Genomic DNA, 57,671 nt, shown 5'->3' with positions numbered 1-57,671 from the left:
CTGAACAGCCCCAGCGATGCGATGGCGGTGAACGCGACGATAGCGGCGGCCAGGATCAGCACGCCAGGGCGAGAGAAACGCCCCACCCAACCGCTGGTCAGCGCGCCCAGCATCGCACCGAGCGGCACCGCAGAATACATCAGGCCAATTGAGGAGGCGCCGACGTGGTAAGCGTCCTGCGCCAGCGCCGGGAACAGCACCCTGACGGCGCCGACGATGCTCATCAACATCCCCAGCAACACCACCGAGCCGACCACCTTATTGCGCCAGACAAACTGGAAGCCGCTGGCGAGCGCGCGCAGCGGGTGTTCCGGCTCCTGCTGCTGCGGCAGCAGCGTCGGCAAGCGCACTAGCGGTACAAGGGTGCCCAGCGTCCCGGCCGCCGCGACGGCGAAAGCGAGACCGACACCGCCGAACACGATGATAATCCCGCCCAGCGCCGGCGCCAGGATCGCGCCGATGCGCACCGTCACCATGCTCAAGGCCCCCGCCGCCGCCAGGTTTTCACGCCCAACCAGCAGCGGGATCACCGCCATCAGCGCCGTCATGCCCAGCGCGCCAAAGAACCCGTCCCAGGCCGCCAGCAGGTAGAGCGCCCACAGCGAAGGCGCCGGGGCGAAGGCGTTCAAACTCAGGGCGACAAAGCCCAGCCCGCAGGTGCCGCGCGCGAACAGGATCAGCTTGCGGCGATCGTAGCGATCGGCGAGCACCCCGCCCAGCATCAGGCCGATAAACATGCCCACCCCGTCCAGCGCCACCGCCACGCCCACCTGCAACGTGGAGCCGGTCATCGCCTGGATCTGAATCGGCACCCCCACCGCCAGCATGCCGAGGGAAAACACCGACAGCATGCGGGCGCAGAAAATCGCGCGAAAATGCGCATTGCTTCTCAGCAAACTGAAATCAAGAAAAAAAGAAGGTCTGGCCATAGTGTCCTGCATATCATGTTTTAGTACGGGCCGTGGCGCACGCCCCGGCCCGGTTGCGTTATACCAACCCGTATTGCCGCGTCAGCAGCGAATGCAATAGCGGCCCAAGCGTCTCCAGTGAGGCCGGCGACAGGATGTCTGCGTGCTCGCAGCCTTGGTGATGGCAGATCAGCCCATCCAGATACGGCGCCCACACGGCGTTGATGTCCATCTCTGGCGGCAGCGTCCGGTCGGCGACGAACAGCGTTGCCGTGCCGTGGAAACGCCGGCTGCGCGCTTGAGACAGAAGGCGCACCGCGTCGCGATAGTTGGCGACGATGCTGTCAAACATCGTCGCCTTTTCCGCCATCAGCGCCGGATCGCCATGATCTTCCGCCATAAACTCGGCCTGCTCCTGCGCCACCTCCTTCTGCGCCTCCTCCTCGGTGGGGCCGGTCCAGTCCTGGCCTTCCGGCGGATAGGTATCCAGCATGCCGAGGAACGCCACCTCCTCCCCCTGCTGCTGCAGACGCGCGGCCATCGAATGCGCCAGCGTGCCGCCGAGCGAATAGCCCAGCAGGTAGTAAGGCCCCTGCGGCTGCAGGTGGCGCAGAGTGGCGAGATGACGATCGACCATCTGCTCAATGTCTTCGCAGGTGGCGATGGCACCATCCGGCCTTGGCGACTGCAGCCCGATAATCGGATAGCTCCCCGGCAGATAACGGCTCAGCCCCGAGTACTGCCAGGCGAAACCGGAAGCCGGGTGCAGACAGAACAACGCCGGGCCTTGGCCGGCCCGCAGCTGCAGGCATTCGCCGACGCCGCGGCTTTCGGCCGAGTTGGCGGCCTGCACGTCATCAAGCAGATGCGCCATCTTCTCCAGGCTGCGGGCGAACATGATTTGCCCGACGCTCAATGGCCGAGGGACGCGCCGCCGCAATTCCGCCGCCAAACGCATCGCCAGCAGCGAGTGGCCGCCCAGTGCGAAGAAGTCGTCGTCGGCGTACACGTTTTCACGGCCCAGCAGTTCCCCGAACAGCGCCGCCAGTAGGCGCTCGCTGTTGCTGTGCGGCGCGCGGCCGCTCTGCGGGTTCAGCTGCGGCCGTGGCAACGCCTTGCGATCCAGCTTGCCGCTGGCGCTGAGCGGGAAGCTGTCGGTCATGACATAGCTGACCGGCATCATATGCGCCGGCAAACGCGCCTCCAGCGCCTGATGCAGTACGGCGGTATCCAGCGTCCCCCCCGGTTGGGCGATCAGCCAGGCGACCAACTGCCGCATATCGGCGCCGCCCAGTCCCGTCGCGCCCTCGCCCAGTTCGATGGCGTGCACCGCCGCTTGCGCTACCCCCGGCTGCGCCAGCAGCGCCTGCTCGATTTCACCCAGCTCGATGCGCTGGCCGCGGATCTTCAGCTGATCGTCGCTGCGGCCCAAATACTCGACGCTGCCGTCCTCCAGCCAGCGGGCGATATCGCCGGTGCGATACATGCGAGCGCCGTTGCCGGCGGGATCGGCGACAAACCGCTGCGCCGTCAATCCCGGCCGATGCAGATAGCCTTCGGCCAGCTGAATGCCGCGCAGGTAGAGATCGCCGGCGCAGCCGACGGGCACCGGCCGCAGCATGGCGTCGAGAATGCTCAGTTGGGTGTTCCAGACCGGTTTGCCGATCGGCACGCCGGCGCCGTTCACCGCCGCCAATGCCTCGCCGGACGCCGGTTGATAGGTAACATCGACCGCTGCCTCCGTCGGGCCATACAGGTTATGCAGCGGCGCGGCAACCAACGCCTGATAGCGGGAAGCCAGTTCACACGACAACGCCTCGCCGCTGCAGAACACGCGTTTCAGGCTGGCGGCGGCGCGCTGCGGCGCCCGTTCGTTCAACGCCTCAACCCAGATAGCCAACATCGACGGAACGAAATGCAGCGTGGTCACGCCATAGTCGTCGATCAAGGTCGTCAGCGCCTGCGGATCGCGGTGCGCCTCCGGCGGCGCCATCACCAGACGCGCGCCGACCATCAGCGGCCAGAAGAACTCCCAAACGGAAACGTCGAAGCTGCACGGCGTTTTCTGCAGGACCACGTCCTGCGTATCAAGCGCATACTCATGCTGCATCCAGAACAGACGGTTGACGATCGCCCGGTGGTTCACCACCACCCCTTTCGGCCGCCCGGTCGAGCCGGAGGTATACAGCACGTAGGCGGGATAATCGCCGCTCCCCGCCGCTGGGCGCGGTGCCGGTTCGCGCCCGCTGTCATCCAGCGCATCGAACCGCAGCGTCGGCGCCAGCGCGGCGAAGCGGGCATCCAACGCGCTCTCGGTGATAATCAGCCGTGGTTTGGCGTCCTCCACCATGTAGGCCAGCCGCTCGTCCGGGTAACCGGTATCCAGCGGCAGCCAGGCGGCGCCGGTCTGCACAATCGCCGTCAGCGCCAGGCTGAGGCGTACCGAACGCGGCAACGCCACCGCGACGATATCGCCCGGCTGAATGCCGGCCGCCGTCAGCCGTTCGGCCAACAGCGCGGCCTGGCGCTGCATGTCACGGTAGCTGAGGCTGTGCCCGGCATCCTGCAGCGCGATGCGTTCCGGCGTGCGCCGCGCTTGATCGGCGATCGCCTGATGCAAGGTGGTGTCCGCCACCGCCTGCCCGGTGCGGTTGACCGCCGCGATCAGCGCCTCTTCCTGCGGCGTTTGCAACTGCCAGCGCGGCAGCGGCAGATCCGGCTGCGCTATCCACTGTTGCAGCAGCGCCATCAGCCGCGCGGCGAAGCGTTCAGGCTGCGGCACCGAATCGCGGTACTCCATCAGCAGACGCAGGCGCTCGCCCGGCAGCACCAGCAGCGTCAGCGGATAGTGGGTATAGCCTTTGTTACGGATGGCATCGCAGCGCAAGGAACCTGCGCCGCCAAGCAAGGCGTCGTTGTCCGGGTAGTTTTCCACCACCAACAGCGTGTCGAACAGCGTGCCCGCCCCGGCCAGATGCTGGATATCCCCCAAGCCCAAATCGTCGTGCTCCAGCAGTTCAATCTGCCGATGCTGCAGTTCGGTCAGTTGATCCGTCAACGAACGGTCATGCTGCAGACGAACCCGCACCGGCAGCGTGTTGCTGAACAGGCCAACGTGTTCCTCAATCCCTTCTATCTGGCCAAAGCGGCCGGAAACCGGCGAGCCGAACACCACGTCCTGATGGCCGCAACAGCTGGCCAGCTGCAGCGCCCAGATGCCCTGCATCAGGGTATTGAGCGTCAACCCGCGTTCGCGGCACAGGGTCAGCAAGCGCCTTTCCTCGGCCGGCGGCAGCGTCATTTCCAACTCATGCACGCGATCGTTATGCGATTCACCGAACAACAACGTCGGGCGCACATCCTGCAGCGTCTCACGCCAGAGGCGGCGCGAGGCGTCGGCATCCCGCGCGGTCAGGCGGCGCACGATATCGGCGTAGTTCGAGCGCAGCGGCGGCAACGCCTGCTCGCCTTCACGCAGGGCCAGCATCAGATCGTTGAGCACCACCGGCGTCGACCAGCCGTCGACAATCAGATGGTGCGCGTTAAGGAACAGCGTGTAGCGTTCGCTATCGCCGTGTTTGATCCGCAGCGCATGCAGCATCGCGCCCGGCTGATTAAACAGATCGCGCCGCAACTCTTCCTGTTCCAGTTCATGCAGCGCCTGCGCTTCTTGCTCTTCGGACAGCGGCGGCAGCTTACGACTGTCCAGCGGCCAATGGCTTTCCTGCGGTATCAGCTGCAGCGGTTCCCCCTCGCGGTTGAACCGGGCGGCCAGCTGCGGATGGCGGCGGATCACCGCATTCAGCGCCTGCTGGAGTTGATGTTCGTCCAGCTCGCCGCAGAGGCTCAGGCGCGTCAGCGAGTTATAGCTGCCGCCCTGCTGCGCCGTCTGCGCATGGAACAGCAGGCCATGTTGCAACGGCAACAGCGGCAGCGCCGCGGCCAACGGCCCGCACTCTTGCTCCCAGGCGCGCACCGTCTCATCGTCAACGTTCGGCTGGGCGATCTCGGCCGCCACCAACGTTGCCGCCGCGCGTTCGGGATGACGCTCGGCAAACTCGCACAGTGAACGCACCGCTTGCTCGATGCCGCTGTGCAGCTGCGCAATGTCGCTCTCGCTGAAAATCGCCTCCAGCCAGCTCCAGTTGATCGCCAGGCAGGCGCCGTCGCGCCGCTCTTCGACAAAGATATTCACCTCCAGGCCATACGACAGCGCCTGCTGCGCATCCTGCGCCACGGCGAAGGCGTCGCGGAAGCGGGTTTGGCTGCGTTGCGGCGTCCAGTTCCCCTCATCCTGGCTGAAACGCCCGAGGTAGTTGAACAAGATTTCCGGCGCATTGCGCTGCGCCAGCGCCGCCAGTTCGTCACGCTGCGGATGCAGATAACGCAGCTGGCCATAACCGACGCCGCGATCGGCCACCGCTCGCGTCGCCCGTTTCACCGCACGCACGGCCTCATTGTGCTCAGCGTCGTGCAGTTCAATGTGCAGCGGATACTCCGCCGTCAGCCAGCCGACGGTGCGGGCCAGATCGATTCCGTCGTCCAGTTCGGCGCGGCCATGCGACTCCAGAGAGAAACGCAGCGAAGCGGCCTGGAAACGGCGGCGGCAGGCCTGAGCCAGCGCGCACAGCATGATCTCTTCAACCTGCGCGCGGTATCCCTGCGGCAATGTGCCGAGCAGCGCGGCGGTCAGCCGGCTGTCGAGTAACGTGCGTTTTTCCGATACGTCGCCAGTGCGATCGCTAAGCGGATCCAGCGCGCGTCGCCCCAAACGCGGTGCGCCGTCCGCCAGCATCCGCCGCCAGAACGGCAGCTCGGTTTCCCGGCGTTCAGCGTCGGCTCGTAGGCGTGCAGACCACTCATAGAGCGAGGTTTCTTCCGGCGGCAATGTGATCGGCTGCCCCTGCATGGCGCTGTCGGCCACCTGCCGCAGCTCGTCGAGCAGGATGCGCCAGGAAACGCCGTCGACTACCAGGTGATGGATCGCCAGCACCAGCCCCAGGCTCTGCCCGTCGCGCTGCAACAGGATGCCTTGCATCATGGTGCCGGCAGCCGGTTCGAGATGGTCAAGTGCGGCATCAAACGCCTGTTCCGCCGCTAACTCCAGCTCACCGGACACGCTATCAACCTGCATCAGCTCACCGGCGGCGGTGGTTTCAACCACCAACTGACCGTCGCGGATCCGCGCGCCCAGCGCCGGGTGCGCCGCACGCAACTGCTCCAATGCATAACGCAGCTGTTCCGGTTGCAGCTCGGCAGGCACGCGCAGAAAAACGCCGTGCGCGAAGCGACGATGCATATCGCCCGTCTCGGCAAACCAATGCAGGATCGGCAGCCCGTCGATCGGGCCTTGTTGCACGCTGCGCGCAGCCTGAGAGTCTACGGCCAGCGGCTGCATCGCCTGCGCCATGCGCGCGGGGGTGTGCAGCGCGAAGATCTCGCGCGGCCGCAGCAGATACCCTTTGCGCCGCAGGGCGGTGCCCAGCCCCATCGCCGAGATGCTGTCGCCGCCGAGCGCGAAGAAATCGTCGTCGGCGCCGATGCGATCCATCCCCAGCAGCTGCGCCATGGCGCCGCAAATCAGCCTTTCCTGCTCGGTGGCCGGCTCGCGAATGCTTTGCGCCAGCGTCTCCTGCGGTTTGGGCAGCGCCTGGCGGTCAATCTTGCCATTCACGTTAAGCGGCAGTTCCGGCATCACCACCAGGATCGCCGGCACCATATAATCCGGCAGACGCTGCGCCAGCTGCCCCAGCAGTTCGCTTTGCAGCGAGGGTGAGGCACGGCGCGCGTCATCCTGCACCGAGCAATAGCCGATCAGGCGATAGGTGGCGCCGATCGGCTCGGCGATCGCTACCGCCCGCCCCACGTCCGGCAAGGCGGCCAAGGCGCTTTCCACCTCACCCAGCTCGACGCGGAAGCCGCGCACCTTGATTTGGTGATCGGTCCGGCCAATGAACACCAGCTGGCCCTCCGCGCTCCAGCGCATCAGATCGCCGCTGCGGTACATCACCTCGCCTTCGGCGAACGGATTGGCGACAAAGCGCGCCGCCGTCAGATCCGGGCGCCGCAGGTAACCGCGCGCGATGCCTTTGCCGGAAATGTACAGCTCGCCCGCCGCGCCGATCGGCACCGGCTGCAGGCGGCCGTCGAGCAGCCAGACTTCGGTATTGGCGAGGGGACGGCCAATCACCGGCTGTTCGGCGGCCGTGACCGGCGCGCCGAGGGTATCGACGGTGTATTCGGACGGGCCGTAATAGTTGTGGATCTCCACCTCCGGATGCTGCTGCATCAGGTTCCACAGCGTCGGCGTCGCCGCCTCGCCGCCGATCATCACGAACGCTGGCAGCGGGAACTGCCCCTTCAGCAGGCCGCAGTCCACCAGTTGCGAGAAGAATGACGGCGTGATGTCCAGCAGATCGATCGGCGTCTGTTGGGTTTGTTCGAGCAGCGCCCAGGGATCGCGGCGCAGCTCCTCATCGAAGATGACCAGTTCGCTGCCCATCATCATGCAGAACAGCGGTTCCCAGGAGGAGTCGAAAGAGAACGAAGCGGTATGGCCGGCGCGCAGGCGGCGCGCATGGCGAGCCTGGAATTTTTCGATCGCCGGGCCAAACAGCGAGGCCTGATGCGACAGGAACAGGTTCAGCAGCCCGCGGTGCGTGGACATCACGCCCTTGGGTTTGCCGGTCGAACCGGAGGTGTAAATCATATAGGCCAGATGCGCCTCGTTCAGCGGCGCACGCCGTTCGGCATCCGTTATCGGCGCAGCTTCGGCGGCCGCGCAGCGCGCCAGGCACGCTGCGTCGTCCAGGCACAATACCTGTGGCAGATCCGGCATATTGATCTGCGTAGCGCGGTGGGTCAGCAACATCGCCGGCCGCGCGTCGTCGCACATCAGCGCCAGGCGTTCACGCGGGTAATCCAGATCGAGCGGCATATAGGCCGCGCCGCTGGCCAACACGCCGAACAGCGCGACCAGCGTGTCCACCGAGCGCGGAATGCCGATGGCGACCACGTCTTCCGCGCCGATGCCGCTTTCGATCAGCACTCGCCCCAGCTGCATCACCCGTTCGGAGAGCTGACGGTAGCTGAGGCGCACATCGCCGCAGGCCACCGCCAGCGCCTCGGGCTGCCGCTCAACCTGGCGCTGAAACGCATCCATGATTGACACCATGCCTGCCGGCGGCGTCAGATGCGCGCCGCGCCCCCAGGCCGCGAGCTGCTTTAACTCCCCTTCGCCGATCAACGCCAGTTGACCGTTCGGCTGGTGCGGCTGCCGCGCCAGTTGCTGCAGCCAATGGCCGATGCGCTCCGCGTGGTGATGCAAGGTGCGCGGCGAGTATTTGGCCGGGTTGGCCACCAACGACAGCGTCAGCACGCCGTTGCGAAAGCCGATCTCAAACTCGAGATCGTCGACCGGCCCCATCGCCAGCGTATGGGTAACGGCCGCCTGCCCGTCGAAAGACAAGGCGCTGTGGTAAACCTTGACGTTGATCACCGGGCCGTACAGTTCCTGATGGCCGCCGACCAGGCCGAGATCGCGTTTGATCTGCTCCGCTTCATAGCGTTGATGGCGGCGCGCCTGTTTGATTTGCGCCACGGTCGCCTGGCAGACGTCCGCCAGCGACATCTCCGGCGTCACATTCAGCAGCAGCGGCAGCACGTTAACCACCGGGCCGACCGCCGCCAGCGCTTGGGAGCCCATACGGCGCATGAAAGGAAAACCGAGTGAAAAACGGGTTTCGCCGCTCATGCGCGCCAGATACATCGCCAGCGCCGCCGTGACGATATCGGCCGGTTGCAGCGACTGCAGCGCGCCATCGCGCAGCGCTTCGTCAAACAGCGATTCCGGCAGCACCAGCGCCTGTTTGAGCGGCCGGGCGCCCGGTTCAACCTCCCGACTCTCCGTCGATAACGACAGCGGCGACGGCAAATCGCGCAGATGCTGTTGCCAGAATTCGGCCGCCCGCCGGCGCGCCGGCGACGTTTGCCATTGCTGAAACTCTTCCACCACCTTGCCGAACGGGGTAAACGGCGATGCCGCCGGCGACAGCCCGTGTCGCAGCGCGCGATAGATATCGGCGATCCGACGGGTGATGGCCTCGAAGCTGAAGCCGTCCAGGGTCAGATGATGAAAGCGCTGGTACCAGAACCAGCGATCGGCGCTGACGCGGATCACCGCATGGCGATAGAGCGGCCGTTCGCCGTCCGCCGGCAGATCCTGCGCCAGATCGTCGTTCATCAGCGCCAGCGCCGCCTGCTCGGCGTCCGGCCGCGCGCTGAAATCGAACCACTCCGGCGCCTGCACGCGTGCGGGATCGGCTATCAGCGGTAAACGCTGCACCGGCTGGCCGTCCTGCGCCTCAAAGAATCGCGCCTGAACCGTATCCGCTTCGGCCAGCCCCTGACGGATCGCGCGCTCCAGCGCAGAACGATCGATAGCGCCGTGCAGTTCGGTGTAGTGCGCCACGGCGAAGCTGTTGCGGCGCAGCGCGATTTGGTCGGCGATCCAGATCCCCGGCTGCGCAGCAACCAGCGGATAATCCCGATACTCGACCTGAGTATCCGGTAAAGAAAGCGTTTCTGACATGGTGTCTGTCCTTTCCCTCAAACGGAATATATCGATTGACTGCCAGGCGCTTAACGCGCCGCATCCGTCGCTTTCAGCGCCGCCGGCCGCATGTCCTGCCAGTGCGTTTCGATGTAGTCGATGCACTCGCCGCGCGACGCCGGCCCCATCAACACGCGCCACCCCTGCGGCGTATCGGTAAACTGCGGCCACAGCGAATACTGCTGCTGCGCGTTGACCAGCACGGAGAAACGGAGGCTTTCGTCATCGAACGGGTTTTGTTGTTCCTGAGTCATTTTCATTACCTGTCTGTCAAAATGTGGGATTACTTCATTGCGGAAAGCAGCCGGCGCACGCCGTCCACCAGGCCGCCGCGCCAGCAGAGCGCGTCATGTCCGCCGGAATACACGCGGTAGTCGGCGCGGTGCCCGGCCGCCGTCAGCGCCTGGTGCATCTGGCGATTGACGAATTCGATGTCCGCCTCCCGATCGCCGGCCTGTTGGATCACGGTGAGCTTGGGTGCCGCCGCGTTGCGCTGCCGAACCTGGCGTATCAGCCAGCCTTCCTCCAGTTCGTGGCGTTTTTCGAACTGGGTCACAAATTGCACCGTAGGCCACCAGAAGGAGCCGGACTGGCTCAGCACGTGGCCAAAGCGCTCGGGCCAGTGCAAACCGGCGTATAACGCCGCCAGCCCGCCGTAGCTCTGGCCGGCGACCACGGTGCGCGCCCCAGTCTCGCTGAACGCTTCGCGGCGCTGCGCCTGCGGCAGCAGTTCGTCGATCACCGCTTGCCAGAAGGCGGCGTTGCAAGGCAGCTCGTTTTCCCGGTGTTCGCCATCGATCGCATCGATCAGCAACCAGCACGCGGGCGGCAACTGCCCTTTTGCGGTCTCGTTCTCAATCACCGGCAGCAGCGCATGCCTTTCGATCCAGTTTTGGCCGTCGAGCAGCAGCACCAGCGGGCGGTTCGCTTTCACCGCCGCGTCGCCGCTGGCATACAGCCAAACGCGCCGCTGGTTACCCAGCCGTTCGCTGCGCCACTGAAATAGCTGTAGCCGCGCCTCATCCAGCGGCCGATCGGCGGCCTGCCAGGCGCTTTGATCGTCGGCATCCGGCCCTTGCGCCAGGGATACGGGCCGCGGGCGATGAGACGGCCCCAGCGAGAGCCGATTCAGCGGATCGGCGATCGCCAACGGGAACAGCGATACCCACCAGGCACGCTGCTGGCGGTCGCGTAACGTTTCGTCGTCGCTGAAGACGGGGGGCAGGTCTCGCTCGGTAATGGGGATCAGGCTGTAGCTGCCGCGCCAGCGGCGATCGATAACGGCCGAGCCGTACCAAACGTCGGTGCCGGGGAGCCGAGTCAGGCTGCTGGGGGACGTGCTGTGGTGATCGGTAATGCCGTTGATATCGGCGTAAACGCGGCATATCGGCGAGTGCCGTTCATCGCCGGCGGGGTCGCGCCATAGCCAGGTCATTTTGACGTGGCGTTCGTCGAACGCTTCGACGATGGGCGTGCCCTGCGCGGCAACCTTTTGCCACCACGCGGATTGCCCCGCCGCCTCTTCACGCAGCCATTGCGCCGCCAATCCCTCAAGGTCGTTTCCTGGCCTCTTTTCCGGCAAAAACTCCATAGCGCCCCTTACATAACATGAGTGATTTTTACAAAACCTGACAATCGTATTGATACTCATTATCATTTTCAATACTATTTGTCGGATTTTTACCGTCGTGCACATACGGCGTCTCCGCGTCGACGGGTGAATACCGCTCGCCGATATTTCGGGGTTTATCAGGGTGGCATAACACACAACGCAGGTATGCAGGAGAGATAATGAAGACTAAAAACAAAGGGATAGCTAACGGGAATGCGGAGGCGATGTCCGCCAGGCGTCTGTTGCTGGGATCGGCGCTGGCGTTATTGCCCTTGGCGCAACACGCGTCTGCGGCAGCGGACGAAACGATTTTGGTGACCGCCGACGCGCAAAACAGCGTGACCGCGCCGGTCAAAGGGATCGTCGCCAAAGAGAGCGCCGCCGGCACCAAGACCGCCGCCTCTCTGCGCAAGACGCCGCAGTCCATCTCGGTGGTCACGCGTGAGCAAATGAACGACCAGGAGCCGGCGTCGGTCGCCGACGCGCTGAACTACACCAGCGGGGTGATCACCACCTACCGCGGCAACTCCAACCGCAATGACGAAGTGATCAGCCGCGGCTTCCGCTATGCGCCCAAACTGCTCGACGGTCTGCACTTTGGCCTCTCGAGCCAAAATGGCGGCGCCGGGCAGATCGACCCCTGGCTGCTGGAGCGCGTGGAGATGGTGCACGGCCCGGCCGGCGTGCTGTACGGCCAGGTCAGCCCCGGCGGCGTGGTGGTGATGACCAGTAAACGCCCTACCGCCCAGAGCATTCACGAAGTCAAATTCAGCACCGGCAACCGCCATCTGGCGGAAACGGCGTTCGATTTCGGCGGCAAACTCAACGACGACAACACCCTGTTCTATCGCCTGAACGGTATCGCCAGAACCGAGCACGAGTTCGTCAAAGACAGCAAGCAGCAACGGGTGGCCATCGCGCCGGCCTTCACCTGGCTGCCGAACGAAGACACCAGCTTTACGCTGCTGACCAGCTACCAGAACGATCCGAAAGCCGGGTCGCGCAACTTCCTGCCGCGCGCCGGCACGCTGTTCCCGACCAGCGCGGGCTATGTGCCCTATGACTTCAACGTCAGCGAGCCCAGCTTCAACAAATCGCGGCGCGAGCAGGCGTCGATCGGTTACAGCCTCGAGCACAACTTCAGCGATGCGCTGTCGTTTACCCAGAACCTGCGCTTCACTCACCGCGATGAAGACTATAAATATCTGGTCTATAACGTAAATTCTGACGTTAACGACCACACCGTGACGCGCAGGGCGCAGCATGAAACGCAGATGACCAACGAGTTTGGCGTGGATAACCAGCTGAAGGGCCTGTTCGATACCGGCGAGGTGAAGCACACCGTGCTGGGCGGGCTGGATTACCGCTACAGCCATAGCGATTCGAAGATGTATCGCGATCGCGGCAACGATTACCCGATCGACTGGGCCAATCCGGTTCGCCCCAGCATTGATGGCAGCGCGCTGACGCTGGTTTCCAGCGAATTGAAGACGCTGAATCAGGTCGGGGTGTATCTGCAGGATCAGCTGGAGTGGAATAACTGGAACCTGCTGCTGTCCGGCCGCCAGGACTGGTCGCAGGTCAACACCCGCGATCGCACCGCCGGCGGCAAAGAGCAGACCTACAACGATGCCCAGTTCACCGGCCGCGCGGGCCTGCTCTACGCCTTCGACAACGGCATTTCGCCGTATGTCAGCTACAGCACCTCGTTCGATCCTAACCTGTATCCGAGCGCGCCGGGCGCCGATCCGCTCAAGCCGACCACCGGCAAACAGACCGAGGTGGGCGTGAAGTACCAGATCCCGGGCGGCAATACCCTGCTGACCCTCTCCTGGTTCGATATTACCCAGCGCAACGTGGCGTCCTATAACCGTCTCACCTCCGCCTATGAGCAGATTGGCGAGGTGAAATCCAAGGGGATTGAGGCGGAAGTGCACGCTCAGCCGACGCCGGCGATCAAGCTGACCGCCGCCTATACCTACACCGACGTAGTGACCAAAGACTCCAACTCGGCGGACGAAATCGGCCACAGCCCGGCGGGCATCCCGCGCCACGCGGCGTCCGCCTGGGGCAGCTACAGCTTCCTGAGCGGCGCGCTCAACGGCCTGACCGTCGGCAGCGGCGTGCGTTATATCGGCGATGCGCCGGCCGACGCCACCGGCCAGTACGACGTGCCGCACTACACGCTGTACGACGCCATGGTGAAGTATGACCTCGGTCAGGCTTCGTCGGCGCTGCGCGGCGCTGCGCTGCAGCTCAACGTGCAGAACCTGACGGACAAGAAATACGTTTCGTCGTGCAGCGGCGAGTACGCCTGCTTCTACGGCAGCGGCCGCAGCATTATCGCTTCGGTCAACTACCGCTGGTAACGACAAGGGGCGGCCATCGCCGCCCCTTTCTTCCGCCTTTCTCGCCGCCTTTACTCCTGCTTCAATTCCCGCAGGTGCTTGTACACCGTGGCGCGCCCCATCGACAGCACGTTGGCGATGTAATCCGCCGCGCTTTTGGCCTTGAACGCCCCCTGATGATAGAGATCGCTGACCAGCCGCCGTTTCTGCTCGCGGCTCAGCGCGCCGAGCGCGGCATTTTCGCGCCGCAGCCAGTCATGCAGGAAGGTGTTGATCTTCTCCTGCCAGTCGTCTTTGAACAGCTGTTGCGGCTGCGGCTGCAATCGCGTGACCGATAAAAACATGTCCAGCGCATTGCGGGCGTCCTCGAACATCGCGGTGCTCAGGTTGATGCACAGCAGATACCTGGGCTTGCCCTGCTCGTCGCGCGCGGCGATGCTCACCGAACGCATTTTTTTGCCGTCCCAGTTCAGCTTTTCATAGGGGCCGGTCACGCCGGCGCCGCCATCGAGCTCGAAGTCTTCCAGCCCGGCGTCATCGCCCGGTTTGCGCTTCGACAGGTTGTTCGCCAGATAGGCAATCTTGTTGGTGGCCAGATCGTGGATCACCACTTCCGCATTCGGGAAAAACAGCGCGGCGATGCCGTCGGCGACCGATCGCAAAAGGTCGAGTTGAGAAGAAGAGTTCGGCACGCTGGGGGTCTCCGTATAGCCCGGTTTGGTTTGCGGTTCAGCCGCTTAGCATACCGCAGTTGCCGCCGCTTGCCGAGCGGAGCGGCGGCAAGCGGCGTATCCTTCGCCGGTTATTCCGCCTCGGCGCCGCGCCGATAAAACACGTAGCTCTCGCGCGCCACGCTGTCGCGGACCCGATAGCGCCAGATCAGGCCGAGCGTGGTAAACCACAGCGGCATGCTGCACAGCGCGATCAGCGTATCGCGATCGAACACCATCAGCACCAGCGTAAAGGCGAAAAATGCCAGCGTCAGCCAGGCCATCGCTACCCCGCCCGGCATTTTGAAGTGGGAAGCGGCGTGCAGATCCGGCCGCTTCTGGCGATACACCAGGTAGGCGACCAAAATCATGCCCCAGCTGTAAACCACCAGGATCGCCGCCACGGTAGAGACGATGGTGAACAGCGTCATGACGTTCGGCACCAGTACCAGCAGCAAGGTGCCGGCCACCATGCAGAAGCAGGAAAACAGCAGGCTGCGGATCGGAATGGCCGTGGTGCGCGACAGAATGCGGAACTGACCGTGGGCATGCTTTTCCATCGACAGGCTGTACAGCATGCGGGTGCTGGAATACACCCCGCTGTTGGCCGAGGACATCGCCGAAGTCAGCACCACGAAGTTGATCACTGTGGCGGCGGCCGGCAGCCCCGCCCGATCGAACAGCATCACGAACGGGCTGCTGTCCGGCGAGATGTGGCTCCATGAGGTGACGGCGATAATGGTCAGCATCGAGCACACGTAGAAGACGATGATGCGGGCCGGGATCGCGTTGATCGCCTTCGGCAGCACCTTCTCGGGGTTTTTGGTCTCCGCCGACATCGTGCCCAGCAGCTCGATGCCGGTGCAGGAGAAAATGGCGATCTGGAAACCGGCGAAAAAGCCGAAGATGCCGTGCGGCATGAAAATGGCGGGATCGGTGACGTTATGCAGCGAAGCGGTCACGCCGTCCGGCGAGGTCCAGCCGCTGAACACCATCCAGGCGCCGGTAGCGATCAACGCGACGATCGCCACCACCTTGATCATCGCGAACCAGAATTCGGCCTCGCCGAACATCTTGACCGACAGCATGTTGAACAGACACAGAAACCCCAGCGTCAGCAGCGCCGGCAGCCAGGGCGAGACGTCTGGCAGCCAATATTGCACGTAGCCGCCGCACACCACCACGTCGGCAATGCAGGTCACGACCCAGCTTAGCCAGTAGGACCAGCCGAGAAAAAAGCTGGCGCGCGGCCCCAGGTATTCGGAGACAAAATCGGCGAACGAGCGGTAATCGAGCCGCGTGAGCAGCAGCTCTCCCATTGCCCTCATGACCATGAACATGAAAAAACCGACGATGGCGTAAGTCAGTACGATGGAGGTGCCCGATAGCGCGAGGGTTTTCCCGGCGCCCATAAACAGTCCGGTGCCGATGGCGCCGCCGATCGAAATCAGTTGAATGTGGCGCGCACTCAGCCCGCGCTGCAGGGTTTGGGCACAGTGAGGCCCCTCGGCTGAACCTGGGTTCAGCCGATCGCAGTGGTTTTTTGTCATGGTGTTACCTGTCCGTCGTTAAGGCGATTAAGCAACCGATGCGCGGTTGCAGCAGGAATGAAACGCCCGCGGGCGCTCTAACCGGCAAAAAAATTGAGACCAAACGCTGCCCGCCCCGTTGTGACAGGGAGGTAATAATAATGGGTACCAAGAAAATGCTCTCGTGAGCCGTCGTATCGCCCACGTTTGGCGTACAAAGCCTGAGCGTGGTGGGTAAACACTACAATATCAAATGGTTATACTTTCCCTTGTGCAACAAAAAAACGACGCCGGAGCCGTTTTAACATTAATTTAACTCTGGCGAGGGGAAATGCCATTGTCAACATGGCAGTTAAATAAAATGAAACTTTTTGATCACATTCAAGCTTCTGAAAAATAGATAAAAAGGGTTTTTATGCGCTTTATATGCATAAATTATGCATGTGATCGCTCACCACCGACAAAAAGTAATTAACTATTCATTTACCGCTCTGCAGGCGGCGAAAAACCGTCCGCTGGCCCGATGAGAGGGGGGCTAACAACCGGCATAATTAGTGGTAAATTTAGCGTCGCAAAGTGTTATGCGCTTGCTAATCCACGGTTAAACGAAATAAATACCTCTAATATATAAAGGTTGGTTATGGAAAAGCTATCCTACGCTTCAGACAGCAGCACCACCGCTTGGGCTACATATCTGCAACAAATCGATCGCGTCGCCCCTTACCTCGGTGACCTGTCACGCTGGGTTGATACGCTGCGTCACCCTAAGCGCGCTTTGATTGTCGATATCCCGCTGCAGATGGACGATGGCACCATCCGTCACTTCGAAGGTTTCCGCGTACAGCACAACCTGTCGCGCGGGCCGGGCAAAGGCGGCATCCGCTTCCACCCTGACGTCGATCTGAACGAAGTGATGGCCCTCTCCGCCTGGATGACCATCAAGTGTGCCGCGGTCAACCTGCCGTACGGCGGCGCCAAGGGCGGTATCCGCGTCGATCCGTTCAAACTGTCTGAAGGTGAACTGGAGCGACTGACCCGCCGCTACACCAGTGAAATCGGCTTCATTATCGGGCCACAGAAAGACATTCCTGCGCCGGACGTCGGCACCAACGCCAAAGTGATGGCCTGGATGATGGACACCTACTCCATGAACCACGGCACCACCATCACCGGCGTGGTCACCGGCAAACCCATCCACCTCGGCGGCTCCCTGGGCCGTGAGAAAGCGACCGGCCGCGGCGTGTTCGTCACCGGCAGCGAAGTGGCCAAGCGTCTGGGCGTGCAAATCGAAGGCGCCAAAGTGGCGGTACAAGGCTTCGGTAACGTGGGCAGCGAAGCGGCCCGTCTGTTCGTCGGCGTCGGCGCGCGCGTCGTCACCATCCAGGACCACTCCGCTACCCTGTTCAACGCCGACGGCATCGACCTGGCCGCGCTGACCGAATACCAGGCCAAGCACAAGCAGATCGCCGGCTTCCCTGGCGCCAGCGAGATCGAGAGCGAAGCGTTCTGGTCGGTCGACATGGACATCCTGATCCCTGCGGCGCTGGAAGGCCAGATCACCCGCCAGCGCGCCGAAATCCTCAGCGCCAAACTGGTGCTGGAAGGGGCTAACGGCCCAACCTTCCCAGAAGCGGACGACATTCTGCGTTCCCGCAACATCACCGTGGTTCCGGACGTTATCTGTAACGCCGGCGGCGTAACGGTCAGTTACTTCGAGTGGGTGCAGGACATGGCGAGCTACTTCTGGAGCGAGTCCGAGATCAACGAGCGCATGGACAAGATCATGACCGACGCGATGGTCCACGTCTGGAACAAGGCGGCCGAGAAAGAGTGCAGCCTGCGCACCGCCGCTTACATCGTGGCCTGTGAGCGCATCCTGACCGCACGTAAAGAGCGCGGCATCTACCCAGGTTGATACCGGCTTATTTGGCCTGCGAACGGGCCATTTTATCAGGGGGCGAAAGCCCCCTTTTTCGTTTTCACCTATTTTTGAAACAAGGCCACGATTTCTGGCGAATACAGGTCGGGATATTTTTCTGCCGCCCCGAGTATATTCTGACGAACCGTTTTACCTTTTACGCTTGGATCTGCTGCCACATACTCTGCCGGGAAGGCCAGCGCATCTTTATCAGCACCCGCAGCCAACAACGCCTTGACGCAGTCAGGATTATTGCTGGTCAGGCTTTCCAGCAGCGGTGTGCCAACAGGCCAGGCCTGTTGCTGGGCCGGTTGGGCATCGATAGAGGTTCCGGGTTTATGCAACAAGGCGATACGCTGCGCCGCTTGCGGGTCCGGCTGGCCGTCCTGGGAAGAATCCCTCGTGCAAACAAAGTGCAAAGGCGTTGATCCTACCTTGCTGACGCCATAAGGATCTGTACCGGCGGCTACCAGCAGTTTGATGACCTCCAGATTAGCCGCCCCTTCCCCCATTATCGGTGAGAATCCTTGCGGGGTAACCTGCTTGGCATCCGCACCAAATTGCAGCAACAATTTCACCAGCGTGGGCGCGGCTCCTTGGCTTTGGGCGGCGGCAATAAGCGGTGTATTAGTCCCCCCTTGCGCAATGACATTGGTATTGGCACCCGCTTTTAGCAAGCTCTGTAAAATGTGAAGGTCATCATCGGATAATTCAGACTTGTCCGTATTTCCCAACGCTGACAACAATACGGTTTCTCCATTGTCACTGATGGCTTGGTTCACATTCACCGACATATCAAGAAAACGATCGAGCAGCGCCGGCTGTTTGTAATAGGCGGCATACCATACCGTTTGAATAGTGGGGTGAGCGCCATTTTTTATCAGTTCATTAATGGTGTCCATATCGCTACTACTCTTAGAGTAAGCATACGTCATTACCGACTCATCCAGTTTTTGGGTGAGCTCCTCTTGTTCCCCAGCGTGTGCTGCAACCGAGCTTCCCAGCAGGCTCAGCGCCAGTGCGCAGGCTGTGGCACAGCGTTTTAAAATAGGCATTTTCTTGTTCCTTCAAAATAATAAAAAATTAAATAAGTGCTTTCCATTATTACGCAATGGTAATAATCACAGAATTCTTATGTGTTCGGATGAAGCGTGCTAGCAGATTTCCTTTCCATTTAGTGGGGAGCCGTTTTTCTATCATAGGAAACAAACGAAAATCAAATTCATTACTGATTAGATCGCCAAGATAATTATGGCCTTTATTCTTACCAAGAAAGTCAACTCAATTTTTACGCTTTTGTATCCTGTATTCCACAGCACTTTGCGGTTCGCATTCCAAGGGGGGCTGGGCTATACCTTAGGCATTCCCCCTCCTGCAGGAGTTGTGATCATGAGCAAGAAAAAGATCCTGATGCTGGTCGGCGACTACGCCGAAGATTACGAAACCATGGTGCCGTTTCAGGCATTGCAGATGATCGGCCATTGGGTGGACGCCGTGTGCCCCGGCAAAGCCGTCGGCGACTATATCCAGACCGCGATCCACGATTTTGACGGCGCGCAGACCTACAGCGAGAAACCCGGCCACCGTTTCACCCTGAACGCCGACTTCGCCGCCGCCAAAGAAGAGCACTACGATGCGCTCTTGATCCCCGGCGGTCGGGCGCCGGAATACCTGCGTCTGAACCCCGACGTGATCGCGCTGGTACAGGCGTTTGACGCCGCGAAAAAACCGATCGCCGCCGTTTGCCACGGCCCGCAGCTGCTGGCGGCGGCCGGAGTGTTGAAAGGCCGCACCTGCAGCGCCTACCCGGCCTGCGCGCCTGAGGTGCGGCTCGGCGGCGGTCATTATGCGGAGATCGGCATCGATCAGGCGCACGTCGACGGCAATCTGGTCACCGCCCCGGCCTGGCCGGCGCATCCGCAGTGGCTGGCGAAGTTCGCCGAGGTACTGCAGCAATAAACGCGCAACCTCGTACCGCTCTTGCGGCACGAGGTTATTGTCACTCGTCATGCGGGTATCAGCGACCGCACTATCGCCCCGCCCTAAATCGCTTGACCTTGCCAACGTTGGAAGCCGGATAACGCAGGATGAGCTGCTGCTACGCAGTAAATTCCACAGTCGACGTCGGTAGAAAAGGTCAAATGATGAAAGCTAAAACTCTCCTCTCGACGGCAGCGGCGGTAAGCATCGCTTTCGCCGTCGCCGGGTGCAACGACAGCGCACCGTCCGCCACCGCACCGCCGCCACCTGCCGTACCGGTGGCCGAGGTGCTGGTGCGTCCGGTCACCCCTTTTGTCGAATTCAGCGGTTCCCTGACCGCCGTCCAGCGCGTTGAGCTGCGGCCGCGGGTCGCCGGGTACATACAGGCCGTGAACGTCCCTGAAGGGCGCGTCATTGAAAAAGGCCATCCGCTATTTCGTATCGATCCGCGGCCCTTCCAGGCGGCGCTGGACGCTGCAGCGGCGCGACTGCAAGAGGCCGAAGCCACCGCTACGCTCGCCCAGGCCGACTTTGCGCGCGCCCGAACGCTGTTCAACCAAAAAGTCATCGCCCGCGAGCCTTTCGATGCCGCCACTGCCGCGATGAATGTGAGTAAGGCGCGGGTCAACGCGGCAAAGGCGGCGTTGACGGCGGCGCAATTGGACATGACGTTTACGCGCGTCACCGCGCCAATCGCCGGGCGCGTCGGGCGGACGCTCATCACCGAAGGCAACTATGTCGCCAGCGGCATCACGGCGCTCACCACCATCGTTTCCGTCAACCCACTCCACGTCTACTTTGACGTCGATGAACGCACCTATTTGCAATCGCTGGCCGCCTGGCGCGATAAGACGGCAACGCATGAGATCAAGGTCATGACGGCGTTGATCGGCGACAAAACGTACTCACGTCCCGGCCGCGTCGACTTTATCGCCAATGCTGCCGAACGGACGACCGGCACGGTACGCCTGCGCGCGGTAATCGATAACCCCGATGGACGGCTGTCCCCGGGGCTGTTCGCCAAGATCAAGCTGGAAACCGGCGCACCACAGGCGAAGGTGTTGATTGCCGATCGGTCAATTGGCACCGATCAAAGCCGTCGTTATGTCCTGGTCGTCGATAAAAACAACAAGACCGAATACCGCCCGGTAGAACTTGGCCCGGTTGTTGATGGGATGCGCGTGATAGAGCGAGGGCTGCAACCGGGAGAACGCATCGTGGTGAAAGGGCTGGTGCGCCCCGGCATGGCGGTCACCCCCCGCCCTACGATGATTGACGGCACGCCGGCGACACAACCGAACACGATGGGAGATGCGACATGACATTTCCCCGCTTCTTCATCAAACGCCCGATCTTCGCCATTGTTCTTTCCATCTTGACGTTGATCGCCGGCATCGTGGCGCTGTTCCAATTGCCGCTGAGCGAATATCCGGCGGTCACGCCGCCCACCGTCCAAGTGACCGCCTTTTACCCCGGCGCCAACCCGAAAGTGATCGCGGAAACGGTGGCCACGCCGCTGGAGCAAGCCATCACCGGCGTTGAAGGCATGCTTTATATGTCTTCACAGGCGGCGACCGACGGCCGAATGACGTTGACCGTCACGTTTGCGCAAGGAACGAATGCCGACATGGCGCAGATCCAGGTGCAAAACCGGGTGGCGCGCGCGTTACCCCGGTTGCCTGCAGAGGTGCAGCATCAGGGCGTGGTGACGCAGAAAACCTCACCGGACATCCTGATGGTGGTGCATCTTCTGTCGCCCGACCAACGCTACGATCCGCTGTATATCTCGAATTACGCTTACCTGCAGGTTCGTGATGAGCTGTCCCGTATTCCGGGTGTCAGCGATGTCCAGGTTTGGGGAGCCGGCGAATACAGCATGCGGCTCTGGCTGGATCCGGATCTGATCGCCGCACGCGGGCTAACCGCCGGCGATGTGATCGCTGCGGTGCGCGAGCAAAACGTGCAGGTGGCGGCCGGTTCCGTCGGTCAGGCGCCCGACTCCAATGCCGCATTTCAGGTTACGGTCAATACCCTGGGGCGGCTGGCCGATGAGAAACAGTTTGGCGATATCATCATCCGCACCGGCAGCGACGGCCAGGTGACCCGCTTGAGCGACGTCGCCCGTATAGAAATGGGCGCCGATGCGTATGCGCTGCGCAGCCTGCTCGACGGCGAGCCGGCCGTCGCGCTGCAAATCATTCAGAGCCCGGGCGCCAACGCGCTGGACGTCGCTCGGGCAGTCAGAGCGACCGTCAAACGCCTGGAAAGCGACTTCCCTGCCGGGCTCAGCTCACGAATCGCCTATGATCCGACGGTTTTCGTGCAGGCATCGCTCGAATCGGTGGTGACGACCCTGCTGGAGGCGATCCTGCTGGTGGTGATCGTGGTGGTAGTGTTCCTGCGTAGCTGGCGAGCCTCGCTCATTCCGCTGCTCGCGGTGCCGGTCTCGCTGGTCGGCACGTTCGCCATCATGCATTTGATGGGCTTCTCGCTCAATACGCTGTCCCTGTTCGGTTTGGTGTTGTCTATCGGTATCGTCGTCGATGACGCTATTGTGGTGGTAGAGAATGTCGAACGGCACATCGAAAACGGTAAAACGCCGCAGCAAGCCGCACGGCTCGCCATGGATGAAGTCACCGGGCCGATCATCGCCATCACCTCGGTGCTGGCCGCTGTGTTCATTCCAACGGCGTTCCTGAGCGGTTTACAAGGGGAATTTTACCGTCAGTTCGCATTGACTATCGCCATTTCTACCCTGCTGTCGGCGCTCAATTCCCTGACGCTCAGCCCGGCGCTGGCCGGCTTGCTGCTGCGGCCGCATCCGGCGGAACATCGCGCTCCCGGCCGTATTCAGCGTATCGTGCAAGCCGCCGCCCGGCCTTTCCAACGCGCGCCGGACGCGTATGCCAATGCCGTGCGTAAAACGGTGCGCGTCAGCGGCGTGGCGCTGGCCATTTACGGCGGGCTGCTCGTTCTGACGTTTTTCGGCTTCCAGGCCGTACCGCCGGGCTTCGTGCCCATGCAGGATAAGTATTATCTCGTCGGCATCGCCCAATTGCCCAACTCGGCCTCGCTGGATCGCACCGATGCGGTCGTTAAACAGATGTCGAAGATCGCGCTGGCGGAACCCGGGGTGGAAAGCGTCGTGGCCTTTCCGGGACTGTCTATCAACGGCTTCGTCAATGTGCCGAACGCCGCCGTGATGTTCGTCATGCTCGATCCGTTTAAAGAACGCGCCACGCCCGATCTGGCCGCGTCAGCCATCGCTGGTCGGCTGCAGGCGAAGTTCGCCGACATTCCCGATGGTTTCCTCGGCGTATTTCCGCCACCGCCCGTCCCCGGTCTCGGCGCCACCGGCGGATTCAAGATGCAGGTGGAAGATCGCGGCGGCGCGGGGCTTGAGTCTCTGGTTGAGCACACGCGGCTCCTGATGGTGAAAGCCACCGAATCGGGACAGATCGCCGGTCTGATGACCAGCCTGGACATCAATGCGCCGCAACTTGATGTGGTTATCGACCGTACGCAGGCGAAAAGTCAGGGTGTCAGCCTGGCGGATGTGTTCGAGTCGCTTCAAATCTACCTCGGCTCGCTTTACATCAACGACTTCAACCGATTCGGCCGCACTTACAAGGTGACCGCCCAGGCCGATGCCAACCATCGCATGCAAGCGGAAGCCATCGGCCGACTGCAGGTGCGCAACGCGGCCGGTGACATGCTGCCGCTGTCTTCCTTTGTTACCGTGACGCCCGGCTCCGGCCCGGATCGCATCATCCGTTACAACGGCTACCCATCGGCCGATATCTCGGGCGGCGCGGCGATAGGTGTCAGTTCCGGTCAAGCGGTGGCCTTGATGGAGCAACTGGCAAAAGAGACGCTGCCGGAAGGCATGACCGTCGAATGGACCGATCTCACCTATCAGCAAAAGCTCGCGGGCAACGCGGCGCTGTTCATTTTCCCACTGTGCGTACTGCTCGCTTATCTCATTCTGGCCACGCAATACAACAGCTGGCTGCTGCCTTTGGCCGTACTGCTGATCGTGCCGATGTGTCTGTTGAGCGCCATGATTGGCGTCTGGCTGTTGGGGGGCGACAACAACGTTTTCGTGCAAATAGGCCTCATTGTGCTGGTCGGTTTGGCCGCCAAAAACGCCATCCTGATCGTCGAGTTTGCCCGCAGTCTGGAGGATGAAGGTGCAAACACGCTCGAGGCGGTGATTAAGGCTTGCCGACTGCGGCTAAGACCGATCGTGATGACTTCGATCGCGTTTATTGCCGGCGTCATTCCGTTGATCTTCGCCAGCGGTGCGGGTGCGGAAATGCGCCATGCCATGGGGGTTGCAGTATTCGCCGGCATGCTGGGCGTGACCTTGTTCGGCCTGTTCCTGACACCGGTGTTTTATGTGGTGATCCGCGGCCTGACGGCGCGATTCGAGCAATACCGTACCAAAGGCAAAGCCAGCGTAAGGAGCGAGTCTGATGAGAAATCTTCGTAGAACCTTTTTATTGCCGCTGAGTGCGATCGCCTTGTTAACCGGGTGTGCGGCGGTCGGTCCAGATTACTCGCCGCCCGCCCCCCGGCCTCTCTCCGGCTTCGGCCCATCGCCGGCGGGACTCGGCGCCGGCGATGTCGAGATCGCATGGTGGCGCATCTTCGACGATCCGGCGCTCACCGAATTGATTCGGCGCGCGTTGGCGGCGAACCATGATGTCGGCATCGCCGTCGCCCGGTTGGACGAAGCCAAGGCCCTGTTGCGTGAACAACGGCAGGATTTCCTGCCGCGCGGCGACGTCGCGTTGAGTTATGAGACGCGTCGACGGGGGGAGGCAGAAAAAATGGCCGCTCAGCCGCGCCAGGCGGAAACCTACCGCGGCGCGCTTGACGCCGCATGGGAAATCGACCTCTTTGGGCGCGTTCGGCGCTCGGTTGAACTCGCTCAGGCGCAGGCGGGAAGCCGTGAAGCACTGCTGCGGGGCGTTCAGGCGGGCGTCGCCGCCGAAGTGGCCGCCACCTGGTTCGAACTGCGCGGTGTTGAGGCCGAACTTAAGGTGGTCGCCGACATCAACCAAAGCCAGCGTGAAAGCCTGGCGCAGGTTGAAAGACAAATGCGTGCCGGCGTCGCCAGCGAAGTTGACCGATTGCGCGCCGAGGCGCTCTTGCTCAGCGTCGAAGCGACGACGCCGGAACTGGAACGCCGCCGATCCGCCGCCGTCAACGTATTGGCGACGCTGCTTGGCGAAACGCCCCAAACATTCCGTCCTCCGGCCACCGAACGGGGGAGTCAGCTGCCTGCGCTGCGGACTATCGCCGTGGGTACGCCCGGCGCCCTGCTTGCCCGGCGCGCCGACATTGCGGCGGCGGAGCGGGAGCTGGCCGCGGCCACCGCCCGGATTGGCGTTGAAACAGCGGATCTCTACCCGCACGTTGAGGCGCGAGGCTCGATCGGACTGGTCGCCGGCAATCTCGATGCGATAAATGGCGCCGGCGTGCTGTCCGGCTTCATCGCGCCAATCATTCGTTGGTCATTTCTTGATATCGGCCGCGTGCGCGCCCGGATCGCCGCCAGCGAGGCGCAGGCGCGACAGGCGTTATTGATTTATGACCAGACGGTGCTGCGTGCGCTGCGTGAAACGGATGATGCCTTCAAAGCCTACGTCGAAGCGGCCGACCTGCTTGCGCTGCGGTTGCTCGAAGCGGCGTCGAACCGCGAAGCGGCGAGGCTCTCCCGGCTGCGCTTTGCGGCGGGTCAGGGCATTTACCTGGAGGTTCTCGAAGCCGAACGGGCCGACTTCAGCAGTCGGCGGGCTGTGGCGCACGCACGCACCCGGCAACGGCTTGCCGTGGTGAGCATCTATAAAGCGCTCGGTGGTGGCTGGGAAGTGTGCGCAACGGCGATGAGCGACTGCCGCGGCGCAGGTAATTCGTCCATAGCGAAAAAAGTTGACGGTAAACCTTGACCTTCCCGCGATGGGAAGCTCTAGCCTTTTGATACCCGTTACTCTTTTAAGGGCTCGTAACATGAACGCATCCAATACCCACTTACCTCAACCTTCGTCCGCGCGTCTGAGCCTGCCGGTTGCAGGCATGACGTGCGCCTCGTGCGTCGGGCGCGTCGAGCGTGCCTTGAGCGCGATTCAGGGCGTACAGGCGGCCACGGTCAATCTCGCGACCGAACGCGCCGACATCACGTTCAACGGACAGGCCGATCCGCAGGCCGCCGTTCGCGCTATTGAAGGCGCCGGCTATACGGTGCGAGAGGAAACCGTCGAACTGGCGATCGAAAACATGACCTGCGCCTCCTGTGTCGGCCGGGTGGAGAAAGCGTTGGCCCAGGTTGCCGGCGTGATCGAGGCCAATGTCAACCTGGCGACCGAACGCGCGCGGGTGCGCTATCTCGCAGGCACCGTATCCGCAGGCGATCTGGAAGCCGCCGTCACCCGTGCCGGCTATACGTCTCGTCGCTTGACGGCGGATAGCGCCAGCGCGGACGACCAGGCCGCCGAACAGCGCGAAAACGAGGCGCGCGCGTTGCGGCGCGCCCTGTTCGGCGCCGCCCTGTTTACCCTGCCGGTATTCCTGTTGGAAATGGGCTCGCACCTCATTCCCGCCATACATGAGTGGGTCATGCAGGTGTTGGGCGCGCAGACGAGCTGGTATATCCAGTTTGTCCTCACCACCTTGGTTTTATTTGGCCCCGGCCTGCGCTTCTTCCGCAAAGGCGTTCCGGCGCTGCTGCGCGGCGCTCCCGATATGAACTCGCTGGTTGCGGTCGGCACGGCGGCGGCTTACGGCTATTCGCTGGTCGCCACCTTCGCCCCCGAGGTGTTGCCGCAGGGCACCGCCAACGTCTATTTCGAGGCCGCCGCCGTCATCGTCACGCTGATCCTGCTCGGACGCGTGCTGGAGGCACGCGCCAAGGGGCGCACCTCGCAGGCCATCAAACGGCTCGTCGGCCTTCAACCCAAGGTCGCGCGCGTCCAGCGGCATGGCGGAACGGTCGAAATCCCTCTCGAGCAGGTGGTTACCGGCGATGTGGTGTTCGTCCGGCCGGGGGAGAAAATCGCGGTGGATGGCGAGGTCATCGAAGGCGCGTCTTATGTCGATGAAAGCATGATCACCGGTGAACCGGTGCCGGTCGAGAAAATCGTGGGGGCCGACGTGGTCGGCGGCACCATCAACAAAACCGGCGCGTTCAGTTTCCGGGCGACAAAAGTCGGCGCGAATACCGTCCTGGCGCAAATCATCCGACTGGTGGAAGAAGCGCAGGGTTCCAAGCTGCCGATTCAGGCGTTGGTCGATAAGGTTACCATGTGGTTCGTTCCTGCGGTGATGGCCGCTGCGGCGCTGACGTTCCTGGTCTGGCTGGTTCTCGGCCCCACCCCGGCGCTGACGTTCGCACTGGTCAATGCGGTCGCTGTGCTGATCATCGCCTGCCCTTGCGCCATGGGTCTTGCGACGCCAACCTCGATCATGGTCGGCACCGGGCGCGCCGCCGAACTGGGCGTATTGTTCCGCAAAGGTGAGGCTCTGCAGGCGCTGCGCGATGTCAGCGTTATCGCTCTCGATAAAACCGGTACGCTGACCAAAGGCCGCCCGGAGCTGACCGACCTCGAACCCGCAGAGGGCTTCGACTATGACGAGGTGTTGGCCCTGGTCGCCGCGGTCGAGACGCGATCCGAACACCCCATCGCCGAAGCGATCGTCGCGGCGGCAAAACAGCGTGATCTCACGCTCGCCATCGTCGACAGTTTTGATGCCGTACCGGGTTTCGGCGTCTCGGCCAACCTCGGCGGCCGGGCGGTTTCCGTCGGCGCGGATCGCTTCATGACACAACTCGGGCTTGATGTGACAAGTTTTCGGCCCGTCGCCGAACGCCTCGGCGCCCAAGGGAAAAGCCCGCTTTATGCCGCCATCGACGGCCGTTTGGCTGCGGTGATCGCCGTTGCCGATCCGATTAAGGAAACATCGCCGGAAGCCATCGCGGCATTGCATGCGCTCGGGCTCAAGGTTGCGATGATCACCGGCGACAACGCCGCAACGGCGGCGGCGATCGCCCGGCAACTGGGGATTGATGAAATCGCGGCCGAAGTGCTCCCCGAGGGCAAGGTGGCGGCGTTGAAATCCTTCCGCAGTAGCGGCGCGAAAGTCGCCTTCGTCGGCGACGGCATCAACGATGCGCCTGCGCTGGCGGAAGCGGACGTTGGGTTGGCTATCGGCACAGGCACCGATGTGGCGATAGAAGCGGCCGACGTGGTGTTGATGTCGGGCGATCTGCGCGGCGTAGCGAACGCCATTGCGCTCAGCCAGGCGACGATCCGCAACATCCAGCAGAACCTGTTTTGGGCCTTCGCCTACAACGCCATACTGATCCCGGTGGCGGCGGGCCTGCTCTATCCGTTGAACGGCACGTTGCTTTCACCGATCTTCGCCGCCGCCGCGATGGCGCTTTCCAGCGTCTTCGTTCTTGGCAATGCGCTGCGGCTAAAACGTTTTCACGCGCCGATGGCCGTCGAGAGCCGCGCTGCAGCGGTGGCAGAAGCAGCGCACCCCACCGGGATATCGGCATCATCGTAACAGGAGGACAGGATGAATATCGGACAAGCCGCCAAATTATCCGGCGTTTCGGCGAAGATGATTCGCTATTACGAGCAAATAGGCCTGATCCCGAGAGCGGCTCGCTCCGATGCGGGATATCGCCACTACGGTATGCCTGAGGTGCATAGCCTGCGTTTTATCCGGCGTTCACGCGACCTGGGTTTTTCCGTTGAACAGATATCTGCATTGCTGCTGCTGTGGCATGACCGCGAACGCGCCAGCGCTGATGTTAAAGCCGTAGCGCTGTCGCATATCGCGGTGCTGAAAACCAAGATTGCTGAACTGCAGTCGATGGCGCAAACGCTGGAACGCCTTGCCGGCCATTGCCGCGGCAATGCGCGCCCCGACTGCCCTATTCTGGCCGATTTGGCGGAGCCGGAAACCGCCGCCATACCGCGCCAAACGCCGCGTTTCGGGTTGATGCGCGAGCCGAAACCACGGCGGCTGCGTGAATCGCCGTAAAAAGAGTTTGCCCCTGCCATGCTGGCAAGCTTTACCGTTATCAAACACCGTAATCGACGAGGAGAGTAAAATGATTCGTTTTCATATTCCAACCATGACCTGCGGCGGCTGCGCCAAATCCGTCACCCGGACGCTGCTGAGCGTTGACCCGCAGGCTCGCATTCAAACCGAGCCGGCCAAACGGGAAGTGCTCATCGAGAGTCTGTTGCACAGCGATACCTTCATCGCCGCGCTGGACGAAGCCGGTTTTCCTCCGGCCGAGGCGGATTAAGCGCTGCATCAGGCTTAGCGCAATTGTTCGATCAGAAAATGGATGTCGTACAGCCAGCGTTTGGCGCGCGCGGAGCGCACCAGCATAGACACGCACAGCGGCCGAGTGTGTTCTTTACAGGCGGAGGGAGAAAACCAGCGCCCGGTATTGCTCGGCGGCTGGAAATACAGCTCGTGGTTATAGTTGCCGCTGTCGACGCCGAAGGTGTCGAAGTAGCGGCGCATCAGCGTGTTGGAGTCGCTGAACGACAGATTGAGCACGGTATTAATCTCGGTTTCCGGGGTGATGGCCACGCCCTTCTGCAGCCGCCCTGATGCGTTGAAGGCGGCGATAAGCGCGATGACCTGTTGCTGAATGTCTTCTGCCATGACGACCTCGAGCCGATATGAAGAAAAAGTGAGTGCAATTATCTGTCTGACTCTGCCCGCCGCGGCGAGTTCGGGCCGCCGCGCGGGTTTTCCGTTTCTTTACACTTTCCATAAAAAACGCGCGCAGCCAAACGCTCGGCGCGCGCGGTCGAAGGTTAGCGGCTGAGCGTCGTCTTGTCGGCGATGACGCCATCCCCCTGGCGCTCGGCGGCAACCCCGCCGCCCAACACTTTATACAGGGTCGCCTGATTGTCGTACGCCGTCTGCTGCGCGGCGATCAGCGACTGCTGCGCCGTATACAGCGTGCGCTGCGCGTCCAGCACGGTCAGATAGCTGTCCACACCCTGGCGGTAGCGCAGTTCGGCCAGACGATAATATTGCTGCGCCGCCGCCACATAGCCGGTTTGCGCCGCCAGCTGTTCCCGCAGCGTGGCTTTGCGCGCCAGCGCGTCGGCGGTTTCCTGAAATGCCGTCTGCACCGCTTTCTCATAGGTGGCGACATACAGCTCTCTCTGCGCTTTGCTGTAGTTCAGTTGCGACGTGTTATAGCCGCCGCTGAAAATCGGCAGGCTGATGCTCGGGGCGAATGACCAAACGCCCGCGCCGTGGCTGAACAGCGACGAGAGTTCACCGCTGCCCACCCCGCCGCTGGCGGTCAGGCTGATCGACGGGAAGAACGCCGCCCGCGCCGAGCCGATATTGGCGTTGGCGGATTTCAGGTTATGCTCCGCCTGCAGTACGTCCGGCCGCGTCAGCAGCACCTGCGAAGAAACCCCGGCCGGCAGGTCGCGCATGATCCCGCCCAACGCGTCGATGCCGCCGGGCAGCAGGTTTTCCGGCACGCTTTGCCCCACCGCTAAATCCAGCGCGTTTTTCGCCTGCGCGGCGCCGGTCGCATAGCTGGCGGCGTCCGATCGCGCCTGTTGATAAACGGTCTCCGCCGACGCCACGTCGACCAGCGACGAGATGCCGTGCTGCTGGTTTTTGCGCGTCACCTCCAGCGACCGTTTGGCGCTTTCCATCGTCTGCTGCGCCACCGCCAGATTGCTGCGCTCGGCCGCCACCGCCACCCAGTCGGTGACGATGTCGGCGATCAACGTCAGGCGGGTGCTTTTCGCCGCCTCCGAGTTCGCCAGATAGGTTTCGAACGCCGCCCGCGACAGGCTGGCGTTTTTGCCGAACAGATCCAGCTCAAAGGCGCTGACGCCGGCCTGCGCTTCGTAACTCTGGCTGATGGCGGTGGCATTGCCGTTGCCGGTCAGCGAACGCCCGCGACTGCCGTCTGCGGTGGCGTTGATCGTCGGCAACAGCGCTGCCCGCTGCTCACCGTACAGCGCGCGCGCCGAGGCGATATTGGCGATCGCCTCGCGCAGATCGCGGCTGCTGCTCAGCCCCATCGCCACCACCTGGCGCAGCCTGGCGTCCTGCACATAGTCGCGCCAGGCGACGTCCGGGTAGCTCAACGCCTGCTTGCCGGCGGCCTCGCCCTGCGGCAGGTTGGCGGGCACCGGCGCCGCCGGGCGCTGGTAGTGCGGATCCAGCGACAGACACCCGCTCAGCAGCAGCGGTAAAGTTAACATCATGACTCGTTGCAACACGTTATTCTCCTGCCTGCGACGGCGAGTTGGCGGGCCGACGGGTAAACATGCGGCGCACCAGCACATAAAACAGCGGGACGAAAAAGATCGCCAATGCGGTGGCGGTAAGAGTGCCGCCGATAATGCCGGTACCGATGGCGATGCGGCTGTTGGCGCCGGCGCCGCTGGATACCGCCAGCGGCAGCACCCCGGCGGTAAACGCCAGCGAGGTCATCAGGATCGGCCGCAGGCGCATGCGCGCCGCGTGAACCGCCGCGCCAATCAGCGTTTCACCGCGCTGGTGCATTTCCTCGGCGAACTCGACGATCAGAATGGCGTTTTTTGCCGACAAACCGACGATGGTCAGCAGCGCCACCTGGAAGTAGATATCGTTCTCCAGCCCGCGCAGCGTGATCGCAAGCAGCGAACCGACGATGCCCATCGGCACCACCAACATCACCGCAAACGGAATCGACCAGCTCTCATACAGCGCCGCCAGGCACAGGAACACCACGATGAGCGAAATGGCGTACAGCGACGATGCCTGGCCGCTGGTCAGCCGCTCCTGATAGGAGAGCCCGCTCCAGGAATAGCTGCTGCCGGCGGAGAACTTCGCCGCCAGTTTCTCCATCTCGCTCATCGCCGTGCCGGAACTGACGCCGGCGGCGCCCTGCCCGGTGATCTCGAACGACGACAGCCCGTTATAGCGCGACAGGTTTTCCGGGCCGTAGATCCAGTGTGAGGAAGCAAAGGCGGAGAATGGCGTCATGCTGCTGTCGCCCGCCGCGTTGGTGCCGCGCACAAACCATTTGTCGAGATCTTCCGGCTTGGCGCGATACGCTACGTCGCCCTGCATATAGACTTTTTTCACCCGGTTGCGATCGATAAAGTCGTTGACGTAGGTGCTGCCGAACGCGCTGCTGAGCGTGCTGTTGACGTCGCCGGCGCTCAGGCCGAGCGCCTGCAGTTTGCCGCTGTCGATCTCCACCTGCAGCTGCGGCGTGTCCGGCAAGGTGTTGGCGCGCACCGCCAACAGCGACGGATTGCCGGCGGCGGCGGCGACGATCTGATCGCGCATCGCCTGCAGCTCGGCGCGGGTGGTCGCCCCTTTGGCCTGCAGTTCGAAGGTGAAGCCGTCGGACTGGCCGAAGCCGTCGATCGCTGGCGGGCTCATGGAGAACACCTGGGCGTCGCGCAGCGAGGCGAAATGCGCCATGGCGCGCTTGGCGATGGCGTCGGCGGTGTTTTCACTGCCGCCGCGTTGGCTCCAGTCTTTGAGGCTGACGAACGCCATGCCGGCGTTTTGCCCGCTGCCGCTGAAACCGAAGCCGTTGATGGTGAAAATAGTGCTGACGTTGGCCTTTTCCTGCTCGAGGAAATAGGCGGTGACCGCCTCGCTCACCGCCGAGGTGCGGGCATTGGTGGCGCCGGCCGGCAAGGTGTACTGCACCATCACCGAACCCTGATCCTCATTGGGCAGGAAACCGGTCGGCAAACGCAGATACATCACGGCGGTGGCGATCAGCAGCAGGCCGTACAGCAGCAGATAGCGCGTCGGCCGGTGGATCACCCCGCCGACCTTGTCGGCGTACTTCTCCTGCAGCCGGTTATAACCGCGGTTGAATTTACCCAGCAGCCCTTTGTCGGTCTGTTCTTTATGCGTCGATTTCAGCAATGTGGCGCACAGCGCCGGCGCCAGCGTCAACGCCAGCACCACCGACAGCACCATCGAGGAGACGACGGTGATCGAGAACTGGCGGTAGATCACCCCGGTGGAACCACCGAAGAACGCCATCGGCAGAAACACCGCCGACAGCACCAGCGCGATGCCGACCAGCGCGCCGGTGATCTCGCGCATCGATTTCTCCGTCGCCTCGCGCGGCGGCAGCTTATCTTCACGCATCACGCGTTCGACGTTTTCCACCACCACGATGGCGTCGTCCACCAACAGCCCGATCGCCAATACCATGCCGAACAGCGTCAGGGTATTGATCGAGTAGCCGAACGCCGCCAGCACGCCGAAGGTGCCCAGCAACACCACCGGCACGGTGATGGTCGGGATCAGCGTGGTGCGCAGGTTTTGCAGGAACACGAACATCACCACCACTACCAGGACCACCGCTTCGAACAGCGTTTTCACCACCTCCTCGATCGAGATGTTGATGAAGTCGGTGCTGTCTTTCGGGTAGGCCACCTTATAACCCTGCGGCATCGCGCTTTGATATTCCGCCACCTTGGCCTTTACCAGCTTGGCGGTGCTCAGGGCGTTGGCGCCCGCCGCCAGCTTGACTGCGATCCCCGCCGCCGGGTGGCCGTTGAGGTGCGCGCTGGCGGAGTAGTCTTCGTTGCCCAGTTCAACCCGCGCCACGTCGCCCAGCCGCACCAGCGCCCCGCTGCTGTCGCTTTTCAGGATGATATTGCGGAACTGTTCCGGCGTTTGCAGCCGGGACTGCGCCTTCACCGTGGCGGTCAGCTGCTGGTCGGCGGCGGCTGGCAGATCGCCTACCTTGCCGGCGGACACCTGGGTGTTTTGCGCCTCGATCGCCGTCTGCACGTCGGAAGGCATCAGCGCATAGCTCGCCAGCCTGGTCGGATCCAGCCAGATGCGCATCGCGTATTCCGAGCCGAATACCTGCACGTCCCCTACGCCTTCGATGCGCGACAGCGGATCCTGCAGGTTGCTGACCAGATAGTCGGAAATGTCGGCCATCGTCGCCTTGTCGGTCTCGTCATACAGCCCGACGATCAGCAGAAAGCTGCTCTGGGATTTCTTGACCGTCACGCCTTGGGCGGTGACCGCGCTCGGCAAGCGGCTTTCCGCCTGCTGAACTTTGTTTTGCACCTGCACCTGCGCGATATCCGGATCGGTGCCCTGATCAAAGGTGACGTCGATGCTGACCGAGCCGCTGGAGCTGCTGGTCGAAGAGAAATACAGCAGGCCATCCAGCCCGGTGAGCTGCTGCTCTATCACCTGGGTGACGCTGTTTTCCAGCGTTTCCGCGTCCGCGCCCGGATAAGTGGCGGAGATGGAAATCTGCGGCGGTGACACGTCCGGGTACTGCGAGATGGGCAACGAATTGATCGACATCAGGCCGCACAGCATGATGATGATGGCGATCACCCAGGCGAACACCGGGCGGCGGATAAAGAACTGCGCCATATCACTGCTCCCCGCGTTGGGCTTTGTCGAGCGAGACGGCGACCGGCTTCACCGCCGCGCCGATCGTCACCTTGCTGGTTCCTTCGACGATCAGGCGATCGCCCTCGTTCAACCCGCTGCCGATCAGCCAGTTGCTTCCCACCACCCGTTCGGCGGTGACGGTGCGCTGCGCCACTTTATTTTGCTCGTCCACCACCAACGCGGTGGCTTCGCCCTTGGCGTTGCGGGTGATGCCCTGCTGCGGCGCCAGAATGGCTTTGGGATCGACGCCGTTATCCACCGTGGCGTGGACATACATGCCGGGCAACAGTTCATGTTCGGGGTTGGGGAACACCGCGCGCAGCGTGACCGAACCGGTGGCCTCATCCACCGCCACCTCGGTCAGCTCCAGCTTGCCGGCGTGGGCATAAGACGTGCCATCCTCCAGCTTGATGGCGACCGGCGTGACCGCGCCGCGCTGTAACGCCGCCTGCTGGCGTCGCAGCTTAAGCATCTGGGCGCTGGACTGGGTCAGATCGACATAGATCGGATCCAACGCGCGGATGGTGGCCAACGCATCGGTCTGGCTGGCGGTGACCAGCGCGCCCGGCGTCACGGATGAGATGCCGATGCGCCCGGCGATGGGCGCACGCACCTGGGTATAGCCGAGATTGATGCGCGCCGTCTCCAGCGCCGCCTGATACTGCGCCACCGACGCCACGGCCTGCAGATACGCGGCTTTGGCGTCGTCTGCGTCCTGTTTGGAAACGCCGTTTTCTTTCACCAGCGCCGCATAGCGCTGCGATTTGAGCCGGGTGGATTGCACCGTGGCCTGGGCGTTTTTCAGCTGGGCGGCGGCCTGATCGTAGCTGGCCTGATAGCTGGCGGGATCAATTTGATACAATACCTGCCCGGCTTTCACCTCGGCCCCTTCGGTAAACAGCCGCTGCTTGATGATGCCGTCGACCTGCGGCCTCACGTCGGAGGTCATGGTGGCGTTGACCCGGCCGGTCAGCTCGCTGCTCAGGGTCACCGACTGGCCGCGCAGCGTGACCACGCCGACCTCCCGTTCACCGCCTGCGCCCGTCGGCGCGCCGGCGTTTTGCCCATCGCAGCCGGCCAGCAACAGCGACAGCGCTAAAAGCGTTTTCCTCTGCATTGCAATACGATCCTATTGAGAATGACTATTCTCAATATATCGAATGCCGCAATGCGCTTCTGAAAGGGTTGCGTAAGGATTGCGTAAAATCTTTTCGGGCTGGAAAACGCGCAGCGCGGTGGGTTTACCCTAATCTGCGCGCAAGCGTCAGCGCCAAAACCGTGGCGATGCTGATACCCGCCGCTCCCAGGAAAACGGCGGATGAACTGCCGGGAATGAACGCCATAAAGGATGACAAGAACTGGCCGGAGAAAATCGCCATCGATAAATAGGCCAGATTTCGCCCCCGGGTGCGGGGGGAGCTTTGTTCTACGGTCATATGATTAACCAACGGCACCGAGAAGCCGAACCCGCATCCCATCAGAATGCCGCCGGCAACAAATGCCGCAGTGCCGTGCGCAGAGGCGAAGAGCAGATGCGCTGCGGCATAACAGACAAACGCCGCGCCAAGCGCGCCGTTGTCTCTGAGTAAAGCCACCAACCTGGGCATCAGCGCGGCGGCAAAAACGGCGATAAGCGAGATAAACGACAGGAAGTATCCCGTTTGCGCCGCCCCGATATTCATGTGGTGGAAATGCTGCGGGATGACAATGATCCCGGTGAAGAAGCAGATCATGGAAAGCACAGCGGAAAAATAGACCGCGGTTAATCTGCCGGCGCCGGTGGAAATGGCATCACCGCGCTGAACGTTGTCTGATTCGCCCACATCGGACTGGGGTTTGGGCACAAACAGCAACTGCATCGCCAGCAACACCCAGGCGACAAGATACAACAGGAAGGGCCAGCGCCAGCCGAGCGTCGCCAACAGTCCGCCGATAAACAGAAAGATGACGCCGCCCAGCTCGATCGACATGCCTTGCGAAGCGATCATTTTCAAGCGCGCCTGCCCACTGTAAAAAGCAGAAATCAGACCGGTGCCGGCTGACATCACGATCGCCGTGGCGCCGCCAAGCAGCAGGCGGTCGAGCATCACCGGCCAAAAGCCGCGAAGCAACAGCCCCCCCGCCCCAAGCAGGCCATACAACAACAGCCCCCAGCTGAGCGCCGCGTAAGCGCCCGCCTTGTCAATAAAACGTCCGGCAAAGGGGCCAAATATCACCACGCCCAACGACGGCACGGTGACCAGCCAACTGGCTGCGGAAGGCGTGCCCAACTGGCTCGCGATCTCCGTCAAACCGGGAACGATCACGCAACCGACCATGATCGTCAGACAGGCCACGGCCAAGAGCGTAAACGCCGCCATTTTTCTTAATTCATGCATAGAGTGCCTCACTGAAATATCCGATATATGGATATAACATCCACAATTCGGACGGTATTCTTGAGGCTTCTGCCCAACATGTCAACGCGCAAACTGTAAACCGAATGTCAATCCTACCCTGCCAACGTCGGCAACCCTCCAGTTATTACCTGCAATGGCTGGCAGGCGCTTTTTGGCAATCCATGCGCTTTGTCACTCAATGAGCGTTGACATCGCCCACATCCGGCAACAGAATAATAACCATTATTCGGATGAATAATCCATCATGCGGATAATTCAGAATCAATATCAACCACACCACATCTCGCTGCCGTCAAGTCGGCGACAACCTAAGTGAGGATCTCATGAGTAAAGAAATTTCACGTCGTAATATCATCAAGCGCATTCCGCTGTTGGCTGGCGGCGCCTTGCTTTCTCAATCCCTGCTGTCTTCCGCCATGGCGGCGCCATCATCCGCCCTACCGGCGGCGGCGCGGAAAGGCGCGTTTACTGATGCAGGCGCATCGCTCGATAAGTCATTGATTTCCTACTATCAGGTGCCGATGCAGAAACGCTTGAAGATCAATGAGAAAGGCATTCAGGGCAAGCCCTACGCCGAGTTCTTCGACAGCAATCTGGATGCGCCCGTAGAGATGATCCGCGCGCTGGAACAGGGGCCGTTGGCAAAAGAACACATCCTTCAACCCACGAAAGCGAGCCTGAAAACCCTATTGGAACGTTTTGACGAGTTTCCGGTATCGGGTTACGCCGTCGTTGAGGATGGCGGCCCCTGCGCCTATGCGCAAAGCCGCCATATTTTTCCGGGCGTGACCACGGAGATGTTCAAGTGGTGGTTCTGCTGGCACCCGATCGAGAGCGAACGCTATTATCTGTGGTTCCCGCATGCTCATATCCACAACTCGGTTGTCGATCCCAAGCGTCTGGCGGATACCCGTCTGTCCTACGCTGAGCGGCTGTACGGCAACCCGAACCACATTACCGAGTACATTGGCGATAACTATCTTGACGGCGTTATCCATTTTAATGCGCCGGAAAGCTTCGGCGTCGAGAGCGAGTTGCTCAAAAAGCATCGCTTTACCTTTAACGCCAGCGGCATCATCACGCCTTATGATGCGCAATCAACGCCGCTGGTGTTGATGATTCATCTGGGTCGCGACACGCCGCAAGGGATGGAAATGGTCAACCGTTACTGGATCGGCACGCATGAATCCTGGGATAGATTCGATAAGTTCCCGGACGGCGGAAAACGCTCCCGCGAATACATCACAAAAGCGGGGATGACGAAAGCGTCGCTGGAAGGCTTTGCTTATGAAATGGCCGTCCACGATATGACGGAGTTTTCTTCGCTCGGCCGTTTCCTGCCTGAAATTTATGCCCGGTTCGGCAACAGCTGACTGCCGCCTTCCCCTCGCCAACGCAGCGCCGGGGGCGAGGCATGCTTGCCCATGCGGCGTTTAGCGCCTGCCGGGCCAAACGCCCCGGCTTGTTATGCCAGCATCGCCTCGATTTCCGCTTTGCACTGCATCAGCGAACCGAGCAGATGGTCAAACTTTTCCTCGAAGCGCATGGCCGGAACCGCAATGGATATGGCGTAAAGCTCGTTGACGCCGATATTGAGATAAACGCCGACGCCACAGACGCCGCGAGCGTGCTCTTCGCGATCGATGGCGTAACGACGGATCCTGGTTTCCCGAATGTCCTCCAGTACGGATGAGACGGTTCTGAGGGTATTATCCGTTCTGACATCCGGCTGGCCGCCAAGCAGATCCGCAATCTTTTCGTCAGGCAGCTCGGCCAGAATGGCTTTGCCATGCGCCGTGCAGTGACACGGAAAGGCGGTGCCAACGGCTGATACGACGCGAAGTTCCTGATCGGAAACAAACTGGCCTACCGATACCGCGTGGCTGCCGCGGTAAACGCACAAATCGACGGTTTCACGCGTGCGGCGGCCCAGCGTTTCCATCGCCGGTTTTGCAAGGGTGATCACATCCGTATGCGCGGAAGCCGCCAGGCGGGCGAGCGCCGGCCCTAATTGAACGCCGCCGCTGCCCATGATGAGCAGCTGTTGCGATTCAAGCGAGGTGACCAAACGGTGTACGGTGGTGCGCGGCAGCCCCGTTTCCCGGGACAATTGAGAGATGGTCATGCCCTTCGGTTGAGTTTCCAGCGCCCGCAGCAGGGTGGCGGCCCGGGCAATCACCTGTGAGCCGCTATTATCCGCGTCATTACTCATCGTGATGTTCCACATTGAATGGGGTCAGGGACGAAAGAATATCACAGGTTGTCCACATATTGGATAGGTGGACAAGATCCATGGAAAATCCCCCGCCTACCTGCCTCATCACAAATACCAGGATTTTTTAGAGCAACACAGTGAGATAAAAGCAATAGCTCCCCCCATGATATTCAGGATGGCAGTCTGCCCATGTTTCATCATCGCGCAGGCGCCTACGCCAACAGCCTCGCGTACCTACGGCTTTTTACGGCTTCGCCAATCTGAACACCGTTTTGGTGTGCCAATAGTAGTCGATCGCCGCCGCGATATTCGGCATCCAACCGTCCGGTTCATAGGGCACGAAGCCGGAGAAACCCAGCCTGCGGGCAGAGACCTGGAACCCCGCGCCGGAGAAAATGCGCGCATAGTCGTCCAGCGAGCGATCCTGCACCACGGTATGCGTCTGTTCAGCGACCCTTGCGCGCCATTGCGGCCACAGCGGGTTGTCGGTGTGGCAACCGGTCACCGCATAGTAAACGCCGCCTGGTTTCAGCGCCCGCAGCATATCGGCGGCATGCTGCGCGATATCTTCGATCAGGTAGATGACTTCATGGCTGAAGGCGATATCGAAATGGTCATCCCAGCCTGTCAGCCGCGTGTCGGTTTGATAACCGATCGGCAGGTTTCCTTTCAGGCGATTGGCGTGTTCGACGGACTGGCGGGCGATATCGACGCCGAGCCCTTCACGAAATGGCCGGATTTGGTGCAACAGACGCAGAAAACCGCCCTGATTGCAGCCGAAGTCCAGCACCCTGACGCCGGACAGTTCGTGTTCCGGCACCAGAGTTAGCAGATGCCGCCAGATAGGCGCATGGCCTTCGGCCATGGCCTGCTCTGCGTGCGGATCGCGATACCAGGTGGGAATGCTCAAGGATAAGTCGTTCATGATGGCCTCCTTATGTTTCCACTCAGCCAACCACAGCCTATGGCGACAAACAACCGTGCGCGCATTTTTTGAACATTCACTGCTCTGGTTTGCCATGCACCGGCAGCTGGCTGGTCACGCAGTGAATGCCGCCGCCGCCGGCCGCGATGGCGTCGATCTCCAACTGCACCACCTTGCGCTGCGGATAGAGCGCCGTCAGCAGCTCAAACGCCGCTTTATCCGCCTGCGGATCGCCAAACTCAGGGGCGATCACCGCGCCGTTGATCACGAAATAGTTGATGTAGCCCGCCGCAAAATCGGGATTGTGGCGGCTGAAACGACTGTCGCGCGGCGCCAGCGGCGGCGAAAGCGTATGCACCTGCAGCTTGCGGCCGTCGGCGTCGGTCGCTGCCTTGAGGATCGCCAGATGCGCCTGGGTAACCGCATGATCATAAGAGGCCGGATCGGTGTCCAGGTTGGCCACCACCACGCCCGGCCGCACGAAACGGGCATAAAAATCGACGTGCGCATCGGTGATGTCCCGGCCTTTAATGCCCGGCAGCCAGATAATTTTGCGCAGGCCGAGCATCGCCTTCAGCTCCTGCTCCACCCGATCGCGGTTCCAGCCTGGATTACGGTTTGCATTCACCCAACTGCTCTCGGTCATGATGCCGGTGCCGCGCCCATCCACCTCAATGCCGCCGCCTTCCCCCACCAGCGCGCTGCGGCGCGGCTGAGCGACGCCGTATTTTTTGGCGGCGAACGCCGCCAGACGCGCATCCCTGGCATGCCGCTGCTTATCGCCCCAGCCGTTGAAGTTGAAATCCACCGCGCCCAGCGCACCGGCGTCGTTGATGACGAAATTGGCGCCAATGTCACGCATCCAGATGTCATCCAGCTCGGTGACGACATAGCTGACGTTCTGACTGCCGCAGGTGGCCTCCGCCAGCTGCCGTTCGTGCGCGCGGCAAAATACCGTCAGCGGCTGAAACTCGGCGATGGCGCGGGCGATGCGCCCCTGCGCTGCCTGCACGTCCGCCGTGAACCCGCCCCAGATGGCCTTCTGGGCGCCGAAGGCGAGAAACGCCCGCAGCTGAGGTTCCCCTTCGTCGGGCATCCGCCAGGCCGGATTAAGCGCAGCTTCTGCGTGACCGCGTAATGGAAAGCCCAACGATGCCGTCAAGCCGACGCCGGCCACCGCCGAAAGCTGCTTGATGAAGGTGCGACGCGATGACATAAACGACCTCTTTTAATTAATTTAAATTCAAATGGTTAACCGAATTTTTCACTCTCCGGCACTTGAATCCCATGCTAGTCTTCCCCTGCCACCGCGACAAACGATATATTTAGTGGATATCTGATTAGACAGGCTTATCGATAATGTTAAAACACTGGCCCCCTTTGAGCGCACTGCGCGGTTTCGAAGCGGCGGCGCGCTTGGGCAGTTTTCATCAGGCCGCCGAAGAATTGCACCTGACCCAGTCGGCCATCAGCCAACAGATCCGCAGCCTCGAGGCGTTTTTGGAACAGCCGCTGTTCTTCCGCACCGGCCGCAGCGTAACGCTGACCGACGCCGGCCACGATCTGTTCAGCACCGCACAGGTGATGCTGCAACAGTTGGCCGTCGGCATTCGCCGTTTGGATCAGTACCGCAAACCCAACCAGCTGATCGTCAATACCACCCCGGCCTTTGCCCGCCACTGGCTCGCGCCGCGGCTGGGCGATTTCAACCAGCGACATCCGCAGATCGATCTGTGGCTGTTCACCAGCTTTGAACCGCCGGATATGGCGACGGACAGCATCGATCTCAGCGCGCAGGCGGACTGCACCTTTAACGTTCTCTGTACCGACCGGCTCTATCCCGCCTGCCACCCCAGCCTGCTGGCGTTGGCGCCGGAGCAGCGCGTGACCTTGCACGGCGAACGCGAGATGGACTGGAGCCACTGGACGGCGGCGGGCGGCGCGCACGTCGGCCAACGCGACAGCGGGCTGAACTTCTCCGATCCTGGTCTGCTGCTGGACGCCGCCTGCAACGGCCTCGGCATCGCGTTGGTCAGCCAACTGCTGGCGCAACACGCGCGCGACGTCGGGCTGCTGCAGCCGTTAACCGAGCAACGCGTGCGCGGCGCCAACTGGGCGTGGCTGCTGCACCGCGACAGCGAACACAATCCGCTCGCCCGTCACTTCTGCCAATGGCTGCAGTCGGCGCTGCCCGCCGGCGCATAACGCGTCACGTCACGATTTGCTACTCTGGTCAGGCGGCCCCGCCTGACCGCTGCTACCTTCAATAAAGCGTCGCAACAACCCGAAGAAAACGCGCTAACCTGCTGTTTCAAAATAATTAGTTGAATTCACCTGATAACTGAACATCGCTAAAAGGATCTTCTATGTCTGCCGGTTTATTGAAAACGATAGCTCTGAGCGTGGCCCTTGCCTGCACCGTTCCCGCCGCCTTTGCCGCCGATCTGACCGCCGGCGCGGTCGCCGCCCCGGATCAGTATGGCGCCAAGGTCGCCGCGCACATTCTGCAGGCCGGCGGCAACGCGGTCGACGCGGCGGTCGCCACCGCCTTTACCCTCGCGGTGACCTACCCTGAAGCCGGCAATATCGGCGGCGGCGGCTTTATGACGCTGTATGTCGACGGCAAGCCCTATTTTCTCGACTACCGCGAAGTGGCGCCCAAGGCCGCCAGCAAGACCATGTATCTGAACGAGAAAGGCGAAGTGTTCGAAAATCTCAGCCTGGTGGGCAGCCGCGCCGCCGGCGTGCCGGGCACCGTGCTGGGGTTGTGGGAAGCCCACAAGCGATTCGGCAAGCTGCCGTGGGCCGAACTGCTGACGCCGGCGATCGGCTACGCCCGGCAAGGTTTCACCGTAGCGGATCAGCAGTATCAGTACCGTGAAGACGCCAACAAGCTGTTCGCCGGTAAAACCAACTTCGGCGACTATTTCGGCGCCATGAAGCCCGGCACGGTGTTCAAACAGCCGGAGCTGGCCGCCACCCTTGAGCGCATCGCCAAATCGGGCGCCGACGATTTTTATCACGGCGAGACCGCCCGCCTGCTGGTGGCGCAAATGCAGCGCGACAACGGGCTGATCGGCGCGGCGGATTTGGCCGACTATCGGGTGAAATGGCGTGAACCGATGCGCATCAGCTGGCGCGGCAACACCGTGTATACCGCCCCGCTGCCCAGCTCCGGCGGCATTGCGTTGGCGCAGCTGCTGGGGATAAAAGAAGATCGCGCGGCCGACTTCAAGGGCGTGCCGCTCAACTCGGCGCGCTATATCCACCTGTTGGCGGAAATCGAAAAACGCGTGTTCGCCGATCGCGCCGACTACCTCGGCGACCCGGATTTCACTAACGTGCCGGAAGCGCAGCTGATCGCCCCTGATTACCTGCAAAAACGCGCCGCCGAGATCAACCCGACGGCGATCTCGCCGACCGAACGGGTGCGGCCGGGGCTGGAAAGCCACCAAACCACCCACTTTTCGATCGTCGATGCCGCCGGCAACGCGGTCAGCAATACCTATACGCTGAACTGGGACTTCGGCAGCGGCGTGGTGGTCAAGGACGCCGGCTTCCTGCTTAACGACGAGATGGACGACTTCAGCGCCAAACCCGGCGTCGCCAATGCTTTCGGCGTGGTGGGCAGCGACGCCAACGCCATCGAGCCAGGCAAACGCATGCTCTCCTCGATGAGCCCGACCATCATCACCCGCGACGGCGACGTCACCCTGGTGATCGGCACCCCAGGCGGTTCGCGCATCTTCACCTCGATCTTCCAGGTGATCAACAACCTCTACGATTACCACCTGCCGCTTGCGCAGGCGGTGGCCGCCCAGCGCGTACATCATCAGCTGTTGCCGAAGGACACCGTCTACTATGACAGCTTTGCGCCGCTGACCGGCAAACCGGCGGACGAGCTGAAGGCCATGGGCTACACCCTCGAAGACCAGGGCTGGAACATGGGGGATATTCAGGTCATCCGCATCGATGGCCGCACGCCGGAAACCGCGTCCGATCCGCGCGGCCGCGGCGTGGGCCTGGTGGTGAAAAAGTAACGCCCCGGCGGCCCGCCTATTCCATGTGTATCTAATGAGCATGGAATAGGTCATCTATCTATGATGCTATACAATAAAAATCTCATCAGAGATATTATGACGATAATTTTGACGACAGTTTATGGAAAAACAACGACGTTTATCCTCAAGAAATGCCTAAAAAACATATAATAATGGCAAAATTCTGGGCACTTCACCTCTTTGCTCTATGTCATGATAACTAAGGACAGATTAATGAAATTATTAATGCCATGCATGGCATGTTTCCAAGAGCTTGGCCATCCTACAAATGAATTAACTACGTTTGAATTTCGCGATGACGGGCGATACGAAACATGTTGTACACGTGGACATAAGTCGGTAACCGTATTGCAACAGCAGAAATTCGAAATCCTTTTTGATATCGGTGCAAACGCAATTTTGGATGGCTATTACCGAGAAGCTGTATCGTCGTTTACGTCAAGCTTGGAGCGCTTTTATGAGTTTTGTATAAAAGTTCTCTGTAAAAAGAGAAACATTGAAAACGATGTTTTCTCAATTGTATGGAAACAGGTTTCTAACCAATCCGAACGGCAACTCGGTGCTTTTCTGTTTCTTTGGGCGAGCGAGTTTGGTGAGTTGCCGCAACTCTTATCCAGTAAGGATACAGGTTTTAGGAATAGCGTTATTCATAAAGGAAAAATCCCCACAAAGGAAGAGGCGCTTGAATATGGCGGGACCGTACTGGCTATCATCCGTCCAAAGATCGCTCAACTTAAATTACAGTGTGAGGAAGAAATAGAAAGAGTCACATTTGAATATATCCAGAGCTGCTCAAAGTTAGTGGAAGGACAAGTGCAAGGAGGAACAATGTGCGCAAATACCATTGTTAGCCTCACAGCAGGCGAAGAAAAACACAATACTCAGACGTTGGAAGATGCTTTGGCTGGAATTTTGGTATGGCGACAAATGGTGGCATCAACTAAAGGCATAACAAAAATGTAAGCGCCGCGCCTACTACCCGGAAGCCAACGTGCTGGTGCCGTTGCATTACATCGATGAGGAGAGCGGTACGCTTTCGTACAAATCGGTGCCAATCCGCGTGAAATTGAGATCCAAAGAGGTGCGCGCGATTAAGATCGCTTAGTAGGAATGCTTTGGCCCCCACAGGCATCTGATTGGGGGCCATTTTTATCCGACTACGGAGCGGCGTCCTATTTGCCGTTGGCCAATTCACCGTACACCACCTGGCCGCGGAAACCGCGCCGCACCTGCTGGAACAGCTCGCGGAACGCCGGGTAATCCTGCGCCTGGCACAGCGCTTCCTTGCCGCGAATGGCGTTCACCTGCAGGCGGTGATTGACGGTCACCTGCTGCCCATCGCGCCGCCATGCCACGCGATAGTCGCCCGCCGCATTGCGGAACTGCCTGTCTTGCGGAATGGCGATGATCGGCACGTTGGCCGGCAGCTGCAGGCGGTAGGTTTCGTCGTAGCGCTGCGCGCTGCAGTAGAACGGGGTTTCGTTGCCCGGCGCCGCCGTGGTGGTATACAGCGTGCGGAACGATTTGCCGCCGGGCGGGTTGGGCAAGGTCATGCCGCCCACCACGCCGAAATCGACGTAGTCGTCCGCCTTGAAGCGGAAGCGGTAACCGAACTGCTTTTTGAGATCCAGCGGATCGCTGTTCATCGCCACCTCGCCGCTGCCGTCGATGCCGGATGCGGACATGATCGTCGCTTCGGCCTGCGCCCGGTTCTGGCGGTTGATCTGCGAGAAGTAGCCCCGCAGGTCAATCTCTTCCACTTCGCTCAGCCGGCGCTCGGTTTCCCCCTGCAGGTTGCCCGCCTTGTCGAACACGAAATCGACGTTCAACGCGCTCTTGACCGGCTGCTCATCGCTGCCCGGGGTGCGCGCCAGCCTGGCGTCGCGCGTCAGCAGCACAGGCGCGCCCAAATCGCCCTCCGGCAGTTGCCCGAAACGCGCCCAGGGATTGGTGGAATCCAGGTACAAGTTGAACTCCGGCACGTAGGTGATGGCGTGATTAAAGCGGCCGAGCAGCGGCACTTTAGGCAGTATCGGGCCCTCATCCATGCCGATCAGCACCGGCGAGCTTTCAATGCCTTTGGCGGCGAGCAGCGCCTCCAGGATCACCACGTGATCCTTACAGTCGCCGTAATGGTTATCGAGAATGCTCTGCGCCGAATTCGGCTCCAGCCCGCCGTTGCCCAGGTACACCGCCACGTAGCGAATGTTTTGCGCCACCCAGCGATAGAGGGCCTCCGCCTGCTCGCGCCGATCGCTGATGCCAGCGGTAATGTTGTCCGCCAGCGCCTGAATGCCCGGCGTCACCTTCGCCGCCGCGCCGGCCTTCAGCTGGTAGGCCTTGGCCAACTGCGGCCACTCGCGGTAGGTGCTGGCCATGATGGTCGGGCTGAAGGTCCAGCTGTCCGCCGCCCAGTTTTGCGCCTTCATCGGCGCGCTGCGCGAATAATGCCAGCGCCAGTGCGCCTGCCCGTCGCGGATCTGCGGCTGGTCCCCGCCTTCCACGCCGCGCGTGAAGATATGCATCGGCAGCTTGGCCGGCGCCTGCAGGGTCACTTCGGCGTCGTCGAACTGATCGAAAACGCTGAACGTCTCCCACAGGCCGAAATAGTCAGGGAAATACGGGGTGTTTTGCGTGCGGCGCAGCTCATACACCACGCGCGATCCCGGCGCCAGATTGGAGAACACGATGACGCGCACCTTGCGATCGGCATACAGCGGCGCCGTGGCGCTGGAGTAGCTCTCCTGGGTATAGATGCGGTCGGGCGCCACGTCGTGGCGCTGGCCGTCGGCGGTCAGCGTATAGGCGGCAACCACCTCCAGCGTTTCCATTTTTTCGCTGTAGCTCAGGCGGATCTGGCTGAATTTCTCGATCGCCGCCTTGGTCTTCAGCAGCACTTCGTAGCTTTCCGTCTTCACGTTGGTGGCGTTGGCGTTAACGCGATAATCCGCGCGATAGCGCACGAAGCTGAAATCGTTGTTGGCCGTGTCGTTCTGGCCCTGATCCGCCGCGGCGGGCGGTGCAGCGGCCAACACGGTGGCCGGGTGCGTCGCCGTCAAACCGGCGAGTAACAGTATGGAAGGAATAGCGATTTTCATCTTCGGTCCTTGAAGGGCGTTAAGCAGCGACACCGGGCCATACGTCCGTCCCGGCGTCAAAACAGGCGGGCACACTAATATAATTGAGAATCATTTTCAATAAACGAACCGTCAACGCCGTGCTAGCCCTGCTCGATCAACATGACGGCGGTGGTCTCCGGCTCCAGCGCTTCGAAAATATGCTCTCGATCGGCCGAGTAGCTGATGTAATCGCCGGCGCTCAGCTCCAGCGGTTGATCCGCCGGGCCAAGGCGCGCCCGTCCACTGCTGATGATCACATGCTCGACGGTGCCGGGGGGATGCGGCCGCGAGCATTTCGTTTCACCGGGTTGCACCCGCAGCCGGTAAATGTCGCGTTGCGCCCCCGGTGGGCAGGTCGCCAACAGCGTGGCGGCGTAGTTGCCCTGCTCCGACAGCGCCGGCGTTCCCTCATGGGCGCGGATCACTTGCACCGGCCTGCTCGGCTGCGAAATCAGCCGGCTGACCGGCACATCCAGCGCCATCGCCAGCGCCCACAGCGTTTCCAGGCTGGGATTGCCGCTGCCGGCTTCGAGCTGCGACAGCGTGGACTTGGCGATACCCGCGCGCTTCGCCAGTTCGGTAACGGACAGGTTCAATCGCTCCCGCTCACGGCGGATTGCCGCCGACAAGAGGCCAATCGGCGTGATGTTCTGCATTAGGCTCTCGCTCATTGTTTGTTATACCATTCAGTTGTTCGACTTGACGAACATCGTCAACCGTGTTCATCATAATGTTCGATTGTTCATTTTAATGATTAAGCGACTTCACCACAAGCACGGTCAGGCCGCGAGGGAAACAATATGAAAACGAAAACGCGCGGCGCAGTGCAAATGATCCTCGCCATGACGATCTCCGGCACCGTCGGTTGGCCGGTACTCGTTTTAGGGCAGCCGCCCACCACGGTGGTGTTTTGGCGCTGCGCGTTCGGCGCGCTGGCGATGCTGGCCACCTGCGCCGCGCTTGGGCAACTGAAATCAGGCGCCATCAACCGGCGGCAGCTGGCGTTCGCCGTCCTGGGGGGCCTCGCGCTGGTGCTCAACTGGACACTATTGTTTGCCGCCTATGCGCATGCCTCGATCGCTGTCGCCACCGTGACCTACCATGTTCAACCGTTTATGTTGGTGGCACTGGGAGCGCTGCTGTTCGGTGAAAAACTGACGGCTAACCGGCTGGGCTGGCTTCTGCTGGCGTTCGCCGGGATGGTGTTGATCGTCACCGGCCGGCAAAGCGGTGGCGGCGATGGCGACTATCTGTTCGGCGTGGCGCTGGCGCTGGGGGCGGCCCTGATGTACGCCCTGGCGGCGGCGATCGTCAAACAGCTGGCCGCGCTGCCGCCGCAGCTGATCGTGTTGATTCAGTTGACCGTCGGCGCGCTGGCGCTGGCGCCGTTCGCCGGTCTGACCCACCTTCCTGCCGATTCGTTCGACTGGCTGCTGTTGGCGACCCTCGGCCTGGTGCATACCGGGTTGATGTCCACGTTGCTCTATGGCGCGATCCAGAAAATCCCCACCGCTCTGGTCGGCGCGCTGTCGTTTATCTACCCGGCAGTGGCGATCGTGGTGGACTGGGCGGCGTTCGGGCACCGTCTCAGCCTGTTGCAGCTGCTGGGCACGCTGGCCATTCTCGGCGCGGCGGCGGGCATGAACTTCGGCTGGCGATGGCCGCCCGCCGCGCACCGGGCCGGTAAAATCGGTTAATCCCGCCCGACGGGCAAGCTATGCACAATAAGGCATTCGCCTTGTGTCCGGCGCGGTGCTATTTATTTAAACCGTGTAGGGTAGAAGGAGTGTTCTATGTGGCATCACCGCCTGCAACGGCGCATCCGTTTCAGCTACTGGAACGAACTGTGCGTCATAAAAAAATAAGGGAAGGCGCAAGCCTTCCCTTTTGTCATTCACCGTTCAGCTCAGAAGCGATCGGTTTTCACCACCTCGTCGAACGGCAGCTTGCCGATGCGCGGGTAAGGTTGCCCCGCCGCCTTGCCGATAGCGACCATCAGCGCGATCTGATAATGCGCCGGCTTATTGATAATCTCGCCCACCGCGTCGAAATCAAAACCGTCCATCGGGCAAGAGTCGTAGCCCTGCGCCTTGGCCGCCAGCATCAGCGTCTGGGCGAAGATACCGCTGCTGCGCATCACTTCGTCGCGCTGCACCTGCGGCTTGCCGCGATAGTACTGATCGACGGCCGGGATCATGAACTGCTGTACCGGCTCCGCGGCCTCGGCCCAGACGTTTTTTACCTGTGACTCCCAGCTCGACAGATCGCCGCACAGCACGACCAGCATCGACGCGTCGGTCACCTGCGCCTGCCCCCACGCCGCCTCGCGAATTTTCTCGCGCTGCGCGCGATCTTCGATCAGCAGCGGGCGCCAGTGCTGCAGGTTAAACGCGCTGGGCGCGCCCTGCAGCGCGATAGTCAGCAACGCTTTTTTCTCTTCGAGCGTCATCACGTGCTGCGCATCGAACTGCTTGGTGGCGCGGCGCTGGCGGATTGCGTCTAACGTATTCATTTTACTGCCTCTGTCCATGTGAAAAGCTCTATTGTCGCCAACGCGGCGTGGCTGTCCAGCCCCCGGCGGCTATTTCTGCGCGGTTTCGGCGCGCAAGCGGCCGACCTGCGCCGCCAGGTCCGGCCACGGCGCCTGACCGGCGTAATGCTGCCGCAGGTAGTTGAGCAGGATGGCGATCTGCGCGTCATTCAGGTTATGGCGAAAGCCCGGCATATAGCCCAGCTCGGCGTTCGCCGGCCGCTGTATGCCGTCCAGCACCACGCGAATGGCGTTGTCCGGCGCCTCGGCGAACAGGTTGGTATTCAGCGCCAGAGACGGGCGCACCCCCGCCATCTGCGCGCCTTTTTCCTGCGCATGGCACGCCATGCAGGCACCGGAAAACAGCCGCGCCCCTTGCGAACTCAGGGGCTCGACCTGGCGCTCCGCCTGAGCGTTCAAAGTTGCCGCCGCGGCCTGCGCCGCCGCTTCCGGATGATAGCTGCGCAGATAGACGGCGATCGCCTGCAGGTCGGCCTGCGGCAAGCGCGACAGCCCTTCTTCGATCACCGGCGCCATCGGGCCGGCGGCGACGCCGTGGTTGGCCGAGTAGCCGGTGCGCATGAAATCGACCAGATCCTGCTGTGACCAGGCGAGCGGCGCGGGCGAGCGGCCGGTCAACGCCGGCGCCGTCCAGCCTTCCGCCACGCCGCCGGCCAGGTGCTCGCCGCCGGTTTTCTCGCCGAACAGCACGTTGCGCGGCGAGTGGCAGGCGCTGCAGTGCCCCAACCCTTCAACCAGGTACGCGCCGCGGTTCCAGTCGGCGCTTTGGGCTGACTGTTCCGGCAACGCGCCCGGCGTCAGGAACAGCAGGTTCCAGGCGAAGATGCCCTGGCGAATGTTGAACGGAAAGTGCAGATCGGTGGCCGGCGGCCGGTACTTGACCGGCGGCTGCGACATCAGATAGGCATACAGCGCCTGCAGATCGTCGTCGCGGGTGCGGGTAAAGGCGGTATAGGGAAACGCCGGATAGAGATAGCGGCCCTGGCGATCGACGCCGTGGCGCATGGCGCGTTCGAACGCCGCGTAGCTCCAGCTGCCGATGCCGGTTTCCACATCCGGCGTGATGTTGGTGGTGTAAATGGTGCCGAAGGGGATCTCCATCGCCAGCCCGCCGGCGTTGCGCTCGCCGCCCGCACGGGTGTGGCACACGGCGCAGTCGCCGAGATCGGCCAACGTTTTGCCGCGCGCGATCTGCGCCTCGCTGAAACTGTGGGTCGCATCGGCGGCGAGCGGCGCAATCTCCGGCTGCCAACTGGCGACCACGCCGGCGACCACCACGGCGATCACCGTGACGCCACCCCACCCGACGATTTTTTTCATCTTACTCATCTTTGCTGTCCTTGTTCGTTACGGGGGGTTAATGGCCGGCCTGAGCGCGCAGCGCGGCGAGCACCCGCGCCGGTGTGAACGGCACCTCGCGCAGGCGCACGCCGAGGGCGTCAAACAGCGCGTTGCCGATCGCCGCCGCACTCGGCACCGAGGCGGACTCTCCTGCACCCATCGGCGCTTCGTCCGGGCGGTCGATCAGCTGGATATCGACCTGCGGCAATTCGTCAAAGCGCAGGATCGGATAGCCGCCCCAGTCCAATGACGTCACGCCCGACGCGTTGAAGGTCACAAACTCTTTCAGCACCCGGCTGGCGGACTGGATAATGTTGCCGTGCACCTGATGGCGCACCCCGGCCGGATTGATCATCCGGCCGCAATCATGCGCCACGAAGATTTTATCGAGCGTGATCTGCCCGGAAAGGCGATTGACGCTGAGATCGCACACCCAGGCCGCCCAGGCGGCGCCGAAGCCGGGAAATTTGCTGTGGAAATAGCGCGCATAGGCGAAGCCGCGGCCGCTCACCACTTCGGCGCCGGCGGCGCGTGACCGGTGCGCCGGGCCGTCTTGCCAGTTCGCCTGGCGCTTCAGGGCCTCAATCAAGGCCACTGCGCGCGGATCGTTCAGGTAACGCAGGCGAAACGCGATCGGATCCTCGCCGGCACGCCAGGCCAGCTCGTCGATCCAGGACTCATGGGCGAACACGTTGGGCAGCGCCGAAACGCCGCGCATCCACGAGGCCCGCACGATCGGCGCGGCGTCCTGGCAAATCACCCGCATGTGCGGATACGCGTATTGCGGAATGGCGGTGCGATCGCCCATCTGTTGCACGTCAGCCCGGTTGGCCACCTTGCCGGTCAACACCAGCGGCAAGGTCACCGCATTGTTGGAGGGATAGCTGGTTTTCAACTCGTAGGCCGCCACTCGGTTTTGCGCGTCGAGGCCGCCGCGCACCCGGATCAACTGACCGGTGCCCTTCGGCTCCCAGCCGGATTCCTGTTCGCGCATCAGCTGCACCCGCACCGGGCGGCCGGTCGCCCGCGCCAACAGCGCCGCGTCCGCCGAGACGTCGTCGGCGCAGTTGCGGCCATAGCAGCCGGAGGCCTCCATGCGGGTGATATGCACCTGCTCAGGCGCCAATTCCAGCAGCGTGGCGATATCTTTGCGCAGATCGTGCGGGTTTTGCGTGCCGGACCACACCTGCGCCCGCCCGTCTTTAACCTCCGCCACTGCGCAGGAAGGGCCGATCGAGGCGTGCTGATGGTAAGGCCAGACATAGTCCGCCCGCACTTCGGTATGCAGCAATGCCAGCGCGTCGTCCGTGCCCGCATCGTCGCGCAGCACGCGGTCGGTTTTCGGGTTGGCTTCCAGTGCGGCGGGCAGCGCCTCCGGCGACAGGTCCGGCAGGCCGGCCCAGGGTTTCCATTCGGTTTTCAGCCGGCGCATGGCGGCGATCGCCTGCTCTTCGCGCTCGGCCACAATGCCGATGAAATCGTTGATCACCACCAGTTTCACGATGCCCGGCAGATGCGCGATCGAACTTTCATCCACCGACAACAGGCCGCCGCCCAGCGGCGCGCTGCTGTCGGCGCCTGCGTAAGGCGGGCGCACCACCCGGCCATGCAGCATGCCGGGCAAACGCAGATCGTGCACGTAGGTCAGCGCGCCGCTCACTTTGGCCGGAATATCGACCCGGGCGACGGCGCGGCCGACATAGCGGTTCTGCTGTTCACCGTTCAGCGGCACGTTTTTATCCAGCGCCACGTGCAGATTCTGCCCGCTCGCCAGCTGCGCATAGCTCAAGGTGCGTCCCGGATTCTTGGTCACAAACACCTGCCCCGCCGCCGCCGTCAGCTGGTCGGCCGGCAGTTCGAAGGCTTTGGCCGCCAGCGCCGTCAGCATATGCCGCACCTGCGCCGCCGCCTGGCGCAGCGGCACCGACGTCACCTGAAGGGTGGCGCTGGCGATAGTTGGCCCCTGATCCGGCGTGCGTTGCGTATCGCCGAGGATCATCGTGACGTGCTCGAACGGCACGCAAATTTCGTCGGCGACGATCTGCGCCAGCGCGGTGCGAATGCCGGTGCCGAGATCGACGTGGCCATTGAAGGCCGTCACCCGGCCGTCGGCGGTGAGGCTGATAAAACTGTCTACCCTATCCAGCGGCAGATCGGCAGGCGCTACAACCGCCTCGGCGGCGAAGGCGTTAAACGGCGCGGGCAGCAGGCTGCTGACCATCACCACGCCGCCGGCCTGCAACAGCTGGCGGCGGGTCAGTTCGAGGCGGCTCATGCTTGCCTCCGTGCAGCCAGCAGCGCGCGGGCGCGTTCGGCGGCGCGCAAGATCTCAAGATGAGTGCCGCAGCGGCACAGGTTGTAGGCCAGCTCTTTCTTGATCGCCTGCTCGTCCGCCTCGGGTTCACGTTCGAACAGCGCGACCAGCGTCATGATCATGCCGTTGGCGCAGTAGCCGCATTGCGCCGCCTGCTCATCGATAAACCCTTGCTGCACCGGGTGCGGCGTTTCCGGCGTGCCCAGGCCTTCCAGCGTGGTGACGGACTTGCTTCCTACCGCGGCCAGCGGCATTGAGCAGGAGCGAGCGGCGACGCCGTCGATAAGAACGGTGCAGGCGCCGCACTCCCCCAGGCCGCAGCCGTATTTGGGGCCATTCAAGTGCAGATCGTTGCGTAACACGTACAACAGCGGGGTCTCGGGCGAGATATCGCCGAGTGGAACCACCCGGCCATTAACATTGATTTCCATGGTGAAACTATCCCTTAAACAAACGGATTTAATCCGTAACATCACTGCGTCGAATAATTGAGCAGCATGCTAATAATTATCATCAAAAGACTTGATAATGTTAAGGGAATGTAGCCGCCATGGCTTTAACGAAAAGTGGGTATTTTCTATAAATTTCCGATAGATAAGCCCGGTTTTATGATTGCATCCCGTGATTATTGGCGTTCGTCAACGCGGCCTCGGCACCGTCGACCAACAGCCGCACGCTGGCTTCGAACAGCGCGTCTGCGCCCTTATCCTGCAAAGTTTCCCAGCCTTCGCACAGCAGCGGGTAACGCTGGCGATCGGCGTCATTCAGCGTATCGTCCGGCTGCATTTGCTGCTCTTCCAGCACCCAGCCTACGACGAAGCGCCCGACGGCGAACAGCAAATTCACCGCGCGTTCAGGCGTCAAGCCCGCCCGGCACAGCAGCGCCACCTTGGCCTCGATAATGGCGAATTGCGGCTCCTGCGGCCGGGTGCCGGCATGCAGACGCGCGCCGTCGCGGTAAGCCAGCAGAGCCCGACGGAAATTGCTCGCATTGGTGACGACCCAATCCTGCCAGGCCATATCGGCGGGCAGCTCTTCACGGTGATCCAACATGATGGTTTCCGCCATCGCTTTCAACAGCTCGGCTTTGTTCTTGAAATGCCAATAGAGCGTGGGAGATTGCACGCCGAGATGTTGCGCCAGGCGACGGGTGCTCAGAGCATCGATGCCGATTTCATTCAGCAGCGCCAGCGCTCCGCGCAGGACGGTTTCACGCGTTAAACGTATCGCAGTATTTTTTTCGCTCATCTCTCTATCACTGATAGGGTAACTATGGAATACTCAATACTCTATCACTGTTAGAGTCACAATCTTGAAAAAACCTATGCTGGTTATTTTGTTGACGGTGTTGCTGGATGCGGTGGGCATCGGTCTGATCATGCCGATCCTGCCGGCGCTGTTGCGCTCGCTGGGTGGTCTTGACGCCGGCAGCGTGCATTACGGCGCCCTGCTGGCGGCCTATGCGTTGATGCAATTCCTGTTTTCACCGATCCTCGGCGCGTTGAGCGATCGTTTCGGCCGGCGGCCGGTGCTGTTAATTTCACTCGCCGGCGCCGCGATCGACTACCTGCTGATGGCGTTCGCGCCGACGCTGGCCTGGCTCTATCTGGGCCGGTTGCTGGCGGGCATCACCGGCGCCAACATGGCGGTCGCCACCGCTTACGTTACCGATATTACTCCTGCCGGCCAGCGCGCGCGGCGTTTCGGCCTGGTGGGCGCGGTGTTCGGCGTCGGCTTTATCGTCGGCCCGCTGCTCGGCGGTTCGCTGGGTGAGTGGCATCTGCATGCGCCCTTCCTGGCGGCGGCGGCGATGAATGCCCTCAGCCTGGCGATGGCGTTTTTCCTGCTGCCGGAATCGCGTAAACCCCGCGCCCGCGCCGCCGAGAAAATCCGCCTCAATCCCTTTTCGTCATTGCGACGGCTGCACGGCAAACCGGGCCTGCTGCCGCTGGCTGGCATTTACCTGATCATGGCGCTGGTTTCACAGGCGCCGGCCACGCTGTGGATTTTATACGGCCAGGATCGTTTCGGCTGGAGCATGATGGTGGCGGGCCTGTCGCTGGCCGGTTACGGCGCCTGCCACGCGCTGTCGCAGGCCTTCGCCATCGGCCCGCTGGTCGCGCGGCTCGGCGAACGCAAGGCGCTGCTGATCGGCCTGACCGCCGACGCGCTGGGCCTGGTGCTGTTATCGATCGCCACGCGCGGCTGGGCGCCCTTTGCGCTGCTGCCGTTCTTCGCCGCGGGCGGTATGGCGCTGCCCGCGCTGCAGGCGTTAATGGCGCAAAAGGTGGACGACGACCATCAGGGCGAGCTGCAAGGGACGCTGGCCAGCATGGGCAGCCTGATCGGCGTTGCGGGGCCGCTGGTGGCGACGGCGCTGTATGCCGCCACGCGCGATGTCTGGCCCGGCCTGGTCTGGGCGTTGGCCGCCGCCCTCTATCTGCTGGTGCCGCCGTTGCTGGCGCGTTCGCGCGAGCGTGACGCGGCATAGCGTAGAGATCCCCTTCTCCCGCTTAAGCTCATTTATGGCTAAGCAAGGCATTATTCAGCATAAGCGGGCGCTTTACACGCCACTGCGCCGCTCATTATCATCGCCCTTATCCCGCCGCAGGAAAATTTGAATGCCGTTTCATGACGTTACGCCCAGCGCGTATCGCTATTGTTCACTTCGCCTATCGGAAAATCAGGATGAGAAAACTCACAACGCCGCTGATCGCCGCCCTGCTGCTGGGCCTGTTTAGCCTGCCGGCCGGCGCGCAGGAGAAACCGCAGCAAATCACCATCGGTTACCAGAAAGCCAACATTTTTGCGCTGCTGAAATACCGCGGTACGCTGGAAAAAGCCCTTGAGCCGCAGGGCGTCAAGGTTCGCTGGATAGAATTCCCCGCCGGCCCGCAGATGTTGGAGGGGTTGAACGTCGGCAGCATCGATCTGGCGGCGACCGGCGACGCGCCGCCGGCCTTCGCGCAAGCCGCCAAGGCCGATCTGGTTTATTTGGCGCATTCGCCGCCCAGCCCGAAAACCGAAGCCATCGTGGTGCCGCAGGATTCGCCGATCCGCTCCGTGGCCGATCTGAAAGGCAAACGCGTGGCGTTGAACAAAGGGTCTGACGTCAATTACCTGCTGGTGAGCGCGCTGGAACAGGCCAGCTTGAGCTACAAGGACATCACGCCGGTCTATCTGCCGCCGAGCGATGCCCGCGCCGCCTTCCAGCGCGGCAGCGTCGACGCCTGGGTGATTTGGGATCCCTACTACGCCGAGGTGGAAACCCGCGCCAACGCCCGCCTGCTGAAAGACGCGGAGGGCCTGGTGCCGCACTACACCTTCTATCTCGCCAGCCGCCGCTTTGCCGAAACCTACCCGGACAGCGCCAAACAGGTGATTCAACAGCTCGGCGCGCTGAGCGACTGGGCCAACGAGCATCCACAGGAAGCGGCGGCGATCCTCGCTCAGAGCACCGGTCTGGATCAGGCCATTTGGGCCAGAGCCATCGCCCGCATGCCGTTCGGCAGCCAGCGCATGTCGCCGGAGGTGTTCAGACAGCAACAGCAGTTGGCGGATAAATTCACCGCCATCGGGCTGCTGCCGGGTAAGGTGGATGTCAACGCCGCCCGCTGGTCCGAAGATAAGCCCGAGGCGCCATAGCCTTTGCCGCGCTTTGGCTTTAGAAAGCAGAAACCGGCATTTTGCCGCCGGCATCCGCTGGCCTATGCTAACCCTGTGTGATGAAACGCGTTTTCATGGCATGTCTTCCGGAACGTTTTGCTTTAATTTGTTCGTCGTGAACCCTGGGCCGCCCCTGACTGGTGCGGCTTTTCTTTTTGTTCGGCAGTGTCGGCGGCGGCGAATTTTGCTATGGTAACCCGCAGATAAATGTCCCATTTTCAGCCGCCGGATCGACCCATGTTTACCCATAAAGCAATCGCCGAGCTCAACGCCCTGGAGCTGATGGTTTATAACTACGTCAGCAAACACAAAAATCAAGTGATGTACATGACCATCCGCGAGCTGGCCGAGGCCGCCGGCGTATCCACCACTACCGTGCTGCGATTTTGCAAAAAAATGGGTTGCGACGGCTATTCGGAATTTCGCATCCGTTTCAAACTGTATCTGGAGCAAAGCGATGCGCCGCCGGTCGATTCCGGCATCGGCGAAATTCTCAGTTTTTTTAAAAGCGTCAGCAACGACGAATTTAATCAGTTGCTCGATGAAGCGGCGCACCATATCGCCACCGCCGAGCGGATTATTTTCGTCGGCATCAGCACCTCTGGCGCCTTGGGGAAATATGGCGCGCGTTTCTTTTCCAACGTCGGGAAATTCAGCACCCATATCGACGATCCTTATTATCCCGTCAACAGCGATATGTATAAAAACGCGGTGGCGATCATGTTATCAGTCTCCGGCGAGACCGAAGAGATCCTGCGGCTGGCGAGCCAGTTCAGTCTGCACCACTGCAAGATCATCAGCATCACCAACAACGAAACCTCTTCGCTGGCGCGGCTGGCGGACTTTAATCTCTCCTACCACGTGCCGCAGCATTTGATCGGCGGCCATCACAATATCACCACGCAGATCCCCGTGCTTTACATTATTGAAACCATCGGCAAACGGCTTGGGCATATTAATTCGGCAAAATAAAACAGGCTGTTTTATTATTGTGACAAATCACTTTGTACGGC

39 protein-coding genes and 1 pseudogene (1 of these 40 running past the window's edge) are annotated in these 57,671 nt (G+C 61.8%); 18 read left to right on the top strand and 22 right to left on the bottom strand.

What is annotated here, in order from left to right:
* From entS to fes, 4 genes are all read right to left on the bottom strand, one after another.
* On the bottom strand, positions 1-929 hold part of the coding region annotated (gene entS / locus ACJ8OK_RS05580) for an enterobactin transporter EntS (protein WP_442530436.1) (this coding region is incomplete at its 3' end). 299 nt of the annotated region lie to the left of the window's left edge; 929 of 1,228 annotated nt are visible.
* 58 nt (positions 930-987) lie between these two features.
* Entirely contained in the window at positions 988-9,498 is an 8,511-nt protein-coding gene (locus ACJ8OK_RS05575) for an amino acid adenylation domain-containing protein (protein ID WP_442530435.1), read from the bottom strand.
* Between the two features lie 50 nt (positions 9,499-9,548).
* A complete protein-coding gene (locus ACJ8OK_RS05570) occupies positions 9,549-9,773 on the bottom strand; it encodes an MbtH family protein (RefSeq protein WP_442530434.1) in 225 nt (74 codons plus the stop codon).
* 29 nt (positions 9,774-9,802) lie between these two features.
* A complete protein-coding gene (gene fes, locus ACJ8OK_RS05565) occupies positions 9,803-11,110 on the bottom strand; it encodes an enterochelin esterase (RefSeq protein WP_442530433.1) in 1,308 nt (435 codons plus the stop codon).
* Positions 11,111-11,310: 200 nt separating this feature from the next.
* On the opposite strand from fes, the gene ACJ8OK_RS05560 reads away from it, so the two are divergent.
* Positions 11,311-13,500, top strand: coding sequence for a TonB-dependent siderophore receptor (locus ACJ8OK_RS05560; protein ID WP_442530432.1), 2,190 nt, complete (start codon positions 11,311-11,313; stop codon positions 13,498-13,500).
* Positions 13,501-13,550: 50 nt separating this feature from the next.
* Here ACJ8OK_RS05560 and ACJ8OK_RS05555 read toward each other — a convergent pair whose 3' ends face one another.
* Both ACJ8OK_RS05555 and ACJ8OK_RS05550 read right to left on the bottom strand, forming a co-directional pair.
* Positions 13,551-14,171, bottom strand: a complete 621-nt coding sequence (locus tag ACJ8OK_RS05555; protein ID WP_082996789.1) for a helix-turn-helix transcriptional regulator — start codon at positions 14,169-14,171, stop codon at positions 13,551-13,553.
* 110 nt (positions 14,172-14,281) lie between these two features.
* Entirely contained in the window at positions 14,282-15,739 is a 1,458-nt protein-coding gene (locus ACJ8OK_RS05550) for an amino acid permease (RefSeq protein ID WP_442530431.1), read from the bottom strand.
* Between the two features lie 619 nt (positions 15,740-16,358).
* On the opposite strand from ACJ8OK_RS05550, the gene ACJ8OK_RS05545 reads away from it, so the two are divergent.
* On the top strand, positions 16,359-17,633 hold the full coding sequence (locus ACJ8OK_RS05545; RefSeq protein ID WP_004937972.1) for a Glu/Leu/Phe/Val family dehydrogenase: 1,275 nt from the start codon (positions 16,359-16,361) through the stop codon (positions 17,631-17,633).
* A 68-nt stretch (positions 17,634-17,701) separates the two neighbouring features.
* Here ACJ8OK_RS05545 and ACJ8OK_RS05540 read toward each other — a convergent pair whose 3' ends face one another.
* Entirely contained in the window at positions 17,702-18,691 is a 990-nt protein-coding gene (locus tag ACJ8OK_RS05540; RefSeq protein ID WP_261440778.1) for an ankyrin repeat domain-containing protein, read from the bottom strand.
* A 334-nt stretch (positions 18,692-19,025) separates the two neighbouring features.
* Between ACJ8OK_RS05540 and ACJ8OK_RS05535 the strand changes: the two genes are divergently transcribed.
* The 7 genes from ACJ8OK_RS05535 to ACJ8OK_RS05505 all read left to right on the top strand — a co-directional run bounded on the left by ACJ8OK_RS05535 (position 19,026) and on the right by ACJ8OK_RS05505 (position 28,941).
* The gene (locus ACJ8OK_RS05535) at positions 19,026-19,595 is read left to right on the top strand and encodes a DJ-1/PfpI family protein (protein ID WP_033633016.1); all 570 of its coding nucleotides are present in this window, start codon (positions 19,026-19,028) and stop codon (positions 19,593-19,595) included.
* A 182-nt stretch (positions 19,596-19,777) separates the two neighbouring features.
* Positions 19,778-20,938, top strand: a complete 1,161-nt coding sequence (locus ACJ8OK_RS05530; RefSeq protein ID WP_274519002.1) for an efflux RND transporter periplasmic adaptor subunit — start codon at positions 19,778-19,780, stop codon at positions 20,936-20,938.
* Positions 20,935-24,108, top strand: coding sequence for an efflux RND transporter permease subunit (locus ACJ8OK_RS05525; RefSeq protein WP_261440779.1), 3,174 nt, complete (start codon positions 20,935-20,937; stop codon positions 24,106-24,108). Before ACJ8OK_RS05530 ends, ACJ8OK_RS05525 begins: the two co-directional genes overlap by 4 nt.
* Positions 24,092-25,570, top strand: coding sequence for an efflux transporter outer membrane subunit (locus ACJ8OK_RS05520; protein WP_280598275.1), 1,479 nt, complete (start codon positions 24,092-24,094; stop codon positions 25,568-25,570). The genes ACJ8OK_RS05525 and ACJ8OK_RS05520 overlap by 17 nt, the downstream gene beginning before the upstream one ends.
* A 61-nt stretch (positions 25,571-25,631) precedes the next feature.
* Entirely contained in the window at positions 25,632-28,187 is a 2,556-nt protein-coding gene (locus ACJ8OK_RS05515) for a heavy metal translocating P-type ATPase (RefSeq protein ID WP_442530430.1), read from the top strand.
* Between the two features lie 12 nt (positions 28,188-28,199).
* On the top strand, positions 28,200-28,670 hold the full coding sequence (gene cueR, locus ACJ8OK_RS05510) for a Cu(I)-responsive transcriptional regulator (protein WP_048323535.1): 471 nt from the start codon (positions 28,200-28,202) through the stop codon (positions 28,668-28,670).
* 70 nt (positions 28,671-28,740) lie between these two features.
* Positions 28,741-28,941, top strand: a complete 201-nt coding sequence (locus ACJ8OK_RS05505) for a heavy-metal-associated domain-containing protein (protein WP_048323538.1) — start codon at positions 28,741-28,743, stop codon at positions 28,939-28,941.
* 14 nt (positions 28,942-28,955) lie between these two features.
* Here ACJ8OK_RS05505 and ACJ8OK_RS05500 read toward each other — a convergent pair whose 3' ends face one another.
* The 5 genes from ACJ8OK_RS05500 to ACJ8OK_RS05480 all read right to left on the bottom strand — a co-directional run bounded on the left by ACJ8OK_RS05500 (position 28,956) and on the right by ACJ8OK_RS05480 (position 36,445).
* On the bottom strand, positions 28,956-29,309 hold the full coding sequence (locus ACJ8OK_RS05500) for a DUF1493 family protein (protein ID WP_004937980.1): 354 nt from the start codon (positions 29,307-29,309) through the stop codon (positions 28,956-28,958).
* A 155-nt stretch (positions 29,310-29,464) separates the two neighbouring features.
* The gene (locus ACJ8OK_RS05495; RefSeq protein WP_060559684.1) at positions 29,465-30,907 is read right to left on the bottom strand and encodes an efflux transporter outer membrane subunit; all 1,443 of its coding nucleotides are present in this window, start codon (positions 30,905-30,907) and stop codon (positions 29,465-29,467) included.
* Between the two features lies 1 nt (position 30,908).
* On the bottom strand, positions 30,909-34,046 hold the full coding sequence (locus ACJ8OK_RS05490) for an efflux RND transporter permease subunit (protein WP_084969794.1): 3,138 nt from the start codon (positions 34,044-34,046) through the stop codon (positions 30,909-30,911).
* A gap of 1 nt (position 34,047) precedes the next feature.
* A complete protein-coding gene (locus tag ACJ8OK_RS05485; protein WP_442530429.1) occupies positions 34,048-35,184 on the bottom strand; it encodes an efflux RND transporter periplasmic adaptor subunit in 1,137 nt (378 codons plus the stop codon).
* A gap of 124 nt (positions 35,185-35,308) precedes the next feature.
* Entirely contained in the window at positions 35,309-36,445 is a 1,137-nt protein-coding gene (locus tag ACJ8OK_RS05480; RefSeq protein WP_235363423.1) for an MFS transporter, read from the bottom strand.
* 344 nt (positions 36,446-36,789) lie between these two features.
* Here ACJ8OK_RS05480 and ACJ8OK_RS05475 point away from each other — a divergent pair, with 344 nt between their 5' ends.
* Entirely contained in the window at positions 36,790-37,839 is a 1,050-nt protein-coding gene (locus tag ACJ8OK_RS05475) for a DAPG hydrolase family protein (protein ID WP_442530428.1), read from the top strand.
* 92 nt (positions 37,840-37,931) lie between these two features.
* Here the strand turns inward: ACJ8OK_RS05475 and ACJ8OK_RS05470 are convergent, their stop codons facing one another.
* The 3 genes from ACJ8OK_RS05470 to ACJ8OK_RS05460 all read right to left on the bottom strand — a co-directional run bounded on the left by ACJ8OK_RS05470 (position 37,932) and on the right by ACJ8OK_RS05460 (position 40,822).
* Positions 37,932-38,678, bottom strand: coding sequence for an IclR family transcriptional regulator (locus tag ACJ8OK_RS05470; protein WP_004938000.1), 747 nt, complete (start codon positions 38,676-38,678; stop codon positions 37,932-37,934).
* Positions 38,679-38,925: 247 nt separating this feature from the next.
* Entirely contained in the window at positions 38,926-39,606 is a 681-nt protein-coding gene (locus ACJ8OK_RS05465; RefSeq protein WP_033633005.1) for a class I SAM-dependent methyltransferase, read from the bottom strand.
* Between the two features lie 76 nt (positions 39,607-39,682).
* Positions 39,683-40,822, bottom strand: coding sequence for an agmatine deiminase family protein (locus tag ACJ8OK_RS05460; protein ID WP_033633004.1), 1,140 nt, complete (start codon positions 40,820-40,822; stop codon positions 39,683-39,685).
* Positions 40,823-40,965: 143 nt separating this feature from the next.
* Between ACJ8OK_RS05460 and ACJ8OK_RS05455 the strand changes: the two genes are divergently transcribed.
* The 4 genes and pseudogenes from ACJ8OK_RS05455 to ACJ8OK_RS05440 all read left to right on the top strand — a co-directional run.
* Entirely contained in the window at positions 40,966-41,811 is an 846-nt protein-coding gene (locus ACJ8OK_RS05455) for a LysR family transcriptional regulator (protein WP_442530427.1), read from the top strand.
* A 161-nt stretch (positions 41,812-41,972) separates the two neighbouring features.
* Positions 41,973-43,646, top strand: a complete 1,674-nt coding sequence (ggt, locus tag ACJ8OK_RS05450) for a gamma-glutamyltransferase (protein ID WP_442530426.1) — start codon at positions 41,973-41,975, stop codon at positions 43,644-43,646.
* A gap of 234 nt (positions 43,647-43,880) precedes the next feature.
* Complete coding sequence (locus ACJ8OK_RS05445; RefSeq protein ID WP_050501251.1) at positions 43,881-44,630, top strand: hypothetical protein; 750 nt, start codon at positions 43,881-43,883, stop codon at positions 44,628-44,630.
* Between the two features lie 7 nt (positions 44,631-44,637).
* Positions 44,638-44,772, top strand: a pseudogene (locus tag ACJ8OK_RS05440) (hypothetical protein); the annotation flags it as partial.
* Between the two features lie 67 nt (positions 44,773-44,839).
* On the opposite strand, the gene ACJ8OK_RS05435 reads toward ACJ8OK_RS05440, so the two are convergent.
* A complete protein-coding gene (locus ACJ8OK_RS05435) occupies positions 44,840-46,765 on the bottom strand; it encodes a DUF3857 domain-containing protein (RefSeq protein WP_261440781.1) in 1,926 nt (641 codons plus the stop codon).
* A gap of 122 nt (positions 46,766-46,887) precedes the next feature.
* Positions 46,888-47,457 carry a helix-turn-helix domain-containing protein gene (locus ACJ8OK_RS05430; RefSeq protein WP_031299653.1) on the bottom strand — a complete coding sequence of 190 codons (570 nt, stop codon included), beginning with the start codon at positions 47,455-47,457 and terminating at the stop codon, positions 46,888-46,890.
* A 129-nt stretch (positions 47,458-47,586) separates the two neighbouring features.
* Between ACJ8OK_RS05430 and ACJ8OK_RS05425 the strand changes: the two genes are divergently transcribed.
* Positions 47,587-48,483, top strand: a complete 897-nt coding sequence (locus ACJ8OK_RS05425) for a DMT family transporter (RefSeq protein WP_082996783.1) — start codon at positions 47,587-47,589, stop codon at positions 48,481-48,483.
* 209 nt (positions 48,484-48,692) lie between these two features.
* Here the strand turns inward: ACJ8OK_RS05425 and ACJ8OK_RS05420 are convergent, their stop codons facing one another.
* The 5 genes from ACJ8OK_RS05420 to tetR form a co-directional block, all read right to left on the bottom strand.
* The gene (locus ACJ8OK_RS05420) at positions 48,693-49,298 is read right to left on the bottom strand and encodes a nitroreductase family protein (RefSeq protein WP_033632999.1); all 606 of its coding nucleotides are present in this window, start codon (positions 49,296-49,298) and stop codon (positions 48,693-48,695) included.
* 69 nt (positions 49,299-49,367) lie between these two features.
* The gene (locus ACJ8OK_RS05415) at positions 49,368-50,666 is read right to left on the bottom strand and encodes a c-type cytochrome (protein ID WP_135638229.1); all 1,299 of its coding nucleotides are present in this window, start codon (positions 50,664-50,666) and stop codon (positions 49,368-49,370) included.
* A gap of 28 nt (positions 50,667-50,694) precedes the next feature.
* Complete coding sequence (locus ACJ8OK_RS05410) at positions 50,695-52,953, bottom strand: xanthine dehydrogenase family protein molybdopterin-binding subunit (RefSeq protein WP_060559696.1); 2,259 nt, start codon at positions 52,951-52,953, stop codon at positions 50,695-50,697.
* Positions 52,950-53,423 carry a (2Fe-2S)-binding protein gene (locus ACJ8OK_RS05405; RefSeq protein WP_033632995.1) on the bottom strand — a complete coding sequence of 158 codons (474 nt, stop codon included), beginning with the start codon at positions 53,421-53,423 and terminating at the stop codon, positions 52,950-52,952. Before ACJ8OK_RS05405 ends, ACJ8OK_RS05410 begins: the two co-directional genes overlap by 4 nt.
* A gap of 175 nt (positions 53,424-53,598) precedes the next feature.
* The gene (gene tetR, locus ACJ8OK_RS05400) at positions 53,599-54,240 is read right to left on the bottom strand and encodes a tetracycline resistance transcriptional repressor TetR (RefSeq protein ID WP_033632994.1); all 642 of its coding nucleotides are present in this window, start codon (positions 54,238-54,240) and stop codon (positions 53,599-53,601) included.
* Between the two features lie 64 nt (positions 54,241-54,304).
* On the opposite strand from tetR, the gene tet(41) reads away from it, so the two are divergent.
* From tet(41) to ACJ8OK_RS05385, 3 genes are all read left to right on the top strand, one after another.
* On the top strand, positions 54,305-55,483 hold the full coding sequence (gene tet(41) / locus ACJ8OK_RS05395; RefSeq protein ID WP_135638231.1) for a tetracycline efflux MFS transporter Tet(41): 1,179 nt from the start codon (positions 54,305-54,307) through the stop codon (positions 55,481-55,483).
* 197 nt (positions 55,484-55,680) lie between these two features.
* Positions 55,681-56,637 (top strand): sulfonate ABC transporter substrate-binding protein, encoded by a 957-nt coding sequence (locus ACJ8OK_RS05390; protein WP_135638233.1) that lies wholly within the window; start codon positions 55,681-55,683, stop codon positions 56,635-56,637.
* A gap of 258 nt (positions 56,638-56,895) precedes the next feature.
* A complete protein-coding gene (locus tag ACJ8OK_RS05385) occupies positions 56,896-57,630 on the top strand; it encodes a MurR/RpiR family transcriptional regulator (protein ID WP_099032650.1) in 735 nt (244 codons plus the stop codon).
* Positions 57,631-57,671 lie beyond the last annotated feature (41 nt).

Source organism: Serratia sp. CY71090 (genome assembly GCF_052166845.1).
Lineage (GTDB): Bacteria > Pseudomonadota > Gammaproteobacteria > Enterobacterales > Enterobacteriaceae > Serratia > Serratia nematodiphila.
The sequence above is the reverse complement of the archived record's forward strand: the minus strand, read 5'-3'. Positions and strand labels throughout refer to the sequence as shown.

What these genes read in the sequence shown, in the direction of transcription:
- ACJ8OK_RS05575 (WP_442530435.1), bottom strand. Translation starts at nt 9,498, where the DNA reads ATGTCAGAAACGCTTTCTTTACCGGATACTCAGGTCGAGTATCGGGAT.
- ACJ8OK_RS05570 (WP_442530434.1), bottom strand. Translation starts at nt 9,773, where the DNA reads ATGACTCAGGAACAACAAAACCCGTTCGATGACGAAAGCCTCCGTTTC.
- fes (WP_442530433.1), bottom strand. Translation starts at nt 11,110, where the DNA reads ATGGAGTTTTTGCCGGAAAAGAGGCCAGGAAACGACCTTGAGGGATTG.
- ACJ8OK_RS05560 (WP_442530432.1), top strand. Translation starts at nt 11,311, where the DNA reads ATGAAGACTAAAAACAAAGGGATAGCTAACGGGAATGCGGAGGCGATG.
- ACJ8OK_RS05550 (WP_442530431.1), bottom strand. Translation starts at nt 15,739, where the DNA reads ATGACAAAAAACCACTGCGATCGGCTGAACCCAGGTTCAGCCGAGGGG.
- ACJ8OK_RS05545 (WP_004937972.1), top strand. Translation starts at nt 16,359, where the DNA reads ATGGAAAAGCTATCCTACGCTTCAGACAGCAGCACCACCGCTTGGGCT.
- ACJ8OK_RS05540 (WP_261440778.1), bottom strand. Translation starts at nt 18,691, where the DNA reads ATGCCTATTTTAAAACGCTGTGCCACAGCCTGCGCACTGGCGCTGAGC.
- ACJ8OK_RS05535 (WP_033633016.1), top strand. Translation starts at nt 19,026, where the DNA reads ATGAGCAAGAAAAAGATCCTGATGCTGGTCGGCGACTACGCCGAAGAT.
- ACJ8OK_RS05530 (WP_274519002.1), top strand. Translation starts at nt 19,778, where the DNA reads ATGATGAAAGCTAAAACTCTCCTCTCGACGGCAGCGGCGGTAAGCATC.
- ACJ8OK_RS05525 (WP_261440779.1), top strand. Translation starts at nt 20,935, where the DNA reads ATGACATTTCCCCGCTTCTTCATCAAACGCCCGATCTTCGCCATTGTT.
- ACJ8OK_RS05520 (WP_280598275.1), top strand. Translation starts at nt 24,092, where the DNA reads ATGAGAAATCTTCGTAGAACCTTTTTATTGCCGCTGAGTGCGATCGCC.
- ACJ8OK_RS05515 (WP_442530430.1), top strand. Translation starts at nt 25,632, where the DNA reads ATGAACGCATCCAATACCCACTTACCTCAACCTTCGTCCGCGCGTCTG.
- cueR (WP_048323535.1), top strand. Translation starts at nt 28,200, where the DNA reads ATGAATATCGGACAAGCCGCCAAATTATCCGGCGTTTCGGCGAAGATG.
- ACJ8OK_RS05505 (WP_048323538.1), top strand. Translation starts at nt 28,741, where the DNA reads ATGATTCGTTTTCATATTCCAACCATGACCTGCGGCGGCTGCGCCAAA.
- ACJ8OK_RS05500 (WP_004937980.1), bottom strand. Translation starts at nt 29,309, where the DNA reads ATGGCAGAAGACATTCAGCAACAGGTCATCGCGCTTATCGCCGCCTTC.
- ACJ8OK_RS05490 (WP_084969794.1), bottom strand. Translation starts at nt 34,046, where the DNA reads ATGGCGCAGTTCTTTATCCGCCGCCCGGTGTTCGCCTGGGTGATCGCC.
- ACJ8OK_RS05485 (WP_442530429.1), bottom strand. Translation starts at nt 35,184, where the DNA reads ATGCAGAGGAAAACGCTTTTAGCGCTGTCGCTGTTGCTGGCCGGCTGC.
- ACJ8OK_RS05480 (WP_235363423.1), bottom strand. Translation starts at nt 36,445, where the DNA reads ATGCATGAATTAAGAAAAATGGCGGCGTTTACGCTCTTGGCCGTGGCC.
- ACJ8OK_RS05475 (WP_442530428.1), top strand. Translation starts at nt 36,790, where the DNA reads ATGAGTAAAGAAATTTCACGTCGTAATATCATCAAGCGCATTCCGCTG.
- ACJ8OK_RS05470 (WP_004938000.1), bottom strand. Translation starts at nt 38,678, where the DNA reads ATGAGTAATGACGCGGATAATAGCGGCTCACAGGTGATTGCCCGGGCC.
- ACJ8OK_RS05465 (WP_033633005.1), bottom strand. Translation starts at nt 39,606, where the DNA reads ATGAACGACTTATCCTTGAGCATTCCCACCTGGTATCGCGATCCGCAC.
- ACJ8OK_RS05460 (WP_033633004.1), bottom strand. Translation starts at nt 40,822, where the DNA reads ATGTCATCGCGTCGCACCTTCATCAAGCAGCTTTCGGCGGTGGCCGGC.
- ACJ8OK_RS05455 (WP_442530427.1), top strand. Translation starts at nt 40,966, where the DNA reads ATGTTAAAACACTGGCCCCCTTTGAGCGCACTGCGCGGTTTCGAAGCG.
- ggt (WP_442530426.1), top strand. Translation starts at nt 41,973, where the DNA reads ATGTCTGCCGGTTTATTGAAAACGATAGCTCTGAGCGTGGCCCTTGCC.
- ACJ8OK_RS05445 (WP_050501251.1), top strand. Translation starts at nt 43,881, where the DNA reads ATGAAATTATTAATGCCATGCATGGCATGTTTCCAAGAGCTTGGCCAT.
- ACJ8OK_RS05435 (WP_261440781.1), bottom strand. Translation starts at nt 46,765, where the DNA reads ATGAAAATCGCTATTCCTTCCATACTGTTACTCGCCGGTTTGACGGCG.
- ACJ8OK_RS05430 (WP_031299653.1), bottom strand. Translation starts at nt 47,457, where the DNA reads ATGAGCGAGAGCCTAATGCAGAACATCACGCCGATTGGCCTCTTGTCG.
- ACJ8OK_RS05425 (WP_082996783.1), top strand. Translation starts at nt 47,587, where the DNA reads ATGAAAACGAAAACGCGCGGCGCAGTGCAAATGATCCTCGCCATGACG.
- ACJ8OK_RS05420 (WP_033632999.1), bottom strand. Translation starts at nt 49,298, where the DNA reads ATGAATACGTTAGACGCAATCCGCCAGCGCCGCGCCACCAAGCAGTTC.
- ACJ8OK_RS05415 (WP_135638229.1), bottom strand. Translation starts at nt 50,666, where the DNA reads ATGAGTAAGATGAAAAAAATCGTCGGGTGGGGTGGCGTCACGGTGATC.
- ACJ8OK_RS05410 (WP_060559696.1), bottom strand. Translation starts at nt 52,953, where the DNA reads ATGAGCCGCCTCGAACTGACCCGCCGCCAGCTGTTGCAGGCCGGCGGC.
- ACJ8OK_RS05405 (WP_033632995.1), bottom strand. Translation starts at nt 53,423, where the DNA reads ATGGAAATCAATGTTAATGGCCGGGTGGTTCCACTCGGCGATATCTCG.
- tetR (WP_033632994.1), bottom strand. Translation starts at nt 54,240, where the DNA reads ATGAGCGAAAAAAATACTGCGATACGTTTAACGCGTGAAACCGTCCTG.
- ACJ8OK_RS05390 (WP_135638233.1), top strand. Translation starts at nt 55,681, where the DNA reads ATGAGAAAACTCACAACGCCGCTGATCGCCGCCCTGCTGCTGGGCCTG.
- ACJ8OK_RS05385 (WP_099032650.1), top strand. Translation starts at nt 56,896, where the DNA reads ATGTTTACCCATAAAGCAATCGCCGAGCTCAACGCCCTGGAGCTGATG.